Origin of the sequence: Pseudostreptobacillus hongkongensis (assembly GCF_001559795.1) — a bacterium.
Taxonomy (GTDB): domain Bacteria; phylum Fusobacteriota; class Fusobacteriia; order Fusobacteriales; family Leptotrichiaceae; genus Pseudostreptobacillus; species Pseudostreptobacillus hongkongensis.
The window spans coordinates 1-57,671 of sequence record NZ_LOHY01000088.1; the positions used below are offsets into that span (position 1 = coordinate 1).

A 57,671-nucleotide genomic window follows, 5' to 3' on the forward strand; every position below is an offset into this window, starting at 1 on the left:
TTTTAAACTTTACACTCCAAGAAAATCTTATAAATTTGACAAAGGTTCATATTTGTGGTAAAATAATCTCAAGTTCCATAGAAATATGGAATTTTTACATATTATGGAGGATAAAAGATGAGTAGGATTATTAAATCACTTATGCTTCTTTTTTTACCTAGTATGATGATCTTTGCTGCAAATGTGACAACTAAGGAAATTATTGAAATAGTAAATCCAAAACAAATCAAATTAGCAGAAATAATAGAAAAAGAATCAAAAATTCAAGATGTTGATGTGGATTTAATGTTAGCAATATTTTTAAGGGAGTCTCAATTTGAAAATTTAAGTCCTAATGCTTCTAATGCTAGTGGTATAGGGCAAGTTATTCCAGAAGCTTTTAAAGTCGGATTAATTAAAAGTGGAATGAGTGAAAATGAGTATAATAAAGTTTTAAAAAATAAGTTTAAAGGTAGTATTAATGCTATGAGAAAGAATGAAGAACTTAACATAAAAGCATCTATTGGTTTAGTTAAGTGGCTACTTGATTACTATGAAGGTAATAATGGGCTTGCAACTCTTTCATATAACGCAGGAATAGGAAATACTAATGCCATGATAGGTAATGGCAAAAATAAAAAAGATATTAATATATCTAAAGCTACATGGAATCAAGGAATACACTATGTATATGATGTAGGAGAGAAAGTTAAAGTTATTAAAAAGATACGTGATAACGGACTAGGTTATCTTACTGAAAATGATATAGATTTATTAAAAAATAATCTAGATAATGACTATCTTGCAAAAAATAATTGGCAAGAATCTATAGATTATCTTGGTAAGATGAATTTAAATACAGAAGAAGTTATTGTTGATAACACAACAGTATTAGAAAAAGAAGATGGTATAGCTTTGTACGATAATACTAATCTTTTTGATTTAAATTCATATATCTTAGTAATAGTTACAGTTTTGGGAATTGGAATATCTGAGTTTAGAAGAATTCAAGAAAAACAAAGAAGTCAATTAATGGTAATGAAAATAGGATATCCATATAGTATAAGATCATTAGGAATTAAAAGAACCATAGCCTATGATTTAAGATAGGCTATATATGCAGATACAGTAATGTATCTGTTTTTATTTTTCTTTTAAATTTAACAAAAAAAGTGTATAATGTATATATATTAGTTAAAGGGGTGAATAGATGATAAAAAATTTAAAATCTGAATTAATGATGTTCTTTGTAGCATTTGCATGGGGAACGGGATTTATAGCTACACAAATTGCACTTGATAATGGCATGCAAACACATAACACTAATTTTTTTAGGTTCCTATTTGCAACCATTTGCTTATACATATTTATGAAAATTAAAAAAATAAGATTAGATAAGAAATATATAATACCAGGATTAGTACTTGGTGCTTTATTAACTTCTGGATATATATTTCAAACTATAGGTTTAAAATATACTACGCCAGCTAAAAATGCTCTTTTTACTGGAATGAATGTAATATTTGTTCCATATATAGTACATATATTCTTTAAAAGGAAGATAGATAAATATATAATAATAGCGTCAATGTTAGCTTTTTTAGGAACAGTTGTAATATCAGGAGATATAACAAGTTTAAGTATGAATACTATTAATTATGGAGATGTATTAACAATAATATCAGCTGTATTCTTTGCTTTTCAAGTTGTATTTATAGGACATTTTGTTAAAAATTTAGATCCTATAAAATTATCTTTTGCACAACTACTTTCAACAACTATTTTTTCTTTGTTTTTAACTTTAGGGTATAAGCAATTTAATAATATAACAGTTGGAGGAATAGGTACAACTCTTTATTTAGGTATAGTTTGTACCTTTATATGCTTCAGTTTACAAATGATGGCACAAAAAGATATAAGTGCTTCAAAAGCTGCAGTAATATTATCTTTAGAGGTAGTGTTTGGGACATTTTTATCTATAGCTATGGGTTATGATCCTTTTAAATTAACGACAGCTTTAGGGACTATAATAATACTAACTGGAATAGTAATTGCTGAAACAAAATTGAGTTTTATTAAGGGAGATAAAAATGAATGATAAAGAGAAAATATTTCAAGAGTATTTAGAAAAGAGAAAAGAATATCAGAAGTTATCACAAGGAGTTCAAGAAGTTGACTTGCTTATAAAAATATGTGATCTAGCACGCGAAATATATGGAGAAGAATCTAATAAGCATATATATTATTTAAATGAATTAGGAGGAGCTAGTAAGTATATAGGTGAATATGAACTAGGTCTTAAATCATTAAGACGTGCACAAAAATTAATAGAGAATATTTATGGGAAAACAAGTATACCATATGCAACTAATTTGCTTAATATAATAGAAGTACTAAGATATAGAGGAGAAATGGATAGCTTAGAACCTATGTATTTAGAAGTTTTAGATATATATGAAAAAAATAATTATACTAAGGCTTATGAGTATGCAGGACTTTGTAATAATGTAGGTTTATTTTATCAAAATATAGGAAATATATCTAAAGCTATACCGTATCATGAAAAAAGTTTAGAAATTCTTAAGGATATGGAAAATCATATAGTTGAATATGCAACTACACTTAATAACTTAGTTATGCCATATAATGAAAGTGGAAATAAAGAAAAAGCAATGAAATATCTTAATGAAGCACTAGAAATATATGCTAATAAATTAGGTAAGCATCATTCAATGTATGGAGCTGCATTAAATAATAAGGCAATAATTAAATTTCAAGATGGAGACTATATTGCAAGTTTAAATATATTTGAAGAAGCCTTAGAAATTGTTAAAAAATCATTTGGTGAAAATAGTGCTAACTATTCAAATTTATTATCTAATGTGGAATATATTAGAGAATTAGTTAAAAATAGTGATAAAAAAATAGAAATAGAAGTTGATGAAAATTCATCTCTTCTGGATAAATCAAAAGAATACACAAAAAAATATATCTTACCTGAGATAGAAAAGAAAAATCCAGAATTATTAGATAAAATTTCTATAGGATTAATAGGTGAAGGTTCTGAAGTTTTAGGTTATGATGATGAGTATTCACGTGATCATGATTATACTTTTATGCCAGCAATATTTTTAGATGAAGATGATTATATTAAATATAGAAATACACTTGAGGATATACTTTTATCTTTACCTAAAGAATTTTTAGGTATAACGCACAATTCAAACGAAGTTATTAAAGAACGTAGAGAAATTCAAAATTTAGATGAGTATCTTTATAGATATATAGGTAAAAATAATACAGATCTTAGTATTATGGATTATAGAGTAATTAAGGAAACGGCATTACTTGCATTAACTAGTGGAGAAATATTTTATAGTGGAAATAAAAGACTTGAAAATATTAGAAATGATTTAAAATATTATCCAGATATAATAAGACAAAATAAGATAGCTACAGTTTGTAGTAAAATAGCTCAAAGCGGTCAGTATAATTATTTAAGACTTATGAAAAGAGGGGATATAATAGGTGCAAATGCAGCATTAAATATATTTATAGAAAACACTATACATTTAGTGTATTTATTAAATAGAAAATATATGCCTTTCTATAAGTGGTATTCTAAAGGATTACAAGAATTAGAAATATTAGGAAAAGAAATATATAAAAGAATTAAAGATATATTAGAAAATAAAGAATTAGATAAATTTCAAATATCAAATAGAATAGAAGAAATTTGTTATTTCTTAGTTGAAGAAATTAAAAAGCAAAAATTAAGTAATATAAAAGGGTACTTTATGCTAAATCATGCTATATTTATTCAAAGAAATATAGATGATGATTTCTTAAAAAATTGGACTAATTTTGAAGATTAAGAGGAGAGATTATGACAAAAGAGGAATTAATTAATGAAATAATAGAAAAAGAATGGTTGATGTTTTCTGTTTTAAAAAATACAGGTGGTGTAGCAGAATGTCAAAACAATAAACCAGAGTTTATAATTATGCGTAATGGTCAATGGGCATCACTTCCTGAAAAAATTCTTAATAGTTATTATCACGATTTGATTGATGCAGAAAATATAGGAAGAAATTTAGTTCAAGAAAAATATATTAGAATGATGGAATTTTCTGCACCAAGTGAATTTGAAGAAGTAAAACATTTACTTCCTGAATTAACACCAGCAGTAGAAACATTAGCAAGTCAAATAGAAAAAATCTATTTAACTTGGGGAGATGAATTTTATACAAAGTTCCCTAAATTTTCAACCTTATGCAGACCTTTAAGATCTAGTGGAGATGTACCAGAACGTGCTTCGGTACAAACCTATTTAAGAGGAGAACTTTCAAGTTATTCAAAAAGAACAGTATTGTTTTATTATGATTATGTAAAAGAATGTTTTGAAAAAGGTATTAATTTAATATATGAAACGCATACAGAAGTTGTAAAAGATAAAGGATTTCAAACAATAGAAGAAGTAGAAGCAGCTCTTGTATTGTAGTATTAAATATGTTAAAATTAAAAGATAAAATGACTGAAAATGGAGGATTATTATGTTAGAGATAATGTTGCCAGATGGAGCAAAAAAAGAAATTGAAAGCATGAGTGTTATAGAATTTGCAAAAAGCATATCACCAAGTCTTGCTAAAAAAACTGTAGGAGCAGTTTTTAATGGAACTAATGTAGATACAAGTTATGTAATAAATGAATCAGGAAATATAGAATTAATAACAACAGATACTAAAGAAGGATTATTTATTTTAAGACATAGTGCAGCCCACGTTATGGCTGAAGCTGTTATGAATTTATTCCCTAATACTAAAGTTACTATAGGACCTGCAATAGAAAATGGATTCTATTATGACTTTGATACAGAAAGACCATTTACAGAAGAAGATTTAGTAAAAATAGAAGCAGAAATGAAGAGATTAATTAAATTAAATTATAAATTTACAAGAGAAGTTTGGTCAAGAGAAGAAGCTAGAAAATACTTTGAAAAATTAGGTCAAAATTATAAAGTGGAAATATTAGATAGTCTTGAAGGAGACGATTTTAGTATATATACTCAAGGAGAATTTACAGATTTATGTAGAGGAACTCACCTTCCATCAACTGGATATATTAAAGCAGTTAAATTGTTAAACTCAGCTGGTGCTTATTGGCGTGGAGATTCTAACAATAAAATGTTACAAAGAATTTATGGTACTGCTTTTTATACTCAAGCAGAACTTGAAGAATATGTTAGACAGGTTGAAGAAGCTGAAAGACGTGATCATAGAAAATTAGGAAAACAATTAAACTTATTCTTTATTGATGATCATGGACCAGGATTCCCATTCTTTATGCCTAAAGGAACTAGATTATTTAATAGATTACAAGAATTATGGAGAATAGAGCATAATAAACAAGCCTATGATGAAATAAGAACACCTATAATGTTAGATAAAGAATTATGGGAGATTTCAGGTCACTGGTTTAATTATAGAGAAAATATGTATACTTCAGAAATTGATGAAAAAGTATACGCTATTAAACCTATGAACTGTCCAGGATCTATAATAGCATATAAGAATAACTTACATTCATATAAAGATTTACCTTTAAAATATGCAGAAATGGGGCATGTTCATAGACATGAATTTTCAGGGGCCTTACATGGACTTATGAGAGTAAGAGCATTTACTCAAGATGATGCTCACGTGTTCTGTACACCTGATCAAATTAAAGATCAAATTAAAGAAATAGTAACTTTATATGATAAATACTATAGATTATTTGGATTTGATTTCCATGTTGAACTTTCAACTAAACCAGAAAAAGCTGTAGGTTCTGCTGAAGTTTGGGAAAAATCTGAAAAAGCATTAGAAGAAACATTAAAAGAATTAGGAATAGATTATAAAATTAATCCAGGAGATGGAGCATTCTATGGTCCTAAGATAGACTTTAAGATGAAAGATTCTATAGGAAGAATATGGCAAACAGGAACTATACAACTTGATATGAATCTACCAAAAAGATTTGAAATGAGCTATATAGGTAAAGATGGAGAAAAACATGAACCTGTAATGATACATAGAGCAATGTTTGGATCTATGGAAAGATTTATGGGAATATTAATAGAACACTATGCAGGAGCATTCCCAGTTTGGCTTGCACCAACTCAAGTAAAAATAATGACTATATCTCAAGAACAAAAAGAGTTTGCTGAAAACTTATATAAGAGATTATTACATTTAGGGGTTAATGTAGAACTTGACACTAGAGATGAAAAAATATCATACAAGATAAGAGAAGCAAATAGTGTTGAAAAAATACCTGTACAATTAGTAATAGGTAAGAGTGAAGTTGAAAATAATTCAGTAAATGTTAGAAGATTTGGTTCAACTGATAGTGAAAGTATAAATGTAGATAAGTTTATTGAAAACTTATTAGAAGAAATAAATATAAAATTCTAAGGTGATAAATATGGAAAGAAGATATTATAGTGAAGTAGAATTAGAATATGAAATTTCAAAGAAAATTCAAGGTTCATATTCTTGGATGATGTTAGGTTTATTAATTACTTTTGGATTTGTTTTTGGGGCACTTTTTGTACCTGAAATAGCAGTTTTAGCTTATAGAATATATTATGTTTTAGTTATTGCTATGGTAATAGTTGCATTTTCTATGACATTACTTATAAATAAATTATCATCAGTAGCTCTTAAAGGTTTATTTATAGCCTATTCTGTTATAATGGGATTATTTTTATCGCCATTAACATTTATATATGATAATTATTCTATTATAAGTATTTTAATAGGATCAGCTGCAATGTTTGGGTCTATGTCTTTATATGGATATTTAACTCGTGATAATTTACAAGGATATGCAAAATATTTATTTGGAGCACTTATAGGTATGATAGTTTTATCATTATTTAATATGTACTTTAGAAGTAATGGAGTAGATACATTTATTTCTATATTAGGTGTTCTTGTATTTGCTATATATGCAGCAGTAGATACTCAAAGAATAAAAGTAAGTATTTCAGAACTTTATTTCTCAGGCAATGAAGAAATAATCAATAAAGTACAAATTATAGGAGCTTTAAACCTATATGTTGATTTTATTAATTTATTCCTATATTTATTAAGAATATTTGGGAAAAGTAGAGACTAAGTGGAGGAAAATTGAAAAACGCAATAGAAACATTACAAAATAGAAGTTCAGTAAGAAGCTTTACTGGAGAAAGTGTAAAAAAAGAAGATTTAGAATTAATTTTAAAAACAATGCTTAGAAGTCCAAATACAAAAAATTTACAAAGTCTATCATTTATTGTTGTAAATGATAAGAAAAAATTAGAAAAAATTGCAGAGTTTTGTGGAGGACAAAAACAAGTTTCAACTGCAGATGCATTCTTATTAATCGTTGGAGACTATGCAAAAGTAGTAGGAGCTTTAGATAAAGAAAATGTAGAACATGAGCATATATTAGGTAATTTAAATACTATTAAAGAATTATACATAGATGCAGGAGTTTATGCTTCAACATTTTCAACTTTATCAGAATCTTTAGGGTATGGATCAACTGTAATAGGTGGAGTATCTCATAGACCACTTGAAATGGCAGAATATTTAGGGCTTCCTAAATTAACTTTCCCACTATTAGGGGTAACTATAGGGTGTCCTGATCCTTCAAGACAAAATCCAACAGTTAAGCCAAGAACAAATTATGAAAATGTTGTATTCTTTAATGAATATAGCTTAGATAAAGCAATAGATGGTGTTGTTGAGTATAATGAAAGATTAGGTAAATGGTGGGAAGAATTAGGATTAAATATGCCTTCTCATTTAGATACTTTAAAAGCAGATTTAAAAGAATTTAAAAATGATAAATTAAAAGAATGGTTCGAAGAACAAGGATTTATAAACAAATAAGGATTAAAGAGCATATACTTTAGGTATATGCTTTTTTCTTGACTTATACATTAAAAAAAGTTACACTTTTACTGAAAGAGATGTGATTGTTTATGAAACATTATTTAGAGAGTGTAGACCTGTATTTAGAAATAGATAAGGGCCTTAATATTACAAGTGATGCTCTTAATTTGTCAAGGTTTATAAAAAATGAACTAAAAAATAGTAATAAAATAGGAGATTGTATAGATATAGGAAGTGGTATAGGTACTTTAAGTTTTTTACTTTTTAGACAGGATAAAATAAATAAATTTTATTGTGTTGAAATTCAAAAAAAAGTATATGAAATGTTAAAGAAAAATATATTGGAAAATAAGTTAGAAGATAAAATATTAGCCTTTAATACTGATATTAAAGAATTTATGGTAGATGAGTATAAAGAAAGATTTCAATATATAGTTTCTAATCCCCCTTTTTATAAAGTAAATAGTGGAAAGCTTCCTGAAGATGAATATTTAAAAATATCAAAATTTGAGATATTACTTAATTTAGAAGACTTATTTAAAATTTCATCATATATTTTAAAAGATGATGGTAATTTTTTCTTGATTTTACCATATGAAAGAGAAAAGGAAGTTTTAAAAAATAAGTATTTTGATATAATTAATAGTGAAAAAATATTGAATAATAAAAAATCATTTATAATGTATAATTTAAAAAAGAAGGAGAAATAATATGAGTAAAGCATTGGTTGTAGGTAGTTTAAATATGGATATTACTACAAAAGTAGATAATCTTCCTAAACTTGGAGAAACTATTTTTGGTCATTCTTTTTATAAAAGTTGTGGTGGTAAAGGTGCAAATCAAGCTGTAGCCATATCTAAACTTGGAATGGAAACAGAAATACTAGGTATGGTTGGTAGAGATTCTGATGGTAAAGAATTAATACAAAATTTAGAAAAATATAGCGTTAAATCAAGAGTTTTAGAAAGTGATACACCTACTGGACGTGCAATTATTACTGTTGATAAAAATGGTGATAATAATATTATAGTTATACCTGGAAGTAATTTAGATTTAAATAAAAATGATATAGATAATAATATTAACTTTATAGAAGATTCTGATGTAGTTGTATTTCAAAATGAAATTAAACTTGAAACTATAGAATATGCCTTACTTAAATCTAAAGAATTGAATAAAATTACTGTATTTAATCCAGCACCAGCTACGAAATTAAATAAAAGTATATTTGAAAATACGGATTATTTAGTTGTTAATGAAACTGAACTTGAAGTAGTTTTTGAAGTTAGTATAAATGAAGTAAATTTTGAAGAAAAAATTATGGATATAAAGAGAAAAAATAATATTAGTAATATAATATTAACTATGGGAGATAAGGGGGCATATTTATTTGATGATAAATATATACATTATCCACCAAAGAAAGTTAAAGCTATAGATTCAACGGCAGCTGGAGATTCATTTATAGGTGCTTTTGTTAAAAAATTAATTGAAACTAATGATAAAGATTATGCTATGAAATATGCAACTTGTGTATCTGCTATAGTCGTAACAAGAAAAGGAGCGCAAGATTCTATACCTACAGAAATAGAGATAGAAAATATAATTAAAGAGAATAACTGGATATAATTAATAAGACTAATTTTTATGTTTATTAAAAGTTAGTCTTTTTATTTTTAAAAAACAATTTGCAAAATAATTAAAAAAATAACATTTTAATGAAAATAAAAGGATTTAGACTTGAAAATTAATGGGGGGGGGGTGGTATAATATGGGTAAATTTAGGAGGAGTGTTAAATATGAAAATCAATAAAAAAATTATTTTTTCGTTAATTTTTTGTTCGATAATTTCTTTAGGAGCAAAGGCGATACCTGATGATGGTATGATTTATCTAGACGTTGATGGAAACGTACTAGTAAAAGCAGATGATAATAAGTATTATAAACCATCTAGTTTTGATGCAAGTGGAAATGTAAAAGCTGGTGAAACAGAAGTGACACTTTCTAGATCTTTAAATGCAACAGCTAAAGTACCAGACTATATCCTTAATGGTAACCATACAGGACCTAACTCTATTGCAATAGGACTTAGTTCTAATTCAGATGGTGATTCGAGTATAGCAGTAGGTAATCATGCACAAATTGCAACTGAGAATACAACATTAACAAGTATAGCTATAGGAAATAATGCTTATGTATTAAATAGAGTAGGGAGGCAAGAACGTACGTTTAGTTTTATACCTGACCCTACAAAAGTGGCTGGAGGAATAGCTATAGGAGCTAATACTTCTGCTAGTTCTGGAACTACAGATATAGGAAATAAGACATATACAGGAGCTATGGGAGGACTTACTTCACTTGGTTGGGCAGATACTAAAGTTAAAATGGTAAATATGACTACAGTAGGATCTAATAGCTATACTAAAGGTTTTTTTGCTAATATATTTGGTACTTATTCTATAATGACTGGAAATTTTGATGAAAGTGGTTTTTTTAATTCAATTTCTTATGGTGGACAAAACTTTGGAGCTTTAATAAATGGATCATTTAATAGTATACGTTCAAAAGGTCATGGTGGAACAAGTGGGGTAGCTAATAGTATAGTTGGTATAGGAAATATTGCTGAAAATTCAAACGGGTCTTTAATATTTGGAGCAGGTAATAAGATAACTAACTCAATCGTTAGTATAACTTCATTTAGTGCTGAAAGTAATGTAGATAAAATGGTTGATAAAATTCAAAGTGCAGTAAGAAAGGCGAATAGTGGAGGATCAACTCTAGCATTTGGTGGAGGAAACACTGCAGATTATACAAGATTAACTTCAATAATTGGGGTTAATAATACATTAACAGGTACTGAAAATGATAAAAGTGTACAAAATAGTGTAACAGGATATAGAAATACTCTTACAAATTCTAGTAATACTAATCTAATAGGAAGCGACAACACTATTACTTTTGGAAAACAAAATACTATCTTTGGAGACAATCATCTATTAAAAGGAACAGCTGCTGAAAAAGCAACAGGAAACATATTGATAGGATTTAATAGTGAAAAGAAAGAAGATAGAGTAAAAGCAAGTGCAAAAGATATAGTATCTATAGGAAATGACATAGAAGCTTCATTAGATCATTCAGTATACCTAGGAAATTTAAGTAAAAATCCTGAAAGTAATAGAAGTAAATTAATGGATGCTTATGCAACAGAAAAAATATTAGGAACAACATTAAATTTTGCAGGATCAACACCTTATGGAATAGTATCTATAGGAAGTGAAGGGAAGGAAAGAAGACTAACAAATGTAGCAAGTGGATTTATAGATGCAAATTCAACAGATGCAATAAATGGATCACAACTATATGCAGTAACAAACTTATTAAGTAAAGGATTTAATGTAAAAATAGGAGAAAAGACATATAAATTTAGCTTAGGAGATACATTAGAAATAAAAGGTAATGAACCTATAAAAGTAGAAGATAAAGGAACAACAGCACCAGAGGTAGCATCAAATACTACAACACCAACAGTTACAACAACACCAGGTACAAATCCAGGAACAACTACACCAACGAGTGAAGAAAGTAAGAAAGTAGTGGCAGATATATCAGTAGATTTAAAAGATTATTATAAAAAAGATGAAGCTGATAATAGATTTAAGAAAGTAGAAGATAATGTAGATAATAATACAACAAATATAGGGGTTGCATTAGAAGGTGTAAGTGGAGCAATGGCAATGGCAAGTTTACCACAAATAAATGATAGAAGTGCAAAGAGATTTAATATAGCAACAGGATATGCAACATATGGAGGGACACATTCATTTGCATTAGGACTAAGTGGAGTAAATAAAGAAGGAAACTTGGTGTATAAGGCAAGTGGAAGTTTAAGTTCGAAAGGAAAAGTAGGATTTGCAGTAGGACTAGGATATCAATTTATTGATAAAGATGAAGTAAATGAAATTGATCTTTTAAGAAAAGAAAATCAAGAATTAAAAGAAAGATTAGAAAATATTGAAAAATATTTGAAAGTTAACAATAAATAATTTAAATGTAGATGGAGAGTAGAATTTACTATTCTCCATTTTTATATTTTTAAAAAATTAATATTTTTATACTTGACTTTTTTTGTTTTCAAGGTAATATATATTAAGAATTCAAAAAAATGAAAAGTGGTTATTATGGAAAATATTAGAATAATAAATAAAGTAGAAATTGCACTAATACATATTTCAAGAGATATATTAACTTTACATATTGGTGATAAGGTAAATCCTGTTAAATATTATTCTGAGATTTTAGGTTTATCAGTTGGAACCGTACAGAAAGCATTTGATATATTAGAAAATGAAGAAGTTATACGTTTATCTAAAAAAGGTGCTTTTGGTAAAAATGTTGAATATATGAATAAAGAAAAATTAATTAAAAAAGCTGATTTAAAATCTATAGTTGGAGTTATGCCTCTTCCTTATTCTAAAAGATATGAGGGACTTGCAACTGCTATTAAATCTGCATTTGAAAGTTATGGAATAAATTTTTATTTTGCATATATGCAAGGATCTAGAGTAAGACTTAAATTATTAAAAGAAGGTATTTATGATTTTGCCATAATGTCTAATCTTGCTTATTTAAATTCTAATGATAAAGAAATTAAAAAGATAATTAGTTTAGGAAATGAAAGTTATGTTTCTAAACATGTACTTTTATCGGTTAATGATAATAGTAGAAAGTTAAGAGTAGGAATAGATAAAAATTCAGAAGATCAGTCTTTTTTATCTAGTAAGTATTATGAAAATAATAAATGTGATTTTATACAAGTTAATTCAGATAGTATAATTAGTAATTTAAAAAATAATATAATTGATCAGGCAATTTTAAGTATAGATGAATTAGAAGAAAATTATTATGAAGGCATAAATATTAAGGATATAGATATTAAAGAAAAAGAACTTGCAAATATTGCTGTACTTGTATCTAAAAAAGGAAATACATTAATAGAAAGTCTTCTAAAGGAAATAATTAATACAAGTGAAATAAAAGCAATACAAGAAAAGGTTTTAAAAAAAGAAATGTTACCAAGGTACTAAAAATTTTTAAATCAAATATTCAAAAAAATGAAAAATGGAGGAGAAGTGGAGAAGTTAAGTTTTAGATTAAGTTTATTAAAAGATAGTGGAGTAATAGATCAAGATAAATATGATAAATTACAAAGTATAATTAGTTATTTTAAAGAAAAAGAAAATATAGTTATGACTGATGATAATTCATCAAGTTTTATAACTCATATTTCTATGGTTTTAAATAGGATAGAAAAAAATGAAAAAATCGAATCACTTGGTGAAGATGAATTAAATGATTTGATGGATTTTAATAGTTTTGAAAAAGCGAATAATATACTTTCAGATTTAGAACTTAGTATATTTGGGAAATTACCTGAATATGAAAAAGGATATATATTAGCACATTTAATAAATTTATTGGAAGGAGTAAATAATATATGAAGATTGTAGTTGGTGGACAAATTGACAAAGAAATGGTAAAAGAAGTGTTACTTAAAGAATTCCCATCAGCAGATATAGATATTAAAAGTGATATAGATGCTGCTATGGCTATGAAATTAGGTAAATATGATTATTATTTTGGTGCATGTAATACAGGTGGAGGAGGAGCTCTTGCTATGGCAATTGCAATACTTGGTGCAGATAAATGCTTGACAGTTGCAATGCCAGGTAATATTCTTTCTGAAGCTGATGTTGAAAAAGGAATAAAAGAAGGTAAGATTGCTTTTGGATTTACTCCATATGCAGCTAATCAAAGTATAGAAATGATTAAAAAATATATAGGAGGATAGACATGATTAATTATGTTGTTATGGCATTACTAGCTGGACTTGCATCAGTTTTAGCTAATCAAGGTATTGCGGTATTTAATGATGGTTTAAGACCTTTAATTCCTGAAAATTTAGAAGGTAGACTTGATAGAAAAGCGTTATCTGCAACAAGTTTTGCTTTAAGTTTTGGGTTAGTTATTGGATTTGGTATACCATTTTCTATAGGGAAAACAATAATTCTTATCCACAGTATTTTACTTGGAACAGATATTATAGGTACAGTATTTCCTAAGAATGAAAAAGGTATAGTTGGTTCTGCTATTGTTGGTGGTATTTATGGAATGGGACTTGTAGCAGGATTACAATTTATTGTAGATTTATTTGATAAATTACCAGTTAATTTCTTGAAACATTTATCTACTATGGGAAGCCCAATTATAGTGGCATTTGCTGTATTCCCAGTATTAGTAATAGGTTATCAATATGGAGTTAAAAAAGGTATTTTCTCTTTAATATGTGTATTAATTTCAAGACAAGTAATATCAGTTTTTGGTAAGTTTACTTTAGGAAGTTTAGCTATTAGCTTAAATGCTGATGGTATAGCATTATTAGTTGGTGTAGTTATAATGCTTGTATTTGCAATAACTGATAAGACTGAAAGTACTAATGCTAATGCAGCACTTCTTGGAATATTCTCTGAAAGAGTTGCAAAAGTTAAAAAGAATATATTAATTCTTTCTGTTATGGGTGGTTTAGTTTCTGCAGCAGTTAGTCTTGGAATGCTTGCAGGAGATCCTATTTCACTTAATTTACTTGCTGAAGGTAAAGCAGCAGATGCAGGACTTGTAGCTTTAGCTAGAACTATAGGGTTTATACCACTTGTAGCAACTACTGCAATTACAACTGGTGTATACGGCCCAACTGGATTAACATTTGTATTTGTTATAGGTATATTTGTTAAAAATCCTATACTTGCATTTATATTAGGAGCTCTAACTTTATCTCTTGAAATACTTTTATTAGAAAGAATTGCAAAATTATTAGATAGATTCCCAGGAATTAAAGCATGTGGAGATCAAATAAGAACTAGTATGACAAAAGTACTTGAAGTAGCTTTACTTGTTGGTTCAATGGTAGCTTGTAATAATATGGCAGATGGAAATGGTTTAGGTTTCTTATTTGTTATAGGTGTATATTTATTAAATAAAGCATCTAAAAAACCACTTGTTGATATGGCAGTAGGACCTATAGCTACAATACTATTTGGAATAATATTAAATATATTATACTTAATAAACTTATTTGTACCTGTAGTACCTGCAAGTTAGGAGAAATATGTTAAAAGATGGATACACACTTATGCATGAGCATATGTTTATTGATTTATCAGGGGTAAAAAACAATCTTGATTGTAGATTAGATTGTCTTGATGAGACTATAAATGAAATGAAAAAACTATACTCTAAAGGGGTAAGAAATATAACAGAAGTTACTAATATGGGTATGGGACGTGATGTTAATTATATTAAAAAAATCTCACAAGAAAGTGGAATTAATTTTATTTGTGCAACTGGATATTATAAAGAGCCATTTTTACCAGATTATGTAAAAGATACAACTGTAGATGAACTTGCAGAAATTATGATAAAAGATATAGAAATAGGTATAGATGGAAGTGATGTTAAAGCACAAATTATTGGAGAAATTGGAACAAGTAAAAATGAAATGACAGATCTTGAAAAGAAAGTTTTCTTAAGTGCGATAAAAGCACATAAAAAAACAGGTGTTCCTATAACTACACATACTACACTTGGAACTTATGGTTTAGATCAAATAGAATTTTTTGAAGAAAATGGAGTTGATTTAAATAAGGTAGTTATAGGTCATGTAGATCTTAGTGGAGATATAGATTATGTTTTATCTATTCTTAAAAAAGGAGCTTATGTAGAATTTGACACTATAGGTAAAAATAATTATCTATCAGATGATATTAGAGTTGATATGTTAAAAGTTATAGAAGAAAAAGGATATATAGATAGAGTATTTTTATCTTTAGATATAACTAGAAAATCTAATATGGAATATATGGGAGGTATAGGATATTCATATATATTTGATATATTTATACCTAAATTATTAGAAAAAGGACTAAGTAAAGAATCTATAGATAAGATGCTTTATCATAATCCTAGAAGATTTTTTAATGTATCAGAATAGGGGATTTTATGAAGAAAATATTAAGTTTTTTAGCGTTATTTATATTTACAACTATATCGATGTCAGCAACTCTTAATGATATTGATACAGTTACAGAAAAATATGTTAAGGATAAAGTTATACCAGGATCTGTTGTTCTTGTTGCAAAAGATGGTAATATACTTTATTATAAAGCTCACGGGTATGCACAAGTTTTAGAAAACGGTGAAGAAAAAATTAGAGATATGAAAGAAGATACTATATTTGATCTTGCATCACTTACTAAAATATTTGCAACAACTCAGGCTATAATGAAACTAAATTCTGAAGGTAAGTTAAATCTTGAAGATAAAGTTGTTAAATACATTCCTGAATTTGGTAAAAATGGTAAAGAGAATATTAAAATATATGATTTACTAACTCATACTTCAGGTCTTACTCCTTGGTTACCTATATATTACCATGCTAAAAATTCAAAAGAAACTTTAGAATATATATGTAATTTAGGGCTAGAATATCCTACAGGAACAGCTAGAAAATATAGTGATTTATCATTTATGACATTAGGTTTTATTGTTGAATCTATTACAAAACAAAAATTAAATGATTATGTTTTAAATGAAATATATATGCCTTTAGGATTGAAAAGAACTAGATTTTTACCTCTTGAAGTTTATTCTAAAAATATGATAGCTTCAACAAGTCACGGAAATCCATTTGAAGAAAGAATGGTTAAGGATCCTAATTTTGGATATAAAATTGATGAAGACTTTAATTCATTTAGATATTGGAGAAGAGATACATTAACTGGAAGTGTTAATGATGGTAATTCATATTATGCAAATAATGGAGTTGCAGGTCATGCTGGACTTTATTCAACAGCTTATGATCTATATCTATTAGGACAAGAATTATTGAATCCTAAAAAAATATATACAAAAGATGTTAGAGATAAATTTGTTTCAGTTCAAAGTAGTTTTGGACATGGATATGGATATGAAATAAATAGAGGTGGAGAAAAAAGTGGATACATGGGAATGTATTCTAATGAAAAATTTGTAGGTCATACAGGATTTACAGGTACTCAAGTAGTTTATGATTTGGATAATAACATTCAAGTAATTATACTAACAAATAAACAAAATTATGGAACAAATGAAAATACACAATATAAATCAACATGGCCATATGCAAGAGAAGTTATGAAAATAGTTGGTGAAGTATTGTATCAGAAATGAGGTAAAAAATGGAAACCTATCCTTTGAAATCTATAACATTAGATGAAGCTATAGAAAAACAATTTAAACTTGTTGAAATTATAACTAAGAACATAGGTGGAAGAGAAATACTTAATATGGGTGATTTAGGAGTAGAAAAAACAAATAATATGCCTATAAGAACAAGAGAAGTTGAAAAAGTTCTATCTGAATTTTTTGGAAGTGAAGATGCTATGCTTACAAGAGGTTCAGGAACTAATGCTTTAAGATTAGCATTTTTTGAAATGTTAGAAAAAGAAAATAAAATATTAGTACATGACGCACCTATATATAAAACAAGTGAGTTGAACTTAAAAGCAATGAAACTTGAAATATTAAAATATGATTTTAATGATTTAAGTAATTTGAAATCATATATATTAGAAAATGATATTAAAGTAATATTGCTTCAACATACAAGACAACAACTTAAAGATAGTTATGATTTAAAAGAAGTTATTGAAACTATAAAAAATATAGATAAGAATATAAAAATAATAGTAGATGATAATTATGCTATGTTAAAAACTCCTTTAAATGGGGTAGAAATGGGATCTGATATTTCTGCGTTTTCTTGTTTTAAACTTTTAGGTCCTGTAGGTGTAGGTTTAATTATAGGTAAAAAGGATATTGTAGATAAAATTAGAAAAAATAATTATTCTGGTGGATCACAAGTCCAAGGTTTTGAAGCTATGGAAGTTTTAAGAGGACTTGTTTATGCTCCTGTAGCATTAAGTATACAAGCTAGAGAAATAGAAAAATTAAAGAATATTTTAGATGATAAAAATAGATTTGAATATATTAAAAATGTGTATATAGCAAATGCACAATCTAAAGTTATTTTGGTTGAATTTAAAGAAAATATAGCTAAAGAAATACTTGAAAAAACTATAACTTTAGGAGCTCTTTCTCATCCAGTAGGTGCAGAATCTAAGTTTGAAATTTCACCGTTGATTTATAGAGTTTCAGGAACTTTCTTAGATAAAGATCCTACACTTAGCGAAAGAATGATAAGGATAAACCCTAATAGATCAGGAGCTGAAAATATAGCTAGAATAATTGAGAAAGCATATATAGAAAGAGGAAAATAAAATGTTTTTAAAAAGATTATTAGAAACTAATAAGAATTTTGTTGATGCAACACTTAATCTATATTATAAAGATCTTATACTACCAGATTCATACTGTATAGATGTAGACGCTTTTCTATATAATGCAAAATTGATATTGAGTGAAGCACAAAGAAAAAATATTAAATTGTATTACATGTTAAAACAGATAGGGAGAAATCCCTATCTTGCAAAAAAACTTGAGGAGTTAGGATATTTAGGAGCAGTTTGTGTAGATTTTAAAGAAGTAGAAATAATGATGGAAAATGGATTAAAGTTAGGAAATGTAGGACATTTAGTTCAAATTCCAAAATCTATGATTGAAAAAGTGATTAAATATGGAGCAGATATTTTTACTGTTTATTCATTAGAAATGATAGAAAAGATATCAGAAATAGCTTTAAAAAATAATAAAATTCAAAATATTATGTTAAGAATATTAGAAAATGATTCAAATATTTATCCAGGTCAGGAAGCGGGTTTTTCAAAAGATGAAGTTATTAAGATATTACCAAGATTAAAAGAATTAAAAGGTATAAAACTTACTGGACTTACTTCATTTCCTTGTTTTTTGTATTCATATGATACTGAGACTATAGAAGAAACAAATAATCTTAAATCTGTTCTTGAATTAAAAGAAATTCTTCTTGAAAATGGAGTTGAGATAACACATTTAAATCTTCCATCTGTAACTTGTTTTGAAAATATGGAGATAATAAATAAATATGGTGGAACACATGCAGAACCTGGACATGCATTAACAGGAACAGCACCTGTTAATACAAGAGAGAGTAAAGAGAAACAGGCATATTTATATGTTTCAGAAATATCGCATAAATTTAAAGATAAATCATATTTTTATGGCGGAGGATATTACCCTAGAGGAAATATGAAATATGGATATATAGATAATAAAATAGTTGAAGTTAATAAATTTAGTTCAGATAATATTGATTATTATCTATCACTTGATAATGAATACGATATATTTAAACCAATAATATTATGTTTTAGAACACAGATTTTTGTAACAAGATCTGATGTAATACTGATAGAAGGTATAAGTAGTAATAATCCTAAAATAGTAGGAAGATATAGCTCACATGGCTTAGAAAGAGGTAATTAAAATGGGTAAATTTGTAGTTTTAGTATTAGATGGTTTTGGTGTTGGTTATATGGATGATGTATTACAAGTTAGAAAAAGAGATTTTGGATCAAATACAGCCAAACATATTTTGAAAGAAGTACCAGAATCTAAATGGAGTAATCTTGAAAAACTTGGATTGATGAATATATTAGATTTAGAAACGGAAAAAATGAAAAAAAGTAGTAATTGTATAATAGGGAAATCTAAATTACAACATCATGGTGGAGATACTTTCTTAGGGCATCAAGAAATCATGGGAACAAAAACAGAAATACCTTTAATTAAACCTTTTTCTTACTATATTGATGAAGTTGAAAAAAGTCTTATTGAACATGGATATACTGTTGAAAGAAAAGGAGATAAGGTGAAATTCCTATGGGTAAATGATAAAGTAGCTATAGGAGATAATTTAGAAACTGATTTAGGACAAGTATATAACGTTACTACAAGTTTTCAAAATATTAGTTTTGAAGAAGAACTTAAGATAGCACAAGTTGTTAGAGATATAGTTAAGGTTGAAAGAGTTATTGTATTTGGAGGAACTAAGGCAACTACAGAAAGTATATTTGCTGCAGCAAGAGAAATTAATGGCGAGTATATGGGTATAGATGCTCCTTTATCTTTAGTTTATGAAGAAGGGTATATGGTAAGACATATGGGTTATGGAGTAGATCCTAATACTCAAATACCTAAAATATTATCTGATAATGGTATAGATGTAACTTTAATAGGTAAGGTTGCAGATATAGTATATAATGAAAAGGGTAAGAGCTTTATTAATCTTGTTGATACAAAAACTATACTTGAATTAACTTTAAAAGAACTTAATAATTTTAAAGGATATATGTGTATAAATGTTCAAGAAACTGATTTATCAGGACATGCACAGAATTCTAAGAGATATTCAAATATATTAACTATAGCTGATGAGTATATAGGAAAAATAATTGAAAAGTTAGATGATGATGACATACTTGTAATTACAGCAGACCATGGAAATGATCCTACTATAGGGCATTCACAACATACTAGAGAAAATACACCTTTAATGATATATAACAGAAAAAATCAAAATAAGGGTATAAAAGAAGTAGGACTTAGAGAAACTATGTCAGATACTGCTGCAACAGCACTTGATTATTTTGGATTAGAAAATACTTTAGAGCATGGAGAAAGTTATTTAAATAAAATATTAGATTAGTGGAAGAGTAGTGTAGCTACTCTTTTTACGTTAAAAGTAAATAATATTTTAGTTATAATAAAAAATGGAGCCAAAGCTCCATTTTATCTATTTACTTATTTTTTGATTGTGTATAATGAATCTAAACCTTTGTAGATAGCTTCTCCAGCTAAATCGTCTTCGATTCTTAATAATTGATTATATTTAGCGATTCTATCAGTTCTTGAAGCAGATCCTGTTTTAATTTGTCCAGCATTTGTAGCTACTGCAACGTCTGCTATAGTATCGTCTTCAGTTTCTCCTGATCTGTGTGAAACAACTGCAGTGTATCCTGCTTTTTTAGCCATTTCAATAGCATCTAATGTTTCAGTTAATGTACCTATTTGATTTAATTTAATTAAGATAGAGTTAGCAATTCCTTTTTTAATTCCTTCTTCTAATCTCTTAGTGTTAGTAACGAATAAATCGTCACCTACGATTTGTATTTTCTTACCTAATTTTTCAGTCATTAATGCAAATCCATCCCAATCGTCTTCTGCAAGTCCATCTTCGATTGAAACTATTGGATATTTAGCACATAATGTTTCATACCAAGCAACCATTTCTTCTGAAGTTCTTTCAACTCCACCTTCTCTTTTGAATACATATTTTTTAGTATCTGCATTGTAGAATTCTGAAGATGCAGCATCTAATGCGAATGTAATATCAGTTCCTAATCTGTATCCAGCAGCTTCAACAGCTTTTGAAATGATGTCTAAAGCTCCTTCAGTTCCATTAATTTTACTTGGAGCATATCCACCTTCGTTACCAACGTTAGTTGAATCTCCATTAGCTTTTAATAATTTACCTAAGTGGTGGAATATTTCAGCACCCATTCTTAATGCTTCTTTATAAGTTTTAGCACCAACTGGTTGAACCATGAATTCTTGAACGTCAACAGCAGAATCAGCATGTGATCCACCATTTAAGATGTTCATCATAGGAACAGGTAATTCTTTAGCATTAACTCCTCCTAAGTATCTGTATAAAGGTAATCCTAATTGGTTAGCAGCAGCTTTAGCAACAGCTAATGAAACTCCTAAGATAGCGTTAGCTCCTAATTTTTCTTTATTAGGTGTACCATCTAATTCTATCATTAATTTATCTATTGCAACTTGATCTAATGCATCCATACCTATTACAGCTTCAGCTATAATATCGTTAACATTTTCAACTGCTTTTAAAACACCTTTACCTAAGTATCTTGATTTATCTCCATCTCTTAATTCAACAGCTTCGTGAACTCCTGTAGATGCTCCTGAAGGTACAGAAGCTCTTCCCATTGCTCCACCTTCTAAGTATACTTCAACTTCTACAGTTGGGTTTCCTCTTGAATCAAGAATTTCTCTTGCATAAATATTTTCAATTATAGTCATTTCAACCTCCAAAAAATTATTATTTATATGTTAATTATATCACGGAATATAAAAAAATACAATTAAATAATTAAGATATTTATACTGTTTTTTTTCTTTACATTCTGATATAATTAATACGAATAAGTTTTAAGAAAGGAATATTTATGAAATATAGATTCAGTGGAATAGATTGTTCTGATTGTTGTTTGAAAATAGAAAATAACTTAAAAAAACTAGAATATATTAAATATATTAGTTTAAGTTTTCAAACTAAAACTATGATAGTGGAATTTAAAAATGATGAAAATAAATTAAGTGAATTAATAGAATATGTAAAAAAATATGAAAATAATTTTAAAGTAGAAGAAATGCATGATTTTGAGTATAAGAAAGAATATGATGAATTAAATGAAAAAAGGATGCCTATGTATGTAGGGTTAGGCTTGTTTTTTATAGCCTTTTTTATAGATAAAATTTTATATTGGTTTCTTAAATTAGACTCAGATTTAAAACTTTATTTTACTCCTATGTATATAATTGTATATATAATAGTAGGATATCCAGTTTTAAAAAGTGCATTAAGTCTTGCACGTCGAGGTAATTTATTTAATGAAAAAACTCTTATGTCTGTTTCAACTATAGCAGCATTTTTATTAAGAGATTATGCTGAAGCATCAGCAGTTATGTTATTTTATACTGTAGGAGAATATTTCCAAGAATTATCAGTTTTAAGATCAAGGAGAGGGATAAGAGAACTTTTAGAAAATCAAAAAACACAAGTACATATATTAGATAAAAATACAAATGAAATTAAAGATAAGAATCTAAATGAAATTAATATAGGAGATATAATATATGTTAAAAATGGTGAAAGGATTGAATTTGATGGAGAAATCTATGTAGGAAATGCAGTACTTGATACATCCTTTATAACTGGAGAAGCAATACCTAAGGTATTTAAAAAAGGAGAAAGTGTGTTTGCAGGTATGGTAAATTTAGATTCACCTATTTCTATAAAAGTATCTAAAAGAATTGAAGATAGTTCAATAAATAGAATAATAGAAATGGTTGAAAATTCAACACATAATAAATCGGATTTAGAAAAATTCTTAACTAAATTTTCAAATTATTACACACCTATAGTATTTGCACTTGCTTTATTTAGTGTTTTAATAGTACCTATATTTTTCCCGATTATAGAATTTAAAGATGCTTTGTATAATGCTATTACACTACTTGTGGTTTCTTGTCCTTGTGCTTTAGTTCTTTCTGTTCCTCTTACATATTTTTCTGGAGTTGCAAGAGCTACAAAAGCTGGAATATTAATAAAGAGAAGTAATGTTTTTGATGATATAAATAAAATAGATAAAGTATTTTTAGATAAAACTGGTACTATTACAGAAGGTAAATTTAAGGTAAGTTCTGTTTATGAAAATTTAAAAGATATAGATATGAATTTAGATGAAATATATAAATATGTATATAATATAGAGAAAAGTTCTAATCATCCTATAGCTAAATCTATTGTAGAATTTATAAGTAAAAAATATTCATTAATTGAGTTTGAACAAGATGAAGAATTTTATGAATATTTAAGTTTATGTGAGCATTGTGGTTGCTGTCATGAAGCAAGTTCACATTTTAATAATAGTGTAGTTGTTAAAGAACATAATCCACGCGGACATTTTGTGGGAGATATGTGCGAAAATCATATGCATAGTTTAAAAAATTATGCTCATAGTGATTGTGGATGTGATGATCACAAAGATGTTAAAGAACATAATAAAAATGAATTTAATAAGATAGAAATTAAGGATATAAAAGAAATATTAGGTAAAGGAATAAGTGCTAATGTAGATGGAAATTATGTACTTATAGGTTCTAAAAAATTACTTTTAGAAAATAATGTTAATTTAGAAAATAATGGTTATGATTTTGAAAAAACAAAATCTTCTAATATAGTATATGTTTCTATAAATGGAGTATATGTGTTATCATTTGTTGTTAAAGATAAAATAAAAAATGATAGTAAATTAGCTATATCAGAAATGAAAAAAAATGGTATAAAAGAAGTTGTTATGTTAACTGGGGATAATGATGAAAGTGCAAAAGAAGTAAGTTATAATCTAGGTATAGATAGATATTATTCTAATTTATTACCAGAAGATAAGTTAAATATAGTTTTAAAAGAAAATTCTGATATAGTATTTATAGGAGATGGAATAAATGATGCACCAGCACTAGCAAATTCAAAAATTGGGGTAGCTATGGGTAAATCAGGTCAAGATATAGCTATAGAAACTGCAGATGTTGTATTTAGTGGTGATAGTTTAATGAAATTATCAGAATTGAAAAAACTTTCAAAGATTATGAGTAATATAATAATGCAGAATTTAACTTTTATTCTTTTAGTAAAAATTATAGTTATACTATTTGGTATGTTTAGCTTTATTTCAATGTGGTTTGCAGTATTTGCAGATGTAGGAGTAACTATAATAGCTGTAATAAATTCTATGAGAGTAAGAAATTCTGAATTGAGGTAGATAATATGTTGAATATAAGAAAAATAAAATTAGAAGATAAAAAAATATATTTAGAAATGGTAAATGAATTCTATAATTCAGAAGCTGTTTTACACTCGGTTGATGAAAATAATTTTATTAATACTTTTAATGAATTAATTAAAAGTGATGTTTATACAGAATGTTTTATTATAGAATATCATGATAAAATAGTTGGGTATACTTTAGTTTCTAAAACATATTCTCAAGAATCTGGAGGTATGGTTCTTTTAATAGAAGAAATATATATAAATGAAAAATTTAGAAGCAAAGGTATAGGAAAAGAAATATTTGGTTTTTTAAAAACGAGATATAGTAGTTATTCAAGAGTAAGACTTGAAGTTGAAATAAGCAATAAAAAAGCCATTAAACTTTATGAAAAATTAGGGTTTAATGAACTAAAATATATACAAATGATAAAGGAGTAAAGAATTATGAATTTTAGTATAAGTCCAGATAATACATTAGTATTGTGGTCTATAATTTTAGCAATAGCTACAGTTTCTATATATTTAGAAAATAGATTTACTGTAGTTAATAAAATTAGTGGTGCAATTATGGCTCTTTTAATAGCTATGCTTTTGTCAAATTTAAATATATTGCCACTAGAATCACCAGTTTATGATAATGTTTGGGGATATGTAGTCCCTATAGCTATTCCTCTTCTTTTATTTCAATGCGATATTAAAAAGATTTGGAAAGAAAGTGGAAGACTTGCAGCAATTTTCTTGTTAAGTTCAGTTGGGACAGTTCTTGGAGCAGTAATAGCATTTTTAATATTTAAAACATACTTGCCAGATGTAGCTAAAATAGCAGGAACTATGAGTGCATCATATATAGGTGGAGGAGTAAATTTTGTTGCTGTTCAATCTGCAGTTGGACTTGATAAAGTTATGACATCTGCTTTAATAGTGAGTGATAATTTATTAATGGTCCTTTATTTCTTTGTTTTAATAATAATGCCATCTATACCTTTTTTCAATAAGTATTTTATTAGAGAATATAAAGAAGGGGAAAAAACTGAAGATGAATTAAAATTAAAAGAAAGAAGACCAATAACATTAGAAGATATTACATATAATTTTACAATATCAGTTTTAATAGTTACAGTTTCATTTAAACTTTCAGATTTTATTGGAAGTATAAATTATGGAAGTACAGTTTTATCATTTATAGGAAATAAATATGTTTTACTTACTACAATAACAGTAGTAATTGTTAGTATATTTTCAAGATTTTTTGAAAAAATTGAAGGAACTCAACAATTAGGAACATTTTTAATATATATATTCTTTGGAGTTATAGGAATACCTGCATCTATATTATCTATAATAAAGAATTCTCCATTATTATTAGTATTTTGTGCAATAATGGTTATAGTAAATATGGCTGTAACATTAATATTTACAAAACTTTTAAATTTCTCATTAGAAGAAGCTATACTTGTTTCAAATGCTAATATTGGAGGACCAACTACAGCTACGGCTATGGCAATATCTAAAGGTTGGAATAAGTTTGTTGCACCAGTTATGCTTGTAGGTACTTTGGGTTACGTTATAGGTACATATATAGGAATGATGTTATTTAGATTTTTAGCATAATATAAAAGTCCCAATTTGGGACTTTTTATATTGATTATTTTAATTCTATAGTATCTATTATATTTCCATCTATAACTAGATTATACATAGACCCTGTAGATGCATCTATTATATATCCTAAAGGGAATAATATGTTACCTAATACAAAAGCAGTTTTATTGATTTTATTATCTATTTTTACTGTCTCATCTTTAGTTTTTATAGTATAATTAGCACTTTCCCAAAAACTATATTTTTTAGGAAGATAAATTTCTAATAAACTATTAGATTTAGATATAATATTGTTATTTTTATCTAAGATTATAATTTCTTTGTTAGTGTTAGAGTATATCTTAAATTTATGTTTATCTCCATTAACTATAGTTGAACAACTAGTTAAGAATATTATGGTTATTAATATTAAAATTTTTTTCATATTAAAAGTCCACCTTTATTCCACTTGAAATATTTACATTCAATGGATAAGAAACACCAATTTGAGAAACCCATAGATTTTTATAAGTCACATTTGCTGATGTGTTTATTATGAATTTATTACCTAGTTTATAATTACTATCAACAAAATTTGTATAACCAAATTTTAATTCTCCTGATAGTTTGATATCATCAACAATTTCTTTACCAGCTTCAAAATTTATAGAAGGGTAGATATAAACCTTTTTACTTTCTAAGTCTTTTGAAATAATAGGGTTAATTTGTCCAACTTCTAATCCAGCTCCAAAGTTTATAAACGTATCATTTGAAATATCAAACTTCTTATAAACTTCCATAGAACCGCTATAATTAAAATTAGAAGTTCCTTTTTGCAGAGATCCTATTCCAAAATTACCTAAAAACTTAACACCTGTATTTATTTTAGAAAAAGAAATCATGCTTAATGTTATAAAATATAATACTAAAATTTTTTTCATCATATTTTCCTTTCAAATATTTTTAATATATTATACTATTTTTATTTGAAAAATCAAAATTTTAGGGTATAATAAAAATGTAATAAAACTTAAGGAGGAAAAGATGAAAAAATTAATGTTATTAGCACTTCTAGTTAATTTAGGAGTTGTCGCAAATTCTGAAACTATATCGGAGATACAAGGAGTAAAAGTGAATTCAACTTTCGTAAATAAAGAAGTAAAAGATGTTATTGGTGTTGTTACTTTAGTTAAAAATGACACAGGATTTTTCATTCAATCTTTAAAGTCTGATAAAGATTCTAAAACTTCAGAAGGAATTTATATTGAAAATAAAGCTAAATTTGAAGTTAAGCCAGGTCAATTAGTTAAAGTTGATGGTAAGGTTATTGAAACATATATTAGCAAACCAGATCCTTCTCAGTTAACGGTTACAGCTATATCTGCATCAAAAGTAGAAATAGTTGATAACTCTAAAATGTACAAAATAGATCCGGTTGTTATAACTGGAAAAGAAACTCCAAGAAGAGTTCATAATGGTAATTTAAATTCATTAAATGTTAAAGAAAATGCTCTAGATTATTATGAATCTTTAGAGGGAATGGTAGTTCGTATTAAAAATCCTTTAATTACTGGATTTAAAGAAAAATATGGAGATATAGTAATAGTACCAAGTAATGGTAAATATGCTGAAACAAGAAGTAAAAATGGTGGAGTAGTATATAACAATTATGTTTATGAACAAACACAAAGATTAACAGTAACAACTAAACCATGGAAATTAACTCAAAAAGGTCAATTTAAAGAAGGAATAACACCTAACCCAGGAGATAAATTAAATGGTGATATAGTTGGAGTTATATATTATGAAAATTCAGAATACAGATTATACCCTATATCAGAATTCCCAGGAATTACAGATAGTAAAACTGCCCCTGAAGTTAATAAGTATAAATATAATCCTGAAATGTTAAATGTTGTATCATATAATATTGAAAACTTCTCTCATGCAGATGCACCTGAAAGAGTTGTAGAACTTGCAAGACAAGTAAAAACTGTTTTACAAACTCCAGATGTATTAGGATTAATAGAAGTTGGAGATGATGATGGTTCTAAGAAAAGTGATGTAGTTGATGCAACAGAAAATGTTACAGCTATAATAAATGAAATTAAAAAACAAACTGGAATAGAATATGGTATGATGACTGTTAGTCCACAAGATGGAAAAGATGGTGGATGGCCTGAAATGCATATAAGAAATGTTATTTTATATAGAAAAGATAGATTGACACCTGTTATGTTTAATCAAGGAGATTCAAAAGTTGATACTCAAGTTGTTAAAACTGATGGAATGACTCATTTAACATTTAACCCAGGAAGAATAGGAAATAATGATCCTGTATGGAATGAAGTTAGAAAACCAGTTATAGCACAATTTGATTTCCAAGGTAAAAATGTGTTTGTTATTGCAAATCACTTAAAATCTAAGAGAGCAGATTATAAGATATATGGAAGTCAACAACCAGTTGTAAGACATTCTGAAGATGTTAGAATTCCAGAGGCTCAAAGAGTAAATGAATTTGTACAAACTATATTGAAAGCTGATCCAAATGCTACAGTTATAGTTCATGGAGATATGAATGATTTTGAATTTTCACCAACTATTAAAGCTCTTAATGGTAATGTATTAATAGATACTATGTCTGAATTACCTAAGAGTGAAAGATATAGTTATGTATATCAAGGAAATTCACAAACTTTAGATAATATATTAATTAATAAAAAATATAAAGGTAAAGTAAATGTTGATGTTATAAGAATTAATTCAGAATTTACTCAATCTCAAGGTTCATTTAGTGATCATGATCCTATGTTTATACAATTCAAAGTTAAATAAGAATATATCTAATAATATAAGACATGCATCTAAAAATTTAGATGTATGTTTTTGTTTATGAATAGAATTGTTATTTAATTTCATTGTTATATATTTTAATCTAAACTTATTCAAGTAAAAAAAGGAGCCAGCAACACTGGCTCCTAAAGGGGGGGTTAATTGAGGTTGTCAACTTCCGTTGACAATGATTAGTATACACTATTTTTATTTTTTATGCAAGTATTTTTTATATGTTTGTAATTAAAAATTTATATACATTCTTTTATGTAGAACTAGAGTTATAATTTTTTGTAACTTTAAAACATTTATGGTATAATGATTACAAATGAGGTGATATGATGAAAAAGATATATTTGGCAGGTGGATGCTTCTGGGGTATGCAAGGATACTTTAATAGAGTACTTGGAATAGATAGAACAACTGTTGGTTATGCTAATGGAAATTCAGAAGATACTAATTATGAAATTCTTAAAGTAACAGATCATGCAGAAACGCTAGAAATTGAGTATGATACAAAACTCATATCTTTAGAAGAAATACTGTTAAGATTTTTTAAAGTAATAGATCCACTTAGTTTAAATAAACAAGGTGGAGATATAGGAAGACAATATAGAACTGGAATATATTATATAGATAATAAGGATTTAAAAATTATAAACAAAATATATAAATATATTGAAAATAAAATAGGGAAAGAACTTAAAGTTGAGGTGTTTCCTCTGAGTCAATATATTTTGGCAGAAGATTATCATCAAGATTATTTAGATAAACATCCTAATGGATATTGTCATATTAACTTATTATCTGTTATTGAACCGGTTTTTAATAAAAAATATGTAAGACCTAGTGATGGCGAAATAAGAAATAAATTAAGTGATTTTGAATATGATATATCACAAAATTCTGCAACTGAAAGACCTTTTACATCTAGTTTTGAACAATTTGATGAAAAAGGTATATATGTAGATGTTGTGACTTATGAACCCTTATTTTTATCAGATGATAAATTTGATGCAGGTTGCGGATGGCCTAGTTTTACAAAACCTATACTGACTGAAACTATAGCATATTATGAAGATAATAAATATGGTATGCATAGAACAGAGGTTAAAAGTAAAATAGGTAAATCTCATTTAGGACATGTTTTTAATGACGGTCCAAATGGTAAACTTAGATATTGTATAAATGGTGCAATTTTAAGATTTATACCATATAATAAACTAGATGAACTAGGTTATGGAGATTATAAAATATTATTTAATTAAAGGAGGATAATGTGGCAAAAGAAATACTTGAAAAAATTGAAAGTGTTGAAAAGCAAACTAAATTAGATTTAGATAATATTCAAAAATCTTTATCAAGTGAAGTAGAAGAGTTTAAAGTTAATTTATCATCTTCTTTTGAAGCTGAGATAAAAAAGTATAAAGAAGAATTATCTATAAAATTACAAAATGAAAAAGAAGATTTAATTACTGAATTAAAGTATAAATTAGAAAATGCAGATAAAATGGCAATAAATTTAGAAAACAAATTACTTGAAAATAAGGAAGAGATATTAAGTAAATTAAAAGATGTTTTAATGAAAGGATAATTTATGGCTATAGTTAAAGTTAAAAAATTTAATTTGATAACATTTAAAAATGAACTTAATGCCTTATTAAAAGAATTACAAAAATTTGAAGAAGTAGATTTTAGAGTATACGACTATAACCTTGATGAATATAAGTCAGAAAATAAAGAATATATAGAAGATGATTTATATAAATTAGAAAATATAATTAAAAAAATAAGAAAATATAGTAAACCGAAGTCAACTTTTAAATCTTTAAAAGAAGGAAAAAAAGAATTTACATACAGTGAACTTGAAAATTATGTTAAAAGTTTAAATGTATTAGAATTAGTTGACGAAATTAATAGGTTATTAAGTGAAAAAGAATTAAATAATAAAAAAATAGAAAATTTGAATAATGAAATAAATGAATATAGTAATTGGGAAAAATTAGATGTAATAGCTGATGATTTATATAAATTAAAAACAGTAGATATAAATTTAGGTACTATGTCTATTAAAAACTTTGATAAATTTATTATAGAAATAGATGAAAATTCAGAAGTTGAAATAATAAGTAAAAATAAAAAAGAAGTTAATTTTATATTATTTTCAAGTAAGAATTCAAATGCATTAGAAATTTTAAGATTATATAACTTTAATAAATTTACATCAAGACTTGATAAGAAAGTTATAAATATCATTGAAGATAAGAAAAATGAAATAGAAAAAGTTAAAAATGAAATGTTAAGTTTAGATGAAAAAATTTCAAGTTATGCAGATAAAATAGAAGATTTAGAAATTTCTTGTGAATATTATAGAAATTTAATATTACATGAAGAAACAAAAGAAATGTTTAAAAATACAGATAAATTAAGTATAGTTTCTGGTTATATACCTCAAAGTAGAGAAGATGAATTTGTTAAAAGAATAGAAAAAATTTGTTCTGATAACTATTATTTATCATATGAGGAATTTGATGAAAATGATAGAGATATACCAGTTAAATTAAAAAATAATAAGGTTGTTGAGCCTTATGAAATGCTTATAGGAACGTATTCATTACCTAAGTATAATGAAATAGATCCAACTATAATGGTTGCACCATTTTTCTGGTTATTCTTTGGTATGATGATGGCAGATATAGGTTATGGATTAGTAATGGCAGGAATATCTGTATTTGCACTTATATTCTTTAAGTTGGATAAGTCTACAAAGAATATGATTAAATTTTTAATGATGTTAGGAATATCAACTATATTCTGGGGATTACTATATGGATCATTCTTTGGATATGATTTTGATACACCATTACATATTTATTCACCAACTCAGAATTATCAACCTATAATGATACTTGCAATAACATTAGGAGTTATACATGTCTTTATAGCCCTTTTATTAAAAGCATATCTGCTTATAAGAAACAAGCAATATTTGGATATGATTTTTGATGTTCTATTTTGGATAGTAACACTTATTGCAACAGGTTACTATATATATGCTAAGGCAACTGGTATTACAGATAGTAGTGTTAATATATCTAAATATACTATGTATATATTTATGTTATTAATTATAGCAACTGGTGGTAGAGAAGCTAAAAGTTTAGGAGGGAAAATAGGACTTGGAACTTATGCCTTATATGGTATTTCAGGATATATGGGAGATTTAATTTCATATGTCAGACTTATGGCTCTTGGACTTTCAGGAGGATATATAGCATACTCTGTTAATACGATAGCATCTATGATAGGTAATCGTGGAATTATGATAATATTCATGTTACTTGTTCTTGTAATAGGGCATGGATTTAATTTATTCTTATCAGTACTTGGAGCATATGTTCATACTTCAAGATTGATATATGTTGAATTTTTCTCTAAATTTTATGAAGGTGGAGGAAAATCATTTAAAGATTTTAAAATAAAAGAAAAATATATAAACATTAAAAACAATTAGGAGGAACAAAATGATAAATTTAGAAACATTATTTGCAAACTTAGGACCAGCATTAGGTATTTTAGGAGCAGCACTTGCAGCAATACTTTCAGGAATAGGATCAGCAAAAGCAGTAGGAATGGTTGGGGAAGCTGCAGCAGGATTAGTTATAGAAGAACCAGAAAAATTTGGTAAATCTCTTTTATTCCAATTATTACCTGGTTCACAAGGATTATATGGATTTGTTATAGGATTACTTGCTACATTAAAAATAAGCTCATCAACTTCAGTTTTAAGTGGAGCAGCTATATTATTTGCTTGTCTTCCAATAGCATTTGTTGGACTTCATTCAGCTATAGCTCAAGCAAAAGTTTCAGTTGCAGGTATAACTTTACTTGCTAAAAATGAAGAACATCAATTTAAAGGTATAGTTTATGCGGTAATGGTTGAAATTTATGCCTTACTTGGTTTCGTTATATCAATACTATTATTAAATAATGCAGTAATAGGGTAGGTAGTTATGTCAAATTTAGATAATATAGTTAATAAGATAATAGCTGATAATGAAGAAAAGATAAAAGTCTTAAAATTAGAAGCTAATCACCAGATTCAAATTTTGAAATCTGAATTTGATGAAAAGATAAATAATGAAAAAAATTCTATTTTAAGAAAATTTGAATTAAATAAAACGTTAGAACTTGAAAGAATTCAATCAAGTACAGAATTAAAAGCTAATAATATATTACTTGCTAAAAAGCAAGAGTTAATTGAAAATATAGTAGAAGAATTAAAAGGAAAACTTAATAATATATCTATTAATGAAATGTATGACTTTATATTTTCAAACTTAGAAAAAAGAAATAAAAGTTTTGAAGATGAAGTAATATTATTGCCAAGTAGATATGAAAGTTTAAAAGATAAATTTAAAAATATTGAAATAACAGATGATGTAAAAAATGGATTTGTTATTAAATATAAAGGTATAGAAGAAAATTATACTTTTGATAGTTTAATTAACTATAAGAAAGAAGAATTAGAAGAAATTATACAAAAATATTTCAGTTAATAAGGAGGATGAGTATGAATAGAAATGACTTTATTTTACCTGTTTCTATAATCAAGGTTCAAGAGAAAAAACTTTTAACTGAGCAAAAATTAATTAAAATGTTAGAAACTAATACTTCTAAAGAGATTATTAAAATATTAAATGATACAGATTATTCGTATTCTATGATAGGTATAACTAGTGACGAAATGTATGAAAATATATTAGTTAATGAAACTAAAAGAGTATATAATTTTTCAAGAGAAATGGCAAAGGATTATCAAGATATAGTTGATATTTTAGCATTAAGATATGAATATCAAAATTTAAAGTTAATACTTAAAAATAGTAAGTCTAATTCTAATCTTGATGATTTAGTTATAGATACAGGAATTAAAAATAGAGAAAAATTAGATCAAAACTATAATTTGGTAAAAAATATTAAAGATAAACAAGTATCTGCAATAATTCTTGATAAATTATACTTTGAGCATATTTATGAACTTGCAAAAAAAATGAAAGATTTTGATATATTTACAAAATATGTAAAGATTTTAATTGATAAATATAATGTAGTTACATTTTTAAGATTAAAAAAACAAAACAAGAATATAGACTATATTGAAAATATATTTGTTGAAAATGGTAATATATCAAAAAATGAATTAATAAAAATATATGATAATAATAGTTCATATATAAATAATTTTAAAAAATATTCTGATAGTAAGGTTTGGGATATATTTGAAAAAGAGCAAAACATAGCTCTGATTGAAAAAATGTATGATAATATGGTTATAAATCTTGCAAGAGATTATAGAAATGTAACTATAGGGCCTGAACCAATATTTACATATATACTAGCAAAGGAATATGAAATGCGTGCATTAAGATTAATACTATCATCTAAAATAAATTCTATAAATCCTGAAGATATAAAGGGTAGAATGAGAGGTGTATATGTATAAAATAGCAGCGATAGGAGATAGAGATACGGTTATATCATTTAAAGTTTTAGGAATAGATGTATATAGTATAGAAAACTTTGAAAATGATGAATTAATTTCACAAAAAATTAAAGCAACAGTAGATAATTTAGCTTCAAATGGATATGGTATAATTTTTATTACAGAAGAATATGCACAGAAATCAGTTGAAGTTATAGAAAGATATAAAAATGAAGTTTTACCTATAATTACACTTATACCTAATAATAAGGGAAGTTTAAATATAGGGATGAATAAAATAGATGAAAATATAGAAAAGGCTATAGGGACTAATATATTTTAATTGAAAGGAGTATTGGTTTGAAAGGTAGTATAATAAAAGTTTCAGGACCTTTAGTAGTAGCTGAAAACATGTCACATGCTAATGTATTTGATATGGTTTGGGTTGGAAACAGCAGATTAATAGGAGAAATAATAGAAATGAGAGGAGATAGAGCCTCTATTCAAGTATATGAGGAAACTACAGGATTAAGTACTAACGAACCTGTAGTAACTACAGGTATGCCACTTTCGGTTGAACTTGGACCTGGATTACTTGAAAATATGTTTGATGGTATACAAAGACCATTAGATAAAATACGTGCTAAAGTTGGAGATTTCCTTTTAAAAGGAGTTGAAGTTAATGCACTTGATAGAGAAAAAGTTTGGGAATTTAATGCAACTAAAAATATAGGAGATTTTGTATCTAGTGGATATATTTTGGGTGAAGTTCCTGAAACTTCAGTAATAACTCATAAAATTATGGTTCCAGTAGGAATAGAAGGAACTATAAAAGAAATTAAAAGTGGTTCATTTACTGTTGAAGAAACTATTGCAGTTATAGAAACTAAAAATGGTTTAGTAAATGTAAATATGATACAAAAATGGCCAGTAAGAAAAGGAAGAAAATATTTAAAGAAAATAAATCCAGATGAACCATTAATTACAGGTCAAAGGGTTATAGATACATTTTTCCCTGTAACTAAAGGAGGAACTGCTTGTGTTCCTGGACCTTTTGGATCTGGTAAAACAGTAGTTCAACATCAATTTGCAAAATGGGGAGATGCTCAAGTAGTTGTATATGTTGGATGTGGAGAACGTGGAAATGAAATGACAGATGTTTTAATGGAATTTCCTGAAATTATAGATCCAACAACTGGACAATCTTTAATGAAAAGAACAGTATTAATTGCAAATACTTCAAATATGCCAGTTGCTGCTCGTGAGGCATCAATTTATACAGGTATAACTATAGCAGAATACTTTAGAGATATGGGATATTCTGTTTCAATAATGGCAGATTCTACATCTCGTTGGGCAGAGGCACTACGTGAAATGTCTGGTCGTCTTGAAGAAATGCCAGGAGATGAAGGTTATCCAGCATATTTATCATCTCGTGCAGCTGATTTCTATGAAAGAGCAGGTAAGGTAGTATGTCTTGGTGAAGATGAAAGAATAGGAGCATTAACTGTAATAGGTGCGGTATCGCCTCCAGGTGGAGATATATCAGAACCAGTATCACAAGCAACATTACGTATAGTTAAAGTATTCTGGGGACTTGATGCACAACTTGCATATAGAAGACATTTTCCGGCTATTAACTGGTTAAATTCTTATTCACTATATCAAACTAAGGTAGATGAATGGATGGATAATAATATATCAAGTGAATTTTCTAAGAATAGAACACAAGCTATGAAACTTTTACAAGAAGAATCAGGACTTCAAGAGATAGTAAGACTTGTAGGTAAAGATACTTTATCATTTGAAGATCAATTAAAACTTGAAGCAGCTAAAAGTATTAGAGAAGATTACTTACAACAAAATGCCTTCCATGAACAAGATACATATACATCTTTAGCTAAACAAGATAAAATGTTAAATATGGTTTTAAATTTCTATTTTGAAGCTAAAAAGGCTTTAAAAGCTAATGTATATTTAAATGATATATTAAAATTAGATGTAAGAGAAAAAATAGCAAGAGCTAAATATTTATCTGAAGAAGAAATATATAAGATAGATGAAATAAATAAAGAATTAAATGAAGAAATTAAAGAATTAATCTCTAAACAAGGGGAGGTAATATAGATGATAAAAGAGTATAAAACTATTAATGAAATAGTTGGGCCTTTGATGACTGTTGAAGGAGTTGAAGGTGTAAGTTATGATGAATTAGTTGAAGTAGAAACTCAAAATGGAGAAATTCGTTTAGGTAAAGTTTTAGAAATTAATGAAGATAAAGCTATATTACAATTATTTGAATCTCCTGCTGGAATAAATATGAAAGATTCTAAAGTTAGATTCTTAGGTAAACCTTTAAAATTAAGAGTATCAGAAGATATGATAGGTAGAGTATTTGATGGGCTTGGAAGAGAAAAGGACAATGGACCTAAAATAGTTGCTGAAAAATCATTAGATATTAATGGACTAGCATTAAATCCAGTTGCAAGAGATTATCCATCTGAGTTTATCCAAACGGGTGTTTCTGCAATAGATGGACTAAATACTTTAGTTAGAGGTCAAAAATTACCTATATTTTCAGGTTCTGGATTACCTCATGCTGAACTTGCAGCACAGATTGCAAGACAAGCTAGAGTTTTGGGAACTGATGAAAAATTTGCTGTTGTATTTGCAGCTGTTGGTATAACTTATGAAGAAGCAGAATTCTTTATAGAAGACTTTAAAAAGACAGGTGCGATAGATAGAGCAGTTCTATTTATTAATCTTGCAAATGATCCAGCTGTTGAAAGAATTTCAACACCAAGAATGGCACTTACTTGTGCAGAATATTTAGCATTTGAAAAAGGTATGCATGTTTTAACAATAATTACAGATTTAACTAATTACTGTGAAGCACTACGTGAAATATCGGCTGCAAGAAAAGAAGTTCCAGGAAGAAGAGGGTATCCAGGATATCTATATACAGATTTATCAACTCTTTATGAAAGAGCAGGTAAGTTAAAAGGGAAACCTGGAAGTATTACTCAAATACCAATACTTACAATGCCTGAAGATGATAAAACACACCCAATTCCAGATTTGACTGGATATATTACAGAGGGACAAATAGTTTTATCAAGAGAATTATATAAGAAAAATATAATGCCACCTATAGATGTTTTACCATCTTTATCAAGACTTAAGGATAAGGGTATAGGAAATGGTAAAACACGTGAAGATCATGCTGATACAATGAATCAATTATTCTCAGCTTATGCAACTGGTAAAGAAGCAAAAGAATTAGCTGTAATATTAGGAGAATCTGCTCTTTCTGATACAGATAAACAATTTGCTAAGTTTGCAACTGAATTTGAAGAAAAATATGTAGGTCAAGGATTTGAAACTAATAGAACTATAATAGACACTTTAGAATTAGGTTGGGATTTATTAAGAATACTACCAAGAACAGAATTAAAGAGAATAAGAGATATGTATTTAGAAAAATATCTTGAAAAAAAGGATAATTAGTTATGGCTAGATTAAATGTTAATCCAACAAGAATGGAACTAAGTAAATTAAAAATAAAGTTAGTTACAGCTAAAAAAGGTCATAAGTTATTGAAGGATAAACAAGATGAATTAATGCGTATATTTATAGAAACTATAAAAGAAAATAAGAAAATGCGTGAAAAAGTAGAAGAAAAATTAAAAATAGCTTTGAAAAATTTTGCGATTTCTAAATCTTTAATATCTGAAGCTACATTTGAAGAAGCTATTGCGATACCTAAGATTAAATATGAAGTTGACATAGATACACAAAATGTTATGAGTGTTAGAATACCTAAATTACATTTAGAACAAATTGGAGATGAAAATGATATATATCCATATTCTTATGCTCAAACATCATCTGAACTTGATTATGCTTTAGAAGATATTAGTTCTGTTATGATGGATTTATTAAAATTATCAGAAATAGAAAAGTCTACAGAACTTATGGCTGATGAAATAGAAAAAACAAGACGTAGAGTTAATGCATTAGAATATATGACTATACCTCAACTTGAAGAAACTATTAAATTTATTAGAATGAAACTAGATGAAAATGATAGAGCAAGTATAATAAGATTAATGAAAGCTAATATTAATTAAAATAGAGAGTTATGACTCTCTATTTTAATATAAGTTAAATAATTGTAATAATTTTCTAAATGTATCTTGTCCGTCAAGACAAGTATCTATTAAATAACCAGGTTCATTTTCCCATTCTCTTAATCCTCTATAATAATAATATTTTTTGCTATCTTCAATTATAAAAGGAACTATATTATATTTTAAACATTCTTTAAAAGCTATTAATCTACCTACACGACCATTCCCATCTTGGAATGGATGTATAGATTCAAAATCATGATGAAATTTAATAATTTCTTTAATAGTTATTTCTGAATTAATATATGAATCAATCAATTGTTTCATAGCATTACTAACATTTTCAGGTTTTGTTGTTTCTTTACCACCTACGATATTTTCTTTTGATTTATAATCACCTATATTAAACCATGATAGCTCTTCAGCTTTTGTATTACGTTTCAATAAATAATGGATTTTTTTAATTATTTCTTCATTTAGAGGTTCCTCTGCTACTTCTATACAATAATCAATAGCTCTGAAATGATTAATAGTTTCTATTATATCATCAACTGGTAATGAATCTTTAGTATTAATTGTTTTTGTATCAAATATCATTCTTGTTTCTTCTTCACTTAGTTTGCTACCTTCAATATGATTAGAGTTAAAAGTTATTCTAACTTGAATTTCATGATATAGTCCACCAGAAATTTTATTTTCCTTTTCTTCTGCCAATCTTTGAAGAATAGGATTTTTAGATACTTTTATATATATATCTTTTTCATCACATGAAAAAAAATCACATATTTTTTTAATTACAAAATTTGATATTTTTTCACCACGAGAAATTTTAGAAATTGTTCTTGATGATATGTTTAATAAAGTTGTTAAATCTGATTTTTTTAGATTATTCTTTTTTAGTAGTATATATAGACCGTCATATTTATACATAATTAACCTCCGTTTCTTTACTTATTATATAATTAAAATTTTGAAAAGTAAAGAAAAATAAAAGATTATAATTTATATATAAAAAAATTTTTTTTGAAAAAAAATATATTTTAAAAATTAAAAAATGAAAAAAATTTTCAAAATTAATTTGACTTTTTAAATTTTCGAGGTATACTTATCTTGAAGGATGAAATATTTGATTATAGGAGAGTAGAGATGGCAGAAGTAATATTAAAAGGGGTAGAAAAAGAGTATCCAAATGGATTCAAAGCAGTACATGGGATAGATTTAGAAATAAAAGACGGAGAATTCATGGTATTTGTAGGGCCATCAGGATGTGCAAAATCAACAACATTAAGAATGATAGCAGGACTAGAAGAAATAACAGGAGGAGAAGTATACATAGGAGATCAACTAGTAAATGATGTACCACCAAAAGATAGAGGAATAGCAATGGTATTCCAAAACTATGCACTATATCCACATATGACAGTATATGAAAATATGGCATTTGGATTAAAATTAAAGAAGACACCGAAAGAAGAAATAGATAGAAGAGTAAAAGATGCAGCAGCAAAGTTAGAAATAACAGAGTTATTAGATAGAAAACCAAAAGAAATGTCAGGAGGACAAAGACAAAGGGTAGCATTAGGACGTGCTATAGTAAGAGAACCAAAAGTATTCTTATTTGATGAACCATTATCAAACTTAGATGCAAAACTAAGAGTATCAATGCGTGTAAGAATAACACAATTACATAAAGAGTTAAAGACAACAATGATATATGTAACACATGATCAAGTAGAAGCAATGACAATGGGAGATAGAATAACAGTATTAAAATTAGGAAGAATAATGCAAGTAGATACACCATTAAACTTATATCATAAACCAGCAAATAAATTTGTTGCAGGATTTATAGGGTCACCAACAATGAACTTATTAGAAGCAACATTGGTGGAAAAAGAAGGAAAGGTATATGTAGATATAGATGGATCACAAGTGGAGCTAGCATCAAATAAGGCAGAAAAGGTAAGAGGGTATATAGGAAAGAGAGTAATATTTGGAATAAGACCAGAAAATATAGTGACAACAAAAGAAGAAAGTTCATATAGTGTAGAAGGGGATATATCAGTAGTAGAACAAATGGGAAATGAAGAATATATATACTTTATGTTAAATGGAAATCAAATGACAGCAAGAATGAATGTAGATGGAATAAGTGATACAAATAAACAAGGAAGAGAAAGATTTTACTTTGACACATCACGTTCACACATATTTGATATAGAAACTGAAGAAAATATCAGTTTATAATTTAGTTGTTTCTTTCTTTAATTTATAATTTTTTGGTAGTAGATTAATGCTAGTCTACTACCTTTTTTTTATTAATTGTGATATAATGAAATAAAAACGAAAGAGGTATAAAATGTCAGAAATATTAAAAAGAAGTCAAGTTGATCCTAAAATGACTTGGGATCTAACAACTATATTTAAAAATGATGAAGCTTGGGAAAAAGAATTAGATTTAATAACTAAAGATTTAGAACAAATAACTAAATATGAAAATACTATGCTTGATAGTAAAGAAAATATTAAAACTGTACTTAAATTTGAAGAAGAATTAGGTAACAGAGTTGCAAGAATATATACTTATGCACATTTAAAAAATGATGAAGATACAACAAATTCTAAATATCAAGAGTATAATTCAAAAGCAGTTGCTCTATATACAGATTTTGAAACTAAAACAGTATTTGTTTCTTTATCATTACTTGAATTAACAGAAGAACAAGTTAAGGAATATTTTGCTGATCCAGAACTTAAAATATTTGAATTCTTTATGGAAAAATTAATAAAAAGTAAAGAACATGTTTTAAGTAAAAAAGAAGAAGAAATTATAGCTAATATGGGACATATTATGCAAACTCCTTCAAAAACGTTCTCAATGTTAAATAATGCAGACATTAAATTTAATGATGTGGTAGATTCTAAAGGTGAAGTATTACCTATGAATCATTCAAGATATCAAGTGTATATGGAATCAAATGATAGAGTTTTAAGAGAAAATGCATATAATAGTATGTATGAGGCTTATAAAAATTTAAAAAATACATTTGCAGCAACTTTAGAAGGTGTAGTTTTAAATCATATGGTAACAGCTAAATTAAAAAAATATACATCATCAAGAAATGCTGCCTTAACACATAACTATATTGATGAGAAGGTTTATGATGCTTTAATTCATGCAGTAAATGATAAATTACCATTATTACATCAATATATAGAATTAAGAAAGAAACTTCTTAAGGTTGATGAAATACATATGTATGACTTACATACTAATCTTGTTGATAATGTAGATCTTAAATTTACTTTTGAAGAAGCAAAAGAAATAATTCTTGAAGCAATTTCTGTATTAGGTGAAGAATATGTTGGAATAGTTAAAAGAGCCTTTGATGAAAGATGGATAGATTATGCTGAAAATGAAGGTAAGAGAAGTGGAGCATATTCTAGTGGTAGTTATACAACTAATCCATTTATATTAATAAGTTGGAAAGGAACTATAGATAATTTATTTACTTTAATACATGAATTAGGACATAGTTTACATAGTTATTATACAAGAAACTTCCAACCTGCAGTTTATGGATATTACACAATATTCTTAGCAGAAGTTGCAAGTATAACAAATGAAGTTTTATTAAATAATTATTTAATGAATAAATATAAAGATAATAAAGAGGTTAAAGCTTATCTTTTAAATAATAATTTAGATAGTATAAGAGGAACTTTATTTAGACAAACTCAATTTGCTGAATTTGAATATGAAATGCATAAATCTCTTGAAGAAGGTAAACCTTTAACAGCAGATTATTTAACTAAGTTATATGGTGAAATAAATGAGAAATATTATGGTAAGAGTGTGACTTATGATGATAATATACCTTATGAATGGTCAAGAATACCACACTTCTATTACAACTTCTATGTATATCAATATGCTACAGGAATATCTGCAGCATATGCATTTGCACATAGAATATTAACTATGGGTGAAGAAGCTGTAGAGTTGTATAAAGGATATTTAAAAGCAGGAGCTAGTAAATATCCGTTAGATGTATTAAAAGAAGCTGGTGTTGATATGAGTACAAATGACCCAGTATATTCATGTCTTGCGATATTTGAAGAAAATTTAAAAGAATTTGAAAAATTAATATAATGAAAGGGATTCCGTAAGGAATTCTTTTTATTTAACATCTATTTTTTCTTTATTTTTTACCACTATCGTGATATAATAAAATGATAAAAAATGTAAAAAATGGAGATAAATATGAATTTAGAAAAACTTTATCAACAAACTATATTAGAATATAATCGGAGTGACTTAAAAAAAGAAATAGATGATCCTACAGATGTTGAAAGAGGACATAATCCTAGTTGTGGAGATGATTTAAGTTTAGTTCTTAAGATTGATGGTAATAAGATTGTTGATGCATCATTTTTAGGTAATGGTTGTGCTATATCTACTGCATCATCAGCTATGCTTGTAGAGTTAATAAAAGATAAAGATGTAGATTTTGCTAAAAAGTTAGTTACTGCATTTTTTAAAATGATGAAAAGTGAAAGTTTAACTGAAGATGAAAGAAATATTTTAGGAAATGCTGAAATTTTAGAAATAACAAAAGATATGCCTGCAAGAATAAAGTGTTCTACACTAAGTTGGCATAGCCTTAAAGTAATTTTAGAAAAATATTGAGGTAGAATATGAGTAAATTGATAATAATAGAAGGTACTGATAGTAGTGGTAAACAAACACAAAGTCAAAAGCTTTATGAAAGATTAGTACATGATAATTTAAAAGTTAAAAAAATAAGTTTTCCAGATTATGATTCAGATTCATCTAGTCTTGTTAAGATGTATTTAAATGGTGATTTTGGTAAAAAACCAGAAGACGTAAATCCATATACTGCATCAAGTTTTTATGGTGTAGATAGATTTGCTTCATATAAAATGAAATGGGAAAAAGAATATAAAGAGGGTTATTATATAATAAGTGATAGATATACTACTTCTAATATGGTCCATCAATGTTCAAAAATATCTGATAGTAAGGATAAAAATGATTTTTTAACTTGGCTTGAAGATTTTGAATATAATAAACTAGAGTTACCTAAACCTAATATGGTTATATTTCTAAATGTACCTATAGATTATACTGTTAATTTAATGAAAAATAGGGAAAATAAAATAACCGGAGAAGAAAAAAAAGATATACATGAAAGTAATGTACAGTATTTAAAGAATTCATACTATAATGCTCTTGAAATAGCTAAAAATAAAGGGTGGATAATAGTAGACTGTGTTGAAAATAATGAGATGAAAACTATAGATGAAATACATGAATTAATATATTCTAAAATTAAGGAGGAATTTAATGAAGTTTGATACTTTAAAAGGAATGAAAGACACATATTTTGATGATATGGCAAAATATGAATATATAATTAATACGGCTAAAGAGATTTTTTCTAAATATAGTTATGATAGAGTTATGACTCCTATACTTGAAGAAACAAGTCTTTTTAAAAGAGCTGTAGGTGATGAAACAGATGTTGTTTCAAAAGAAATGTATACATTTATAGATAAGGGTGATAGAAGTGTAACTTTAAGACCTGAAGGTACAGCTGGTGTTGTAAGAGCATATTTAAATGCAGGATTACATAAATCAAATCCCAATGTTAAATGGTACTATTATGGACCTATGTATAGATATGAAGCACCTCAAAAAGGTAGATATAGAGAATTTCATCAAGTTGGTATAGAAAGTTTGGGTATAAGAACACCTTTAATTGATGCAGAAATTATAAAAATGGCTTGTGAATTTCTTGAAAAATTAGGAATTAATGATTTAGTTGTTGAAGTTAATTCTTTAGGAAATATAGATTCAAGATTTAGATATATAGAAGAATTAAAAAAATATCTTAAAGTTAATTTTGATGGATTAAGTAATGATTCTAAAATAAGAAGTGATAAAAATCCATTAAGAGTATTAGATTCTAAAGATGAAAATGATCAAAAAATATTATTAAATGCTCCAATGTTGCATGATTTCTTTGATGAAGAAAGTAACAAATATTTTGAAGATTTAAAATATTATTTAGAAAAATTTGAAATAAATTATGTAGTTAATCAGAAACTTGTAAGAGGTTTAGACTATTATTCAGATACAGTATTTGAAGTTAAATCTTCAAAATTAGGAGCACAATCTACTGTTCTTGCTGGGGGAAGATATGATAGATTAACAGAAATATTAGCTGATGTTAAAATACCAGGAATAGGATTTGCTGCAGGTATAGAAAGATTATCTTTACTTATTGATGATGAATTAATTAAAAAAGAGAATAAAAAAATATTTGTTATATATTTTGAAGAAACTAAAGACTATTTTATCAATACACTTAATACTTTAAGAAAACATAATATCAATGTTGAATTTGAATATGCACCTAAAGGATTTGGAACACAAATGAAAAAAGCAAATAAGATAGATGCTAAATATGTATTGATTTTAGGTGAAGATGAAATGAAAAACAATAAGCTATCTATTAAGAATTTTGAAGATGGTAGTCAAGAAATATTAACAATTGATGAAGTTATAGAAAGGATAAAATAATGTATAGAACGCATAAACTTAATGAATTAAGAATTTCAAATGTAGGAAATACCGTTAAAGTATCAGGATGGGTTGATAAAGTACGTGATTTAGGTCATTTTGTATTTATAGATTTAAGAGATAGATATGGTATAACACAAATATTGGTAAATGAAAATTCGCCAAAAGAAGTATTAGAAAAAGCTAAAAAATTAAAAAATGAATATGTAATTGAAGTTAATGGTACAGTATCAGAAAGAAGTAGTAAAAATCCTAATTTAGAAACAGGGGATATAGAAGTTTTAGCTTTAGATATTAACGTTTTATCTGAATCTAAACCATTACCATTTGAAATTTCAGAAAATAATTTAAATGAAAATATTAGATTAACTTATAGATATTTAGATTTAAGAAGAAAAAGAATGTTAAATAATATTAAAAAAAGAAATGATATGCTATTTTCTATAAGAGAATTTATGAATAATGAAGGATTTTTAGATATAGATACTCCTATACTTGGTAAGGCTACTCCTGAAGGTGCGCGTGACTTTATAGTTCCAAGTAGAATACAAAAAGGAGATTTTTATGCTCTTCCTCAATCTCCACAATTATTTAAACAAACATTGATGGTTGCAGGAATGGATAAGTATTATCAACTTGCAAAATGTTTCAGAGATGAAGATTTAAGAGGAGATAGACAATTTGAGTTTACTCAACTTGATTTAGAAATGTCATTTATACATCAAGAAGATATATTAGAATTAGTTGAAAGATTAGCTAAAAAAGTTTTTAAAGATGTAACTGGTGAAGAAAAAAATGAAAAATTTGAAAGAATAACATATGATTATGCTATGAATAATTATGGTTCAGATAAACCAGATTTAAGATTTGATATGAAAATAAAGAACATATCAGATGTAGTAAATGGGAAAGGCTTTGTAGTATTTGATGAAGCAATTGCAAACGGTGGTAGTGTTAGAGCCTTAGTTTGCGAAGATAAAGAATTTTCAAGAAAGAAAATAAAAGATTTAGAAGATTTTGTTAAGGTTTATTATAAAGCAAAAGGGCTTGCATATATTAAAAAACTTGAAGATGGAAGTATAAATTCACCTATTTCTAAATTCTTTGATGAAGAAACTATGAATAATATAGTAAATTCATTAGAAATGAAAAATGGAGAAATTGCCTTTATACTATCAGATAAAAATAAATTAGTTTTAGATGCCCTAGGAGCTTTAAGATTAAAACTTGGTGATGAATTAGGATTAATTAATAAAGATGAATTTAAATTCTTATGGGTAGTAGATTTCCCTATGTTTGAATATTCTGAAGAAGAAGGTAGATATCTTGCACAACATCATCCATTTACTTCTCTTAAAAAAGAAGATGTTCAGTATCTATATTCAGGTGAACTTGAAAAAATTAAATCAGAATCTTATGATTTAGTTTTAAATGGTTATGAAATAGGTGGAGGATCTATAAGAATACATGATAGCCAGCTTCAATCAAAAGTATTTGATACATTAGGATTATCTAAAGAGGAACAACTTGATAAGTTTGGATTCTTCTTAGAAACACTAAGTTATGGAGTACCACCACATGGAGGGTTAGCTTTTGGTATAGATAGATGGTTAATGGCTATGCTTAAAGAAAATTCTATAAAAGAAGTAATACCATTCCCTAAAACTAATAAGGGTCAAGATTTATTAACAGGAGCACCAGCTGATATAGATAGAGCTCAACTTGAAAATGAATTGAAATTACAAAAAATAAATGAAGATAAATAATGTGTTAAGGATTAATTTCTAATAGAGATTAATCCTTTTTATTTATAAACAAAAAAGGACATAAGTCCTTAGCCAAGATACCGGAGTGATGTGGATTTGGTCGCCTTAAAAAGCACGTGGCAGTCATATATCTAATTATTATAAGATCCGTATAAGCTCTAAGTCAAATCGTGATTTCCTTAAGTATAAAAAGACAGGGACAACCCCAAATATAAAAAGTAAAGCCCAAAAAATATTTATCACTATTCCGTATATCCTCGCACATTTATTATAGCATATTATATATTTTTTTCAAGTCCTTGATAAAAAAATGTAATAAAGGTATACTATAGGTATATATAAATGAAAGTAGGAAACAAAATGGCTAAAATAAAAATATTAGATGAAAGTATTTCAAATATTATAGCTGCAGGAGAAGTAGTTGAAAATCCATCTAGCATGATAAAAGAATTATTAGAAAATTCATTAGATGCAAAGTCAACAAATATAATAATAGAAGTTTTAAATGGAGGAACTTATGTAAAAATATCTGATAATGGTGTAGGTATGGGTAAAGATGATGTTCTTTTAAGTATAGAAAGACATGCAACATCTAAAATATTTAAAAAAGAAGATATTTTTAATTTAAGTACCTATGGATTTAGAGGTGAGGCATTAGCTTCTATTGCATCTGTTTCAAAACTTTCGATTTCAAGTAAACAAGCTGATGATAAAATGGGGACTATATTAAATTCTTATGCAGGAGTTGTTAGAAAATATGAAGATATTTCAAGAAGTAATGGTACAGAAATTGAAATAAGAGATCTTTTCTATAATCTACCAGCAAGAAAAAAGTTTCTTAGAAAAGATTCTACAGAAAATAATAAAATTAAAGATATAGTTTTAAAGGAAGCCTTAGCTAATTCTAATGTTTCAATTACTTTATACATAGATGGTAAACAAAGTTTGAAAACTAGTGGAACTAATATGGAAACTACAATATTTGAACTTTTTGGGAAAAATGTATTAAAAAATCTAACTAAGTTTAAATACGGATATTTGTGTAATGTTGAAATATTGAGATCATCAAAAGAATATATATTTACTTATGTTAATGGGAGATATGTTAAATCAAATGTTATAGAAAGAGCAGTTATTGATGCATATTACACTAAATTAATGAAAGGTAAATATCCTTTTGTTATTATTAACTATAATATTAACCCAAATGAAATAGATGTAAATGTACATCCTTCAAAGAAATTAGTTAAATTTTCTGATGAAAGAATAATATATAATGATATAAAAGGAAGCATTGATGATTTCTTTTATGAATATGATAGAAAAAATTGGCAACCAGTTTTAAAACCTAAATTTGATGACTTTAATAATTTAGATGATATACCTAAGAATCAAGTAAGTCTATTTAAAGATGAAGTAAATACTTTTAAAACTATTGAAGATGAAAGAAAAACAGAAATAGTTGAAGAAAATTCTGTTGAAATTATACCTAGTTATGAAGTTGAGGAAAATCTTAGTGTTAAAGAAAGGTTAATAGCAGAAAGTGATAATGAAGATAATCAGTATATGCAAGGTTTCTTTGAAAAAGGAAATGGTACTAATATTAAATATGATGTTTTAGGTCAAATATTTAATACATATATACTTGTAAATAGAAATGATACACTTGAAATATATGATCAACATATAATACATGAAAGATTACTTTATGAAGAATTAATGGATTCATATAAGAAAAAGGAATTTAGTTCACAGTTATTACTTATGCCAGATATTATGGAGCTTATTCCTCAAGATAAAGATTTAGTTATAACTCATTTAGATGTATTTAATGAATTTGGATTTGAAATAGATGAAATATCAGATAAAAAAATAGCTATACGTGCAGTACCTAATTTTAATTTTAGAGAAAGTATAGAAAATATAATCTATAAAATAATTGAAGATTTGAAAAATAAGGATAAAGTTGGAGATATCAGAGAAAAAATATTAATATCAATGTCATGTAAAGGAGCTATTAAAGCTGGTCAAAAACTTACAATGGATGAAATGCAGAATATGGTTAGAAGATTACATGAAGTTGGAAAATATACTTGTCCTCATGGTAGACCCATAATTACAAAAATAACAAAATATGATTTAGATAAAATGTTTGGTAGAGTAAAATAAATATTCTTGACAATTTCATTTATCTATGTATATAATCATTAATGATTGAGAAGGAATAATATGGTTAAAATTAATATAATTTGTATAGGGAAAATTAAAGAAAAATATATTGAAGAAGGAATAAATGAATTTAAGAAAAGACTTTCAAAATATATAAAACTTAATATAATAGAATTAAAAGAAGAAAATGATGATAATATTAAGGTAAGTATTGAAAGAGAAAGTGGTTACATTTTAGATTCCATATCTAAGAATAAAGGATATAATATTTTGCTAGATCTTAGGGGGAAAAATATATTTAGTCCTGAATTATCAGAAAAAATATTTGGATTAACTTTAACAACAAGTACTATTAATTTAATAATAGGTGGTTCAAATGGAGTAAGTGATAATGTAAGGCAGGAAATGGATTTTTTACTTTGTTTTTCTAAAATGACCTTCCCACATCAATTAATGAGATTGATATTACTAGAACAAATCTATAGAGCTGTATGTATTCATAATAATATAAAGTATCATAAATAGGAGGAAAAATGTATACAATAGAAGATGAATTTGAATATGAAATTGATGGGAGTATTGAATACTTTACATGTATAGCTGAACATACATACTTAGGTGTAGAATACTTAATTTGTGAAAGTGAAGATGGAACAAGAAGAGTTTTCTATTATGATAATGATATGACAGATGAAAAATTAAATTTAATAGATGATGAAGAGGAAGAAGAAACAATTTTAGATAATTATCAAGAAGAGTTATATAAATCAGAAGAAAAATCTTTTGAGTATTGGGAAGATAATGATTACACTTCTGATTATGAAGGATTTGATAATGATACAGACTTAGATGATGAAGAACATTTAGGTGATGATGAAATGGTATTTTTAGATGATTATGAAGAAGATGAAGAATTAGATGAGTTTTTAGATGACTTATTTGATGATGAATTTGAGGATAAAGATTAATGGAAATAGAGTTTTTAAACTTATTAGATAACGAAAGATCTGTTCATAATATAGAATGTTTAATGAAAGAAAATAAATATAAGTTTTCTATAGAAAAAGATGAATATGAAATAAGCATATTTGATAATGAATTACATATATCAAGAATGGGTGAAATATCATATATTAATAAACATAAAAAAGGTAAAATAACAAAATCTAATATGAGTTTAAAAGATATGTCTTTTGATGTATATATAGTAACTACAAAATTAGATATAGATGATAAAAATATAAATTTGATGTATAATATGTATACTGATAGAAATGCTATTAATTTGATTTCAAGTTTTGATATAAAAATTAAATTTTAGGAGAGGAAGAGTTTATGGAAAATAAGGAAACAGTGGTAAATGAAAGCCATGTAATGAAAGAAAAAAGTAAAAAAGTAGAAGAATTAAGACTATCAGGAATAGAGCCTTATGGAAGAAAATTTGATAAGAAACATGAAATATCAGAAATCTTAAAATTTGATGAAAATTCAGATCAAGAATTTCAAACTGCAGGAAGAATAGTTGCATACAGAAGAATGGGTAAAAATGGGTTTGCTCATATTCAAGATTTAACTGGAAAGATACAGTTTTATGCTAAAAAAGATGAACTTGGTGATGAAGGTTATGAGACATATAAAAAATTAGCAACTGGAGATTTTGTTGGAATAAAAGGTCATTTATTTAGAACACAAACAGGAGAATTAACTATAAAAGTTGATGCTATAGAAATATTATCTAAAAATATAAGACCTTTACCAGATAAACATTCAGGTCTTCAAGATATAGAAATGCGTTATAGACAAAGATATGTAGATTTAGTAATGAATCCAGAAGTTTTAGATACTATGAAAAAAAGATTTGAAATAATTAGATATTTTAGAGAATATTTAGAGAAAAAAGGATTTATAGAAGTTGAAACACCAATGCTTCATCCAACACTTGGGGGAGCAAGTGCAAAACCTTTTGCTACACATCATAATGCACTTGATATGGATATGTATTTAAGAATAGCTCCAGAACTATATTTAAAAAGACTACTAGTTGGTGGATTTGAAAAAATATTTGAAATTAATAGAAACTTTAGAAATGAAGGTACATCAGTTAGACATAATCCAGAATTTACTATGATGGAACTATACCAAGCATATGCAGATTTTAATGATATGATGGACATAACTGAAGATTTAGTTTCTGAATTAACTTATCATTTACATGGAACATATAGTATACCTTATGGAGAACATACAGTAAATATGGCAAAACCATGGAGAAGAATAAGTATGAAACAAATAGTTAAAGATACTACAGGATTTGATTTTGATGCTATGAATAGTGATGAAGAAGCTATTTCATTTGCTAAAAAATTAGGTATAGAACTTGAGAAAGATAAAAAATATACTAAATTTGGTATCTTAAACTTATTATTTGAAGAAAAAGTTGAATCAACAATAATTGATCCAACATTTGTTACAGATTATCCAAAAGAAATTTCACCACTTGCTAAAAATAGTGCTGGTGAAACAGAATGGGTAGATAGATTTGAAATATTCATAACAGGTAGAGAATATGGAAATGCTTATTCTGAATTAAATGATCCTAAAGATCAAAAAGAAAGATTTGAAGAACAAGTTAAGGCAAAAGAAGCTGGAGATGATGAAGCATCTGAAATGGATCTTGACTATATCAGAGCTCTTGAATATGGTATGCCACCTGCAGGAGGATTAGGAATAGGTATAGATAGACTTGTAATGTTATTAACAAATTCAGCAAGTATAAGAGATGTAATCTTATTCCCAACTCTTAAAAAAGAAGCACATTTTGAATAAAAATATATTAATAATAAAGGCTATATTCCTTAAATAAAAGGTTTATAGCCTTTAATTTAAAATAAGAAAAAATAAGCTATATATATTTCTTAGAAATAATATATATTCATTGTAAATAAATTTTAAATATGTTAAAATATTAATAAAAGAGTTAGGAGTAAGTAATTTTAAAGTATTTAAGGTTATACTTAAATATTTTAGTGTTATTTGCTCACTCTTTTAAATAAAAATAGGAGGTAAATATGTTTGATAAAAAAATCTATAATTTAAATATAGATGGAAATAACATTAAAATTGAAACAGGAGAAGTTGCAAGACAAGCAGGTGGATCAGTAATGATTTCTTGTGGGGATACTACCCTTTTAGTTACTGCAACAAGAAGTAAAGATGTAAGAGAAGGACAAGATTTTTTTCCTTTAACAGTTGACTATATAGAAAAATTCTATGCAACTGGTAAATTTCCAGGGGGATTTATAAAAAGAGAATCTAAACCTTCAACAGAGGAAATATTAATTTCTAGATTAATAGATAGACCTATAAGACCATTATTCCCAGAAGGGTTCTTTAATGCAGTTCATATAGTTGTAAATGTATTATCATTTGATGGAATACATATGCCAGAAGATTTAGCAACTATAGGGGTATCTTTTGCTTTAGGTCTTTCAGATATACCATTTAGTGGTCCAGTAGCAGGTGTTACAGTTGGATATATAGACGGTAAATATGTCTTAAATCCAACAAAAGAAGAAAGAGAAAATACTAATATTTATTTATCAATAGCTGGAACTAAATCAGCTGTTACTATGGTTGAAGCTGGAGCTAGTGAAGTTAGTGAAGAAGAAATGTTAAATGCTATAATATTTGGACATGAAAAAATACAAGAATTATGTATAGCTCAAGAACAATTCTTAAATGAATTAAACATAGAAAAAATGGAATTTGAAGATAAAAACTATGATGAAAGAGTTACAGAATTTTTAGATAAATACCAAGGAGAATTAAAAGAAGCTATTTTAGTTCCTGGTAAACTTGAAAAATATGAAGCTATAGATTCTTTATGTGAATCATTGCTTTCTACATTTAAAGTAGAAATTGCAAAAGAAATGATGAATAAAGTTAAAAGTGATGAAGAGTTATTAGCTGAATTAATAGGTGAAGCTAAAGTAAAAACTATGGATCAATTAGTTAAAGAATTTAAAGGATACTATCATGATTTAGAAAAGAAAATTGTTAGAGAATTAATAATTTTTGATAAATATAGAGCTGATGGAAGAAAAATTGATGAAATAAGACCATTAAATGCTCAAGTAGATGTTCTTAAAATGCCACATGGATCAGCATTATTTACGCGTGGAGAAACACAAGCTTTAGTTACAGCTACATTAGGTTCTAAAGAAGATGAACAAATTATAGATGGAATGGAAGGAGAATACAACAAAAAATTCTTCTTACACTATAACTTCCCTCCATTTTCAGTAGGGGAAGCAGGATTCATGAGAGCTCCTGGAAGACGTGAACTTGGACATGGAAATCTTGCAGAACGTGCTTTAAAGGCGGTTATGCCTAGTATAGATGATTTTCCTTATACAGTTAGGGTAGTTTCTGAGATTACTGAATCTAATGGTTCTTCATCTCAAGCCTCTATATGTGGTGGATCACTTGCATTAATGGCTGCAGGAGTACCTATAAAATCAACTGTTGCAGGAATTGCAATGGGACTTATTAAAGAAGGAGAAAACTTCACAGTATTAACTGATATTCAAGGACTTGAAGATCATTTAGGGGATATGGACTTTAAAGTAGCTGGAACTCGTTCAGGTATAACAGCTATACAAATGGATATTAAAATAGAAGGTATTACTAAAGAAATTATGGAAATAGCTTTAAAACAAGCACATACAGCAAGACAAGAAATTATTGATGTAATGGAAGCAGTTATACCTACTCATAGAAAAGAATTACATCCTAATGCACCTAAGATTATAAACTTAAAAATAGATCCTAATAAGATAGCAGCTTTAATAGGGCCTGCTGGAAAAGTTATTAAATCTATTATTGAAGAAACTGGTGTAAAAATAGATGTTGAAGATGATGGTCGTGTAGCAATATTTGGATTTGAACAAGAAAAGATGAATAGAGCATATGAACTTGTAAAACAATATACTTTAACTGCTGAACTTAATCAAGTATATAAAGGAAAAGTAGTTAAACTTGCTAAATTCGGAGCATTTGTTGAACTTGTTCCAGGTGTTGAAGGTTTATTACATATTTCTGAAATATCTCATGCTAGAGTTAAACAAGTAGAAGATGTATTAAAAGTTGGAGATATAGTTGATGTTAAAGTTATTGAAGTTCAAGATGATAAATTTAGTTTAAGTATGAAAGCTTTAATTCCAAAAGAAGTTATTGAAAATAAGGAGGAAAGTAATGATTAAATTAGAAAAATTAAATTTACCAAATAAATTAACAGTTTTAAGATTAGTTCTTACACCTGTTTTAATCTTATTTATGACTATGAAATATGAAAATGATATTTTTAACCTACAATATGGTTCAGGAATTTCTTTTTCAGGTTTCCTTTTATACACTATTGTTTTAGGCCTGTTTGTACTTATAGCAGTTACTGATTTTTTAGATGGATATATAGCAAGAAGAGATAATTTAATTACTAATTTTGGAAAACTTATGGATCCTATAGCTGATAAAGTATTTGTATTTTCAGTATGTATGGTTTTGGTTAAATACGATCTACTTTCTTTATGGTTAGTTTTAATATTACTTGCTAGAGAATTTGTAGTAGTTGGAGTTAGAGTTTTAATTATGGAAAATAGTTCAAAAGTAGTTCCTGCAATTAATAGTGCTAAACTTAAAACTTTATTACAAATGTTTGCTTTAACATTTATACTTTTATTTGGATTTGGTAAAGTAATTAATTCTATAGTTATGTTACCAGCAGTTGTATTATCAATTGTATCTATGATGGAGTATTTAAAAATGGCAAGTGAATACTTTTGGAAGGATTAGATTAGAGTGGAATTTAAAAAAAGTTCAGTAGAAGTTTTAAAAGAATTAAATGTAGATAAAAATGGTTTAAGTGAAAATGAAGCAAAGATTAGACTTGAAAAATATGGACAAAATAAATTAGAAGAAGCTAAGAAAAAAACTTTATTTGAAAGATTTATAAATCAACTAAAAGATGTTTTAATATATGTTTTAATAATAGCTTCAGTAATAAATATCATAGCACATTTCCCTGATGGGTTTACAGAAGCAGTTATTATACTTATGGTAGTATTAATAAATGCAGTTGTTGGTGTTATGCAAGAATCTAAAGCAGAAAAAACTTTAGAAGCATTAAAGAAATTATCGTCTCCTCGTGCTATAGTAAGAAGAGAGGGTAAAGTTTATGAGATTGATTCAGAATATTTAGTTCCTGGAGATATAGTAATTATAGATGCTGGAAGATATATACCTGCAGATTTAAGATTAATAAATACTCAAAATTTACAAGTAGAAGAATCAGCATTTACAGGTGAATCTCATGCAGTTTTAAAAGATGCAAATTTCATATCAGAAGAGGATAATATTCCTATGGGAGATAAAATAAACTTAGTTTATTCTTCAACTCTTGCTACATATGGTAGAGGAGAAGGAGTTGTTATTAAAACTGGAATGAATACAGAAATAGGTAAAATTGCAAAGGCTCTAAGTTGTGAAGAAGATGAAGAAACTCCTCTTCAAAAAAAATTAGGAGATCTAGGAAAAACTTTAGGATATATTGCAATAGTAATATGTGTATTAATATTTATATTAGGTGTTATCCAAGGTAGAGCTATAATAGAAATGCTAATAACAGCTGTGTCACTTGCAGTTGCTGCAATTCCAGAAGGTCTTGTTGCTATAGTTGCTATAGTTCTTTCTTCTGGTGTTAGTAGAATGTCAAGAAATAACGCTATAGTAAAAAGATTACCAGCAGTTGAAACTTTAGGTTCTGTTAATGTTATTTGTTCAGATAAAACAGGTACATTAACACAAAATAAAATGACTGTTGTTGAAGAATTTACTTTTGATAATGATTTAGACTTGTTAAGAAGAGGATTACTTTTATGCTCAGATGCAACTTTAACTGTAGGAGATCCAACAGAAATAGCATTAGTTGTACTTGCAGATAATAATGGTATGAACCAAGAAGAATATAGTAAAAAATATAAAAGGGTTAATGAACTTGCATTTGATTCAGATAGAAAATTAATGTCTACATTACATGAAGATAATGGTAAATATGTTTCATATACAAAAGGTGCTATAGATAATATTTTAAATATATGCAAATATGTTAAATTTGGAAATGAAGAAGTTGAAATAAATGAAAAGTATAAGAAAAATATTTTAGACAAAAGTATAGAAATGTCAGATAAAGCTTTAAGAGTTTTAGGACTGGCATATAAAAAGAGTGATACTTTCTTAGAATCTAATGAACTTGAAAATGATTTAGTTTTAGTTGGTATAGTAGGTATGATAGATCCACCACGTGATGAAGTTAAAAAATCTATAGAACTTGCTCATCGTGCAGGTATTAAAGTTGTAATGATAACAGGAGATCATAAGAATACTGCAGTTGCTATAGCTAAGGAATTAAATATAGCAAAAGATATATCAGAAAGTATAACAGGTCCTGAAATAGACAAATTAGGTAAAGAAGAACTATATAAAAATATTGAAAAATATTCAGTTTTTGCAAGAGTTTCTCCAGAACATAAGGTGAGTATTGTAGAAGCACTTAAATTAAAAGAAAATATTGTATCAATGACAGGAGATGGTGTAAATGATGCTCCATCACTTAAGAAAGCTGATATTGGTGTAGCTATGGGAATAACAGGAACAGATGTTTCTAAAGGTGCAGCTGATATGATATTACTTGATGATAATTTTACAACTATAGTTGAAGCAGTTGAAGAAGGTAGAAATATATATAATAATATTAAGAAAACAATAATGTTCTTACTTTCATGTAACTTAGGAGAAGTTATTTCTATATTTGTTGCAACATTATTTGGTTTCCCTATACCTCTTGTTGCTACACAATTATTATGGATTAACTTAGTTACAGATACATTACCAGCTATTTCATTAGGTCTTGATCCTGGAAGTCATGATGTTATGAATGAAAAACCTCGTAGTCAAAATGAAAGTTTCTTTGCAAGAGGAGCAGGAATTAGAGCTTTAATAGCAGGTACTTTAATAGGTATATTTACTTTACTTGCATTTGTTATAGGATTAAGAGAACAAGGAGTAACAAGCATATATGCTATACGTGCACTTAGTGAAAATTCACCAGAACTTTTACATGCAAGAACTATGTCATTTATAGTACTTACAGTTTCTCAATTGTTCTATGCATTTACTATGAGAGTTGAAAATAAGTCTACTTTCAAAATAGGTATATTAAAAAATAAATATTTAAATATGTCGTTTATTATAGGGATAATATTACAAATTATAATAATACAAATACCTCAAATAGCAAATATATTTAAAGTAACTGGATTAAATATAACAGATTGGGATATAGTTATAATTCTAGCGATTATACCATTTATTGTTAATGAATTAATCAAAACATTTATAAAATTTAAAAAATAAAAGTGGGTGAATCTATGAAAAAGATTTTTTCTATTTTTCTTTTATGTTTATTCTTTTCTTGTGGTAAT

General features: G+C 26.8%; 52 protein-coding genes and 1 pseudogene (1 of these 53 running past the window's edge). 49 read left to right on the top strand and 4 right to left on the bottom strand.

What is annotated here, in order from left to right; translation table 11 throughout:
- Positions 1 to 117 precede the first annotated feature (117 nt).
- The 19 genes from AYC59_RS03855 to AYC59_RS03945 all read left to right on the top strand — a co-directional run bounded on the left by AYC59_RS03855 (position 118) and on the right by AYC59_RS03945 (position 20,637).
- Positions 118 to 1,089, top strand: coding sequence for a transglycosylase SLT domain-containing protein (locus AYC59_RS03855; RefSeq protein WP_066895388.1), 972 nt, complete (start codon positions 118 to 120; stop codon positions 1,087 to 1,089).
- A 100-nt stretch (positions 1,090 to 1,189) separates the two neighbouring features.
- The gene (locus AYC59_RS03860; protein ID WP_066895390.1) at positions 1,190 to 2,077 is read left to right on the top strand and encodes a DMT family transporter; all 888 of its coding nucleotides are present in this window, start codon (positions 1,190 to 1,192) and stop codon (positions 2,075 to 2,077) included.
- Entirely contained in the window at positions 2,070 to 3,854 is a 1,785-nt protein-coding gene (locus tag AYC59_RS03865) for a DUF4037 domain-containing protein (RefSeq protein ID WP_066895392.1), read from the top strand. Before AYC59_RS03860 ends, AYC59_RS03865 begins: the two co-directional genes overlap by 8 nt.
- Positions 3,855 to 3,865: 11 nt before the next feature.
- The gene (locus AYC59_RS03870; protein ID WP_066895394.1) at positions 3,866 to 4,480 is read left to right on the top strand and encodes a DUF4125 family protein; all 615 of its coding nucleotides are present in this window, start codon (positions 3,866 to 3,868) and stop codon (positions 4,478 to 4,480) included.
- Between the two features lie 52 nt (positions 4,481 to 4,532).
- On the top strand, positions 4,533 to 6,434 hold the full coding sequence (thrS, locus tag AYC59_RS03875; protein WP_066895396.1) for a threonine--tRNA ligase: 1,902 nt from the start codon (positions 4,533 to 4,535) through the stop codon (positions 6,432 to 6,434).
- 10 nt (positions 6,435 to 6,444) lie between these two features.
- Positions 6,445 to 7,140: a Bax inhibitor-1/YccA family protein gene (locus AYC59_RS03880; protein ID WP_066895397.1), complete on the top strand. Its 696-nt coding sequence runs from the start codon at positions 6,445 to 6,447 to the stop codon at positions 7,138 to 7,140.
- Between the two features lie 11 nt (positions 7,141 to 7,151).
- Positions 7,152 to 7,898, top strand: a complete 747-nt coding sequence (locus AYC59_RS03885; protein WP_066895398.1) for a nitroreductase family protein — start codon at positions 7,152 to 7,154, stop codon at positions 7,896 to 7,898.
- 92 nt (positions 7,899 to 7,990) lie between these two features.
- Positions 7,991 to 8,611, top strand: coding sequence for a methyltransferase (locus AYC59_RS03890; protein WP_066895400.1), 621 nt, complete (start codon positions 7,991 to 7,993; stop codon positions 8,609 to 8,611).
- 1 nt (position 8,612) lies between these two features.
- Entirely contained in the window at positions 8,613 to 9,530 is a 918-nt protein-coding gene (rbsK, locus tag AYC59_RS03895; RefSeq protein WP_066895402.1) for a ribokinase, read from the top strand.
- Positions 9,531 to 9,700: 170 nt separating this feature from the next.
- Positions 9,701 to 11,944, top strand: coding sequence for a YadA-like family protein (locus AYC59_RS03900; RefSeq protein ID WP_066895404.1), 2,244 nt, complete (start codon positions 9,701 to 9,703; stop codon positions 11,942 to 11,944).
- A gap of 135 nt (positions 11,945 to 12,079) precedes the next feature.
- Positions 12,080 to 12,985 (top strand): GntR family transcriptional regulator YhfZ, encoded by a 906-nt coding sequence (yhfZ, locus tag AYC59_RS03905; protein ID WP_066895406.1) that lies wholly within the window; start codon positions 12,080 to 12,082, stop codon positions 12,983 to 12,985.
- Positions 12,986 to 13,030: 45 nt separating this feature from the next.
- Positions 13,031 to 13,399: a PRD domain-containing protein gene (locus AYC59_RS03910; protein ID WP_066895409.1), complete on the top strand. Its 369-nt coding sequence runs from the start codon at positions 13,031 to 13,033 to the stop codon at positions 13,397 to 13,399.
- The gene (locus AYC59_RS03915) at positions 13,396 to 13,749 is read left to right on the top strand and encodes a DUF2620 domain-containing protein (protein WP_066895411.1); all 354 of its coding nucleotides are present in this window, start codon (positions 13,396 to 13,398) and stop codon (positions 13,747 to 13,749) included. Before AYC59_RS03910 ends, AYC59_RS03915 begins: the two co-directional genes overlap by 4 nt.
- A 2-nt stretch (positions 13,750 to 13,751) precedes the next feature.
- Complete coding sequence (locus tag AYC59_RS03920) at positions 13,752 to 15,056, top strand: YhfT family protein (RefSeq protein WP_082752663.1); 1,305 nt, start codon at positions 13,752 to 13,754, stop codon at positions 15,054 to 15,056.
- Between the two features lie 7 nt (positions 15,057 to 15,063).
- On the top strand, positions 15,064 to 15,945 hold the full coding sequence (locus tag AYC59_RS03925) for a phosphotriesterase family protein (RefSeq protein ID WP_066895415.1): 882 nt from the start codon (positions 15,064 to 15,066) through the stop codon (positions 15,943 to 15,945).
- A gap of 8 nt (positions 15,946 to 15,953) precedes the next feature.
- Complete coding sequence (locus AYC59_RS03930; protein ID WP_066895417.1) at positions 15,954 to 17,162, top strand: serine hydrolase; 1,209 nt, start codon at positions 15,954 to 15,956, stop codon at positions 17,160 to 17,162.
- Positions 17,163 to 17,170: 8 nt separating this feature from the next.
- A complete protein-coding gene (locus tag AYC59_RS03935; protein ID WP_066895419.1) occupies positions 17,171 to 18,271 on the top strand; it encodes an aminotransferase class V-fold PLP-dependent enzyme in 1,101 nt (366 codons plus the stop codon).
- A 1-nt stretch (position 18,272) separates the two neighbouring features.
- A complete protein-coding gene (locus AYC59_RS03940) occupies positions 18,273 to 19,415 on the top strand; it encodes an alanine racemase (RefSeq protein ID WP_066895421.1) in 1,143 nt (380 codons plus the stop codon).
- 1 nt (position 19,416) lies between these two features.
- Complete coding sequence (locus tag AYC59_RS03945) at positions 19,417 to 20,637, top strand: phosphopentomutase (RefSeq protein WP_066895423.1); 1,221 nt, start codon at positions 19,417 to 19,419, stop codon at positions 20,635 to 20,637.
- 95 nt (positions 20,638 to 20,732) lie between these two features.
- Here the strand turns inward: AYC59_RS03945 and eno are convergent, their stop codons facing one another.
- Positions 20,733 to 22,031, bottom strand: a complete 1,299-nt coding sequence (eno, locus tag AYC59_RS03950) for a phosphopyruvate hydratase (protein ID WP_066895425.1) — start codon at positions 22,029 to 22,031, stop codon at positions 20,733 to 20,735.
- A 146-nt stretch (positions 22,032 to 22,177) separates the two neighbouring features.
- On the opposite strand from eno, the gene AYC59_RS03955 reads away from it, so the two are divergent.
- From AYC59_RS03955 to AYC59_RS03965, 3 genes are read left to right on the top strand one after another with little or no spacing between them, the layout of a single operon-like run.
- Complete coding sequence (locus AYC59_RS03955; protein WP_066895427.1) at positions 22,178 to 24,556, top strand: heavy metal translocating P-type ATPase; 2,379 nt, start codon at positions 22,178 to 22,180, stop codon at positions 24,554 to 24,556.
- Positions 24,557 to 24,561: 5 nt separating this feature from the next.
- On the top strand, positions 24,562 to 25,002 hold the full coding sequence (locus tag AYC59_RS03960; RefSeq protein WP_066895429.1) for a GNAT family N-acetyltransferase: 441 nt from the start codon (positions 24,562 to 24,564) through the stop codon (positions 25,000 to 25,002).
- 6 nt (positions 25,003 to 25,008) lie between these two features.
- Positions 25,009 to 26,175, top strand: a complete 1,167-nt coding sequence (locus AYC59_RS03965) for a DUF819 family protein (protein ID WP_066895431.1) — start codon at positions 25,009 to 25,011, stop codon at positions 26,173 to 26,175.
- 34 nt (positions 26,176 to 26,209) lie between these two features.
- Here AYC59_RS03965 and AYC59_RS03970 read toward each other — a convergent pair whose 3' ends face one another.
- Both AYC59_RS03970 and AYC59_RS03975 read right to left on the bottom strand, forming a co-directional pair.
- The gene (locus AYC59_RS03970; protein ID WP_066895433.1) at positions 26,210 to 26,590 is read right to left on the bottom strand and encodes a hypothetical protein; all 381 of its coding nucleotides are present in this window, start codon (positions 26,588 to 26,590) and stop codon (positions 26,210 to 26,212) included.
- 1 nt (position 26,591) lies between these two features.
- The gene (locus AYC59_RS03975; protein ID WP_066895435.1) at positions 26,592 to 27,086 is read right to left on the bottom strand and encodes a hypothetical protein; all 495 of its coding nucleotides are present in this window, start codon (positions 27,084 to 27,086) and stop codon (positions 26,592 to 26,594) included.
- Between the two features lie 103 nt (positions 27,087 to 27,189).
- Here AYC59_RS03975 and AYC59_RS03980 point away from each other — a divergent pair, with 103 nt between their 5' ends.
- The 12 genes and pseudogenes from AYC59_RS03980 (at position 27,190) to AYC59_RS04030 (ending at position 38,592) form a co-directional block, all read left to right on the top strand.
- Complete coding sequence (locus AYC59_RS03980) at positions 27,190 to 28,980, top strand: DUF8508 domain-containing protein (protein ID WP_066895437.1); 1,791 nt, start codon at positions 27,190 to 27,192, stop codon at positions 28,978 to 28,980.
- Between the two features lie 338 nt (positions 28,981 to 29,318).
- Positions 29,319 to 29,801, top strand: a pseudogene (gene msrA, locus AYC59_RS08440) (peptide-methionine (S)-S-oxide reductase MsrA); the annotation flags it as partial.
- Positions 29,790 to 30,245, top strand: coding sequence for a peptide-methionine (R)-S-oxide reductase MsrB (gene msrB / locus AYC59_RS08445; protein WP_439332310.1), 456 nt, complete (start codon positions 29,790 to 29,792; stop codon positions 30,243 to 30,245). The pseudogene msrA and the gene msrB, both read left to right, overlap by 12 nt.
- An 11-nt stretch (positions 30,246 to 30,256) precedes the next feature.
- Positions 30,257 to 30,571 carry a hypothetical protein gene (locus AYC59_RS03990; protein ID WP_066895441.1) on the top strand — a complete coding sequence of 105 codons (315 nt, stop codon included), beginning with the start codon at positions 30,257 to 30,259 and terminating at the stop codon, positions 30,569 to 30,571.
- A 3-nt stretch (positions 30,572 to 30,574) separates the two neighbouring features.
- Positions 30,575 to 32,491, top strand: coding sequence for a V-type ATP synthase subunit I (locus AYC59_RS03995; RefSeq protein WP_066895443.1), 1,917 nt, complete (start codon positions 30,575 to 30,577; stop codon positions 32,489 to 32,491).
- A 10-nt stretch (positions 32,492 to 32,501) separates the two neighbouring features.
- Entirely contained in the window at positions 32,502 to 32,984 is a 483-nt protein-coding gene (locus tag AYC59_RS04000; protein ID WP_066895445.1) for a V-type ATP synthase subunit K, read from the top strand.
- Between the two features lie 6 nt (positions 32,985 to 32,990).
- Positions 32,991 to 33,536: a V-type ATP synthase subunit E gene (locus AYC59_RS04005; RefSeq protein ID WP_066895447.1), complete on the top strand. Its 546-nt coding sequence runs from the start codon at positions 32,991 to 32,993 to the stop codon at positions 33,534 to 33,536.
- A 14-nt stretch (positions 33,537 to 33,550) separates the two neighbouring features.
- On the top strand, positions 33,551 to 34,483 hold the full coding sequence (locus tag AYC59_RS04010; protein ID WP_066895449.1) for a V-type ATPase subunit: 933 nt from the start codon (positions 33,551 to 33,553) through the stop codon (positions 34,481 to 34,483).
- Complete coding sequence (locus AYC59_RS04015) at positions 34,476 to 34,805, top strand: V-type ATP synthase subunit F (RefSeq protein ID WP_066895451.1); 330 nt, start codon at positions 34,476 to 34,478, stop codon at positions 34,803 to 34,805. The genes AYC59_RS04010 and AYC59_RS04015 overlap by 8 nt, the downstream gene beginning before the upstream one ends.
- A 17-nt stretch (positions 34,806 to 34,822) precedes the next feature.
- Entirely contained in the window at positions 34,823 to 36,589 is a 1,767-nt protein-coding gene (locus AYC59_RS04020) for a V-type ATP synthase subunit A (protein WP_066895453.1), read from the top strand.
- Positions 36,590 to 37,969: a V-type ATP synthase subunit B gene (locus tag AYC59_RS04025; protein WP_066895455.1), complete on the top strand. Its 1,380-nt coding sequence runs from the start codon at positions 36,590 to 36,592 to the stop codon at positions 37,967 to 37,969.
- A gap of 2 nt (positions 37,970 to 37,971) precedes the next feature.
- A complete protein-coding gene (locus tag AYC59_RS04030; RefSeq protein WP_066895457.1) occupies positions 37,972 to 38,592 on the top strand; it encodes a V-type ATP synthase subunit D in 621 nt (206 codons plus the stop codon).
- Between the two features lie 24 nt (positions 38,593 to 38,616).
- Here AYC59_RS04030 and AYC59_RS04035 read toward each other — a convergent pair whose 3' ends face one another.
- The gene (locus AYC59_RS04035; RefSeq protein WP_066895459.1) at positions 38,617 to 39,522 is read right to left on the bottom strand and encodes a Fic family protein; all 906 of its coding nucleotides are present in this window, start codon (positions 39,520 to 39,522) and stop codon (positions 38,617 to 38,619) included.
- A gap of 216 nt (positions 39,523 to 39,738) precedes the next feature.
- Between AYC59_RS04035 and AYC59_RS04040 the strand changes: the two genes are divergently transcribed.
- The 15 genes from AYC59_RS04040 to AYC59_RS04110 all read left to right on the top strand — a co-directional run.
- Positions 39,739 to 40,839, top strand: coding sequence for an ABC transporter ATP-binding protein (locus AYC59_RS04040; protein ID WP_066895461.1), 1,101 nt, complete (start codon positions 39,739 to 39,741; stop codon positions 40,837 to 40,839).
- 112 nt (positions 40,840 to 40,951) lie between these two features.
- On the top strand, positions 40,952 to 42,745 hold the full coding sequence (gene pepF / locus AYC59_RS04045; protein ID WP_066895463.1) for an oligoendopeptidase F: 1,794 nt from the start codon (positions 40,952 to 40,954) through the stop codon (positions 42,743 to 42,745).
- Positions 42,746 to 42,856: 111 nt separating this feature from the next.
- Positions 42,857 to 43,282, top strand: coding sequence for a Fe-S cluster assembly sulfur transfer protein SufU (sufU, locus tag AYC59_RS04050; RefSeq protein WP_066895465.1), 426 nt, complete (start codon positions 42,857 to 42,859; stop codon positions 43,280 to 43,282).
- A gap of 8 nt (positions 43,283 to 43,290) precedes the next feature.
- Entirely contained in the window at positions 43,291 to 43,971 is a 681-nt protein-coding gene (locus AYC59_RS04055; RefSeq protein ID WP_066895468.1) for a dTMP kinase, read from the top strand.
- Positions 43,961 to 45,199 (top strand): histidine--tRNA ligase, encoded by a 1,239-nt coding sequence (gene hisS, locus AYC59_RS04060; RefSeq protein ID WP_066895470.1) that lies wholly within the window; start codon positions 43,961 to 43,963, stop codon positions 45,197 to 45,199. Before AYC59_RS04055 ends, hisS begins: the two co-directional genes overlap by 11 nt.
- Positions 45,199 to 46,965, top strand: a complete 1,767-nt coding sequence (gene aspS / locus AYC59_RS04065; protein ID WP_066895472.1) for an aspartate--tRNA ligase — start codon at positions 45,199 to 45,201, stop codon at positions 46,963 to 46,965. Before hisS ends, aspS begins: the two co-directional genes overlap by 1 nt.
- Before the next feature lie 360 nt (positions 46,966 to 47,325).
- On the top strand, positions 47,326 to 49,134 hold the full coding sequence (mutL, locus tag AYC59_RS04070) for a DNA mismatch repair endonuclease MutL (protein ID WP_066895474.1): 1,809 nt from the start codon (positions 47,326 to 47,328) through the stop codon (positions 49,132 to 49,134).
- Positions 49,135 to 49,194: 60 nt separating this feature from the next.
- Complete coding sequence (locus AYC59_RS04075; protein WP_066895475.1) at positions 49,195 to 49,659, top strand: 23S rRNA (pseudouridine(1915)-N(3))-methyltransferase RlmH; 465 nt, start codon at positions 49,195 to 49,197, stop codon at positions 49,657 to 49,659.
- Positions 49,660 to 49,667: 8 nt separating this feature from the next.
- On the top strand, positions 49,668 to 50,102 hold the full coding sequence (locus tag AYC59_RS04080; protein WP_066895477.1) for a hypothetical protein: 435 nt from the start codon (positions 49,668 to 49,670) through the stop codon (positions 50,100 to 50,102).
- Complete coding sequence (locus AYC59_RS04085; RefSeq protein ID WP_066895479.1) at positions 50,102 to 50,455, top strand: DUF1934 family protein; 354 nt, start codon at positions 50,102 to 50,104, stop codon at positions 50,453 to 50,455. The genes AYC59_RS04080 and AYC59_RS04085 overlap by 1 nt, the downstream gene beginning before the upstream one ends.
- Before the next feature lie 14 nt (positions 50,456 to 50,469).
- Positions 50,470 to 51,960, top strand: a complete 1,491-nt coding sequence (lysS, locus tag AYC59_RS04090; protein ID WP_066895481.1) for a lysine--tRNA ligase — start codon at positions 50,470 to 50,472, stop codon at positions 51,958 to 51,960.
- A 242-nt stretch (positions 51,961 to 52,202) separates the two neighbouring features.
- Positions 52,203 to 54,395 carry a polyribonucleotide nucleotidyltransferase gene (gene pnp / locus AYC59_RS04095; protein ID WP_066895483.1) on the top strand — a complete coding sequence of 731 codons (2,193 nt, stop codon included), beginning with the start codon at positions 52,203 to 52,205 and terminating at the stop codon, positions 54,393 to 54,395.
- On the top strand, positions 54,388 to 54,984 hold the full coding sequence (gene pgsA / locus AYC59_RS04100) for a CDP-diacylglycerol--glycerol-3-phosphate 3-phosphatidyltransferase (protein ID WP_066895485.1): 597 nt from the start codon (positions 54,388 to 54,390) through the stop codon (positions 54,982 to 54,984). Before pnp ends, pgsA begins: the two co-directional genes overlap by 8 nt.
- Before the next feature lie 6 nt (positions 54,985 to 54,990).
- Complete coding sequence (locus AYC59_RS04105; RefSeq protein WP_066895487.1) at positions 54,991 to 57,603, top strand: cation-translocating P-type ATPase; 2,613 nt, start codon at positions 54,991 to 54,993, stop codon at positions 57,601 to 57,603.
- A gap of 14 nt (positions 57,604 to 57,617) precedes the next feature.
- Positions 57,618 to 57,671, top strand: the start of a protein-coding gene (locus tag AYC59_RS04110; RefSeq protein ID WP_066895490.1) for a tetratricopeptide repeat protein. The gene runs 864 nt beyond the window's last position; only the first 54 of its 918 coding nucleotides appear in the window; its start codon is at positions 57,618 to 57,620; its stop codon lies beyond the right edge, outside the window.

Coding starts and splice junctions, on each gene's coding strand:
- AYC59_RS03900 (WP_066895404.1), top strand. CDS start 9,701: ATGAAAATCAATAAAAAAATTATTTTTTCGTTAATTTTTTGTTCGATA.
- AYC59_RS03965 (WP_066895431.1), top strand. CDS start 25,009: ATGAATTTTAGTATAAGTCCAGATAATACATTAGTATTGTGGTCTATA.
- AYC59_RS04085 (WP_066895479.1), top strand. CDS start 50,102: ATGGAAATAGAGTTTTTAAACTTATTAGATAACGAAAGATCTGTTCAT.
- AYC59_RS04010 (WP_066895449.1), top strand. CDS start 33,551: ATGAATAGAAATGACTTTATTTTACCTGTTTCTATAATCAAGGTTCAA.
- AYC59_RS03865 (WP_066895392.1), top strand. CDS start 2,070: ATGAATGATAAAGAGAAAATATTTCAAGAGTATTTAGAAAAGAGAAAA.
- eno (WP_066895425.1), bottom strand. CDS start 22,031: ATGACTATAATTGAAAATATTTATGCAAGAGAAATTCTTGATTCAAGA.
- AYC59_RS03930 (WP_066895417.1), top strand. CDS start 15,954: ATGAAGAAAATATTAAGTTTTTTAGCGTTATTTATATTTACAACTATA.
- thrS (WP_066895396.1), top strand. CDS start 4,533: ATGTTAGAGATAATGTTGCCAGATGGAGCAAAAAAAGAAATTGAAAGC.
- AYC59_RS03915 (WP_066895411.1), top strand. CDS start 13,396: ATGAAGATTGTAGTTGGTGGACAAATTGACAAAGAAATGGTAAAAGAA.
- pgsA (WP_066895485.1), top strand. CDS start 54,388: ATGATTAAATTAGAAAAATTAAATTTACCAAATAAATTAACAGTTTTA.
- AYC59_RS03975 (WP_066895435.1), bottom strand. CDS start 27,086: ATGAAAAAAATTTTAGTATTATATTTTATAACATTAAGCATGATTTCT.
- AYC59_RS03890 (WP_066895400.1), top strand. CDS start 7,991: ATGAAACATTATTTAGAGAGTGTAGACCTGTATTTAGAAATAGATAAG.
- lysS (WP_066895481.1), top strand. CDS start 50,470: ATGGAAAATAAGGAAACAGTGGTAAATGAAAGCCATGTAATGAAAGAA.
- aspS (WP_066895472.1), top strand. CDS start 45,199: ATGTATAGAACGCATAAACTTAATGAATTAAGAATTTCAAATGTAGGA.
- AYC59_RS04040 (WP_066895461.1), top strand. CDS start 39,739: ATGGCAGAAGTAATATTAAAAGGGGTAGAAAAAGAGTATCCAAATGGA.
- AYC59_RS03940 (WP_066895421.1), top strand. CDS start 18,273: ATGTTTTTAAAAAGATTATTAGAAACTAATAAGAATTTTGTTGATGCA.
- AYC59_RS04015 (WP_066895451.1), top strand. CDS start 34,476: ATGTATAAAATAGCAGCGATAGGAGATAGAGATACGGTTATATCATTT.
- AYC59_RS03880 (WP_066895397.1), top strand. CDS start 6,445: ATGGAAAGAAGATATTATAGTGAAGTAGAATTAGAATATGAAATTTCA.
- sufU (WP_066895465.1), top strand. CDS start 42,857: ATGAATTTAGAAAAACTTTATCAACAAACTATATTAGAATATAATCGG.
- AYC59_RS03995 (WP_066895443.1), top strand. CDS start 30,575: ATGGCTATAGTTAAAGTTAAAAAATTTAATTTGATAACATTTAAAAAT.
- AYC59_RS03860 (WP_066895390.1), top strand. CDS start 1,190: ATGATAAAAAATTTAAAATCTGAATTAATGATGTTCTTTGTAGCATTT.
- AYC59_RS03920 (WP_082752663.1), top strand. CDS start 13,752: ATGATTAATTATGTTGTTATGGCATTACTAGCTGGACTTGCATCAGTT.
- AYC59_RS04035 (WP_066895459.1), bottom strand. CDS start 39,522: ATGTATAAATATGACGGTCTATATATACTACTAAAAAAGAATAATCTA.
- AYC59_RS03935 (WP_066895419.1), top strand. CDS start 17,171: ATGGAAACCTATCCTTTGAAATCTATAACATTAGATGAAGCTATAGAA.
- mutL (WP_066895474.1), top strand. CDS start 47,326: ATGGCTAAAATAAAAATATTAGATGAAAGTATTTCAAATATTATAGCT.
- pepF (WP_066895463.1), top strand. CDS start 40,952: ATGTCAGAAATATTAAAAAGAAGTCAAGTTGATCCTAAAATGACTTGG.
- hisS (WP_066895470.1), top strand. CDS start 43,961: ATGAAGTTTGATACTTTAAAAGGAATGAAAGACACATATTTTGATGAT.
- AYC59_RS03980 (WP_066895437.1), top strand. CDS start 27,190: ATGAAAAAATTAATGTTATTAGCACTTCTAGTTAATTTAGGAGTTGTC.
- rbsK (WP_066895402.1), top strand. CDS start 8,613: ATGAGTAAAGCATTGGTTGTAGGTAGTTTAAATATGGATATTACTACA.
- AYC59_RS03970 (WP_066895433.1), bottom strand. CDS start 26,590: ATGAAAAAAATTTTAATATTAATAACCATAATATTCTTAACTAGTTGT.
- AYC59_RS04075 (WP_066895475.1), top strand. CDS start 49,195: ATGGTTAAAATTAATATAATTTGTATAGGGAAAATTAAAGAAAAATAT.
- AYC59_RS04030 (WP_066895457.1), top strand. CDS start 37,972: ATGGCTAGATTAAATGTTAATCCAACAAGAATGGAACTAAGTAAATTA.
- AYC59_RS03870 (WP_066895394.1), top strand. CDS start 3,866: ATGACAAAAGAGGAATTAATTAATGAAATAATAGAAAAAGAATGGTTG.
- AYC59_RS03925 (WP_066895415.1), top strand. CDS start 15,064: ATGTTAAAAGATGGATACACACTTATGCATGAGCATATGTTTATTGAT.
- AYC59_RS04000 (WP_066895445.1), top strand. CDS start 32,502: ATGATAAATTTAGAAACATTATTTGCAAACTTAGGACCAGCATTAGGT.
- AYC59_RS04005 (WP_066895447.1), top strand. CDS start 32,991: ATGTCAAATTTAGATAATATAGTTAATAAGATAATAGCTGATAATGAA.
- AYC59_RS04080 (WP_066895477.1), top strand. CDS start 49,668: ATGTATACAATAGAAGATGAATTTGAATATGAAATTGATGGGAGTATT.
- AYC59_RS03855 (WP_066895388.1), top strand. CDS start 118: ATGAGTAGGATTATTAAATCACTTATGCTTCTTTTTTTACCTAGTATG.
- AYC59_RS04025 (WP_066895455.1), top strand. CDS start 36,590: ATGATAAAAGAGTATAAAACTATTAATGAAATAGTTGGGCCTTTGATG.
- pnp (WP_066895483.1), top strand. CDS start 52,203: ATGTTTGATAAAAAAATCTATAATTTAAATATAGATGGAAATAACATT.
- AYC59_RS03955 (WP_066895427.1), top strand. CDS start 22,178: ATGAAATATAGATTCAGTGGAATAGATTGTTCTGATTGTTGTTTGAAA.
- AYC59_RS03945 (WP_066895423.1), top strand. CDS start 19,417: ATGGGTAAATTTGTAGTTTTAGTATTAGATGGTTTTGGTGTTGGTTAT.
- AYC59_RS03960 (WP_066895429.1), top strand. CDS start 24,562: ATGTTGAATATAAGAAAAATAAAATTAGAAGATAAAAAAATATATTTA.
- yhfZ (WP_066895406.1), top strand. CDS start 12,080: ATGGAAAATATTAGAATAATAAATAAAGTAGAAATTGCACTAATACAT.
- AYC59_RS04055 (WP_066895468.1), top strand. CDS start 43,291: ATGAGTAAATTGATAATAATAGAAGGTACTGATAGTAGTGGTAAACAA.